The sequence below is a fragment of the Pseudomonas halotolerans genome (genome assembly GCF_039581215.1).
GTDB classification, from domain to species: domain Bacteria; phylum Pseudomonadota; class Gammaproteobacteria; order Pseudomonadales; family Pseudomonadaceae; genus Aquipseudomonas; species Aquipseudomonas tehranensis.
Window position 1 is genome coordinate 55,395 of sequence record NZ_JBCNTJ010000017.1, and the last position, 56,586, is coordinate 111,980.

The following is a 56,586-nucleotide window of genomic DNA, read 5'->3' on the forward strand; positions in this document are numbered from 1 at the left end:
CGCGGTGCTGGCCTGCAAGAAAATTCTGCACACGTTCGGGATCAAGCCCCGCGCCTGGCGCGCCGCACTCCCGGGCTTACTGGATAGGTTTTATCGTCATGGCTGAAGGTCCTGTTTTAATCACCGGCGGCGCTGGTTTCATTGGTTCGCACCTGACCGACGCCTTGCTTGCCAAGGGCCATTCGGTACGCATCCTCGATGACTTGTCCACCGGCAAGCGCAGTAACCTGCCGCTGGACAACCCTCGGGTTGAACTGATGGAAGGCGACGTGGCCAATGCGGCGCTGGTAGCCCAGGCCGTGGCCGGTTGCAGTGCCGTGGCGCACTTGGCGGCGGTGGCTTCGGTGCAGGCCTCGGTGGACGATCCGGTGCGTACGCACCAGAGCAATTTCATCGGCACCCTCAATGTCTGCGAAGCCATGCGCCAGGCCGGGGTGAAGCGGGTGCTGTTCGCCTCCAGTGCGGCGGTTTATGGCAACAACGGCGAGGGTGAGTCCATCGACGAAGACACGCCCAAGGCCCCGCTCACGCCCTATGCCTCGGACAAGCTGGCCAGCGAGTTCTATCTGGACTTCTACCGCCGACAGCACGCACTGGAACCGGCGGTGTTCCGGTTCTTCAACATCTATGGCCCACGTCAGGATCCGTCGTCGCCTTATTCCGGCGTCATCAGCATTTTCAGCGAGCGGGCGCAGAAGGGTCTGCCGATTACGGTGTTCGGCGATGGCGAGCAAACCCGGGATTTTGTCTACGTTGAAGACCTGGTGGACCTGTTGGTGCAGGCCATCGAAACACCTGACGTGCAAGTGGGCGCGGTGAACGTCGGCTGGAACCAGGCCACGACCCTCAAGCAGTTGCTCCAGGCCCTGGCCGCGGTGGTGGGCGATCTGCCGCCGATCAGCTACGCCCCGGCGCGCTCCGGCGACATCCGCCATTCCCGGGCTGATAATCGCCGGCTGTTGGAGCGCTTCAGCTTCCCACAACAAACGCCGATGAGTGTGGGGTTGGCGCGGTTGCTGGGCCGCTGAACGAAAAAGGCGCCTTTCGAGGCGCCTTTTTTGTCATGGCATACACCGTTGTGGCGAGGGGATTTATCCCCGCTGGACTGCGCAGCAGTCCCAAATAAACACATGGGGTGAACCTGACGCACCGCAGTGGCGATTACAGGGCTGCTGCGCAGCCCAACGGGGATAAATCCCCTCGCCACAGGATTTGTTGTCAACTTGCCATGGTGCTGCAGGTTAAAACTTGTAACCCAACCCCACCATGTAGATCCAAGGGTCCACATCGACATTCACCTTGGCCCGGGTGCCGCTGGCCACGGCGTTGTTGTCCACATAGGCGGTGGTGTCGATGTCGATGTAGCGAATCTGGCCGTTGACCATGATGTTGTCGGTCAGCATGTAGTCGGCGCCCACTTGCCACGCCATGCCCCAACTGTTGCTCGCCCGGAAGTTGCTGAAACCGTTGGCACTGGCTTCGCTGCCGACGTGTTCATCGTAGATCCAGGTGTAGTTGATGCCGGCACCGACGTAAGGCTGGAAGGCCGACTTGGCGTCGAGCGGGTAATAGACCAGGCTCAGGGTCGGCGGCAGGTGCTTGAGGGTACCGAGCTTATTGTTGGCCGCGCCCAGGGCGGTGCCTTTGATCTTCACATCGTGCTCGAACGGCGACGCGGCCAGCAGTTCGATCCCCAGATTGTTGGTGATCATGTAGGCGAAGTTCAGACCCAGCTGAGTGTCGCTGCTCATGGTTGCCTTGCCGCCCAGGTCGGCGCCGGCCAGCGGGCCACGGTCGACCTTGACGCTGGAACTGTCGGCTTCCGGATTGACGGTGATAGCGCCGGCGCGAACGATGATATCGCCGGCGGTGTGCGCCTGGGCGAGCGGGGCGGCGAGCGCGAGGGCGATGAGGGAAGCGCTGAGCAGAGACTTTTGCATGGGGGCTCCAGAGGGCATCTAAAATTGATGTCCTATGGTACGGAGCCGTCTGGGCCGGTCTGTTGACTCAGCTCAATGAAAGCGTGATGAGCAACCTTGAGGGCCCCTTCGCGAGCAAGCCCGCTCCCACAGTTGACCGAGTTTCGTCAGAAGGAATGCGGTCGAATGTGGGAGCGGGCTTGCTCGCGAAAGCTATTTCAAAGGCGATATATAACCGCCGGATTCACTCCGGCAGCTCATACACATAAATCTTTTCAGCCTCCATCTGATACCCGGCATCGGCCAGTTCACTGGTGGACGGCTTGACCTGCATCGGCCCTTCGACCCAGTACGGCTGGTACAACTCGTCGAGCTTGACCCCGATTTCACTTTTCACATGCACGATCTGATTCGACGGCGGCGGTGGTACATGGATGCAAGCGCCGAAATACGGCACCAGCAAAAAGTCCGTGGTGCGGCCTTCCTCGCTGACTTCCAGCGGCACGATATAACCCGGCAAACGAATCTGCTGGCCGTCGAGTTCCTTGACCACCGGCGCGTTGGGCAAATCCTGCTTGGCCGCCGGGGCTGCTTCGGCGGCCAGGGCATCGCTCATCTGCGACAGGTCGTGCAGCGGGGTCATGTTCGGCACTTCCGGCGGGGCGTCCGGCGGGATCATTTCCTGCCACGACAAGTCCCTCGGTTCGGCCGCCCACAGCGGCAGGGCGACCGTCATCAACAGCGCAAGCAAAGCGCGGGGCATCTTCAACGTCCTCATAAACGGATCGACAAGCCATCGGCCAACGATTGGCGATAGGCGCGCCAGGCCGGCACGCTGCCCATCAGTAAAGCGGCGACCAGAATGCCAGCCATCAGCGTCCATTCATATTCGCTTGGCCAGGCCAAGGGCAGATACAAGCCATAGGCCGACTGCACATAACCCTGCGCGGCGGCGATGCCGATGTACAGCAGGGCCAACCCGGCGGCGACCCCGGCCAGCGCCAGGGCGAAGGCTTCGAGCACCAGCAGGGTCGCGATGTGCCACGGCCGCGCGCCCACCGAGCGCAAGATTGCCATCTCCCGGCGCCGCTCGTTGAGGCTGGTGAGGATCGCCGTGAGCATGCCGATCAGACCGGTCAGCACCACGAACAGCGAAATCACGAACAGGGCTTTTTCCGCCGTGCCCATCAGGCTCCATAACTCCTGCAACGCCACGCCGGGCAGAATCGCCAACAGCGGCTCGCCGCGAAACTCGTTGACCTCGCGCTGCAAGGCAAACGTGGAAATCTTGCTGTTGAGGCCGAGCATGAACGCGGTAATCGCCTTGGGCGTCAGGTCCATGTTGCGGGCCTGGTCGGCGCTGATGCGGCCCTTGCCCTGGGCCGGCACACCGTTTTTCCAATCGATGTGGATCGCTTCCATGCCGCCAAGGCTGATGTGCAGCGTGCGGTCCACCGGGGTGCCGGTGCGCTTGAGAATACCGACCACGGTGAAGGGCTTGTCATCGTGCTTGACCAGGCTGACCACCGCCACGCCGTGGGCCAGCACCAGTTTGTCACCGAGCTTGTAATGCAGTGCTTCGGCCACTTCGGCCCCCAGCACCACCTCGAACGGATCGGTGGCGAAGGCCCGGCCCTCGGCCAGTGCCAAGTGTTGCCGGCGACCGTACTGATAATGCTCGAAGTACGCCTCGGTCGTGCCCATCACGCGGTAACCGCGATGGGAATCGCCCAGGGACATGGGGATCGCCCACTTCACTTTCGGGTTGCTGGCGAACTGCTCGAAGCTGTCCCAGCGAATGTTGTTGGTGGCGTTGCCGATGCGAAACACCGAATACAGCAGCAGGTTCACCGAACCTGAGCGAGCACCCACGATCAGGTCGGTGCCGCTGATGGTGCTGGCGAAACTGGCCCGCGCTTCGGTGCGTACTCGCTCTACCGCCAGCAGCAGGCACACCGAAAGGGCGATGGCGAAAGCGGTGAGGATCGCGGTGAAACGGCGGTTCGCCAGGCTGGCCATGGCAAGACGGAACAAATACATCTCAGACCTCGAGTGGCGTGGCGGCGCGATTGAGATCGGCCAGCGAGAGGTGGCGGTCGAACAGCGGCGCCAGGCTCTGGTCATGGCTGACGAACAGCAGGCTCGATCCGGCCGCGCGGCATTCGGCGAACAACAGCCGCAGGAAGTTTTCCCGGGCGTCGTAATCCAGGGCCGAGGTGGGTTCGTCGGCGATCACCAGTTCCGGTTGGCCGATCAGCGCCCGGGCGGCCGCGACCCGTTGCTGCTGGCCGATGGACAGTGAGTCGGCGCGGCGCCCAAGCAGATTTGTGTCGGTCAGGCCCAGGTGCGCCAGCAGCGTGGCAGCGGCTTGATCGACGCTGCCGTGGCGCTGGATCGCTCGTTGCGCGCGCAATGTCGAGAAGTGACAGGGCAGTTCAACGTTCTCGCGCACCGAGAGAAACGGCAGCAAGTTGAATTGTTGGAAGATGTAGCCGGTGTGGTCCACGCGAAAACGGTCGCGGGCCCCGGCGCCCAGTTCAGTGAGTTCCTGGCCAAGCAGGCGAATGCTGCCACGGTCCGGTGTCTGGACGCCGCCCAGAAGCCCCAGCAGCGTGGTCTTGCCGCTGCCGCTCGGCCCCTTGAGGAACAAGGTTTCACCCGCTTCCAGGCGAAAGGCCGGGATATCCAGCAACGGCGGATGCCCGGGCCAGCTGAAGCCCAGGTCGGACAGTTCGATGAGTGCTTGGGTCATGTTTACCGCTTCAAAGTGGAACCTGCAGGAGACCTGTGGGAGCTGAGCTTGCTCGCGATGAGGCCATCACATTCAATTTGGATGTTGACCGTTAGACCGCTATCGCGAGCAAGCTTTGCTCCCACCAAGCTCGCTCCCACATTGGGGTTGGCAGTGAATCAGAATTTCAGGGCAGGCGCCTTGGCCGTCACTTCCACGCCTTGCTGGCCGCTCGGGCTGATCAGTTGTACCTGAATTTTCTGGGTGGCCGGGAAGGTTTTGAACAGGGTCGCCAGGTCCAGGTTCTTCAGCGCGCCGGGGGCGGCGCAGGTGAATTGGTAGTGGGCATGGATTTCACTGTGTTCGCCGTGGTGTTCGTCGCCATGGTCATCTTCGTCGTGGTCATCGTGGTCCGGTTCATCGCCAAACAACGGGCTTTCCAGTTCCTGCTGGGCCACGGTGCATTGGGCGGCGGCGGGCAGGCTGAACAGCGCCAGCGGCTTGTCCAGTTGCGCACGCACGGCGGCGACCTTGGCCTTGTCGGCATCGCTGGTGGCGGCGTGCTCGAAGCCCACCAGGTTCATCGCCGGGCTTTCCAGCTCCAGTTCCAGGGTCTGGCCGTCCAGCGCAGCGTTCAGCCGGCCGACACCGTGTTCATGGGCACCGAGGCTGCCATGCGCGTGATCATGATCGTGGTCATGCTCGACGGCCGCATGGGCGACAGACAGTGGCAACAGGGCGAACGGCAGGGCGAGAAGCAGACGACGCATGACGAGTCTCCGGATGAAAGTGAGTGTTCTGTTATGTAATCTTATAACGAAAGTGCGGAGAGTTTGACCGTCTGCTTGGCGTCGCGCAAGGCCCATGGGAGCATGGGCGCATGAAATTTTCAGGAGCACGCTGATGTTGCGGATACGCGGAACCGTCGGTGATTGGCCGGTGGACTTGTCGATCGACATGGATGAGGGGGACTGGGCGCAGCTCGGCGCGCAGTTGCAAGCGGTCAAACCCGATCACACGGCGACGCCTGCGAGCCGGCCGGCCAATCAGGACGATGCCTTGTGGCAGATCGCCAGGGAATTGCTGCGCAAGGCCGGGCAATTGAGCGGCCCGGACCTGCTGGAGCAGCTCGAAGGCCTGACCGGCAGCGCCCCTGCCGGCAAACGCCTGTTAGTGCGCTTGCGCCATAGCCCGGACGTGAAAGTCATCAGCGGCGGCGACACCCCGCTCTACCGCTGGCACGAAACCGCGTAGGCGCTGTGTAGGCGCTGACGAGCGAAGCGAGGCTGCGATCTTTACCCCTGACGCTTGAGTATCGAGCGAAAGATCAAAAGATCGTCTGAACGCGGCCCGAGCCTTCGGCAGCTCCTACAGAGGAATCAGTACAACGCCGCGAACAGCTTGCGACGATAGGTCGTCACCAGCGGATGGTCGTTGCCCAGCAATTCGAAGACTTGCAGCAACGTCTTGTGAGGCAGGCCTTCGCTGTAGCCGCGGTTGCGGACAAACAGCTTGAGCAGCGCGTCGAGGGCTGGCTCGTACTGCTGGCGGGCCAATTGTTGGATTGCCAGTTGATACACCGCTTCGTCATCCTGCGGGTCTTTCGCCAGGCGGGCCTTGAGGTCGGCGGCGTCCGGCAGATCCCTGGCCAGGCCGAGGAACTGGATCTGCGCCTTGGCCCCGGCCAGCGCGGCCTTGTGCTCATCGCTTTTGACCGCGTCGAGCACGGTCTGTGCTTCTGTCAGCTCGCCGCGCTCGGTCAGGCAACGGGCATACAGGATCAGGGCCTTGGCGTTGGTATTGTCTTCTGCCAGCAGCTCAGTGAGCACCGCTTCGGCATCAGCGAAACGACCGTCTTCGAACAGCGCCTGGGCCTGTTCAAACGGGTCGGCGGCGGCCGGGGGCGGCATCTGTACATGGGGTTCGAGCATCGCCCGCACGGCGGACTCCGGCTGGGCGCCGGCGAAGCCGTCGACGGGCTGGCCGTCCTTGAACAGCACCACGGTAGGCAGGCTGCGAATGCCGAAGCGGGCCACAATGTCCTGCTCGATGTCGCAGTTGACCTTGGCCAGCAGCAACTCGCCCTGATAGCTCTCGGCAATGCCCTGCAGCATTGGCATCAGCGCCTTGCACGGCGCGCACCACTCGGCCCAGAAATCCACCAGCACCGGTTTGTGAAAAGAGTTGGCGATCACCGACTGGTCGAAGTCGGCGGTGGTGGCGTCGAAGATGTACGGGGTGTCCTGGGTCATGGGGAATCTCGTAGAACGCTTGAATGAGGCAACTATACGGCTTGGTGGGGGGAGCTGAAAGCGGGGTGGGCTTTCGTCTTGTGGTGTCTGACAGGACGCCTTCGTGAGCAAGCCCGCTCCCACAGTTGACCTTCAGTGGATACAAAATTTGTGTTTACCGCAGATCCCCTGTGGGAGCGGGCTTGCTCGCGAAGCTTTTATCTAATCGCGCCGCGCGTGGTACAGGCTCACATGCCGAAACTCCTCGGGCTCGGCCAGATCCGGCAGGGTCATGGCTTCGAGCATTTCGATGCGCCGGTACAGCGGATGCTGGAAATCCCGCACCCGGGAGTCGGCCACCAGAGCCTCGCGGCCGCGACTGAGGAATTGGTCGAGTAACGGCAGGTTGGCGCGGTCGTAAAGCACATCCGCGACCAGGACCAGGTCGAAGCGATCATCCTCAGCGAAAAAATCTTCCGAATACTCAAGCGTTACGTCATTGAGCCGCGCATTGGCCCGGCACGCCGCCAGCGCCAGCGGATCCAGATCACAGGCCACCACCTCCAGCGCCCCGGCCTTGAGCGCCGCGATACCCGCGACGCCGGAGCCGGCGCCGAAGTCCAGCACCCGCTTGCCTTCGACCCAATGCGGCTGTTCGACCAGATAGCGTGCCATGGCCAGGCCGCTGGCCCAGCAGAAGCTCCAGTAAGGTGGCTCGTGGAGAATGCGCCGGGTTTCCTCCGGGCTGAACGCGCGGTCCATGTTGTCGCCGTCGATCAGCCACAGTTTCAGGTCAGTGCCAGGCAGTGGGCAAACCACCAGGTGCGCGTCTCCAAGCAACTGACCCAATGCGTGTTGCAGGTCTTGCGGTGAATTCATGGCGCTTTGACAAATTGCAGCGCGCCCAGCGCCTGAGTGGTCGGCTGGCTGATGCGTTGCTCCGGCAGATGCAGGATCAACTGGCCCGACTGGCTGGCGCGGCCGCGCAGTTCCACGCGTGCGCCAACCGGGAAGGCTTCGGGGTTGAAGCGCAGGCGAAAGGGCAGGGCCTGGTTATTGCCGATCAGGCTGGAGCTGGCGAGCAATTGTTGCGGCCGGTCCTTGTCATCGATCACCAGCAGCGCCAGTTCGACCTCGGCTCCGGCCGGTATCCCTTGCAAGGTGCCGCTCAGTTCCCGCTGATGCGCCGGCAGCGGTCCCAGTTCGGCGGCCTGGCGGGCTTTTTCCTGGGCCTGTTTCGGCGCAGGGCTCTTGGCCGGGGCGGGGGCATCGGGTTTGGGGGCGTCGCTGCTGCACGCCATCAGCAGGCTGAATAGACTGAGCAAAACGAGCGATCGTAGCGGCATGTGTGGCTCCAGCAAGGTAAATTCCAGGGGGCTGACGGTAACCCCGTCTGTATACCGTAAACCCTATGGCTTGTCTTGCCAGTGGGATGCGCTACCATGGCCCTCCCTTTTTTTGTTGCCTGCCACCATGCACTGTCCCTTCTGCGGTGCCAACGACACCAAAGTCATCGACTCGCGACTGGTCGCCGAGGGCGAACAGGTCCGCCGCCGGCGCGAATGCCTGGCCTGCGGCGAACGTTTCACGACGTTCGAAACCGCTGAACTGGTGTTGCCGCGCCTGATCAAGACCGACGGCAGCCGCCAGCCGTTCGACGAAGAAAAACTGCGCGCCGGCATGCAGCGCGCCCTGGAAAAACGCCCAGTGAGCGTCGAGCGCCTGGAAGCGGCGCTGGTGCACATCAAGCACAAGCTACGGGCCACTGGCGAACGCGAGGTCAAGTCCCTGGTGGTCGGAGAACTGGTGATGGCCGAGCTGCAAAAGCTCGATGAAGTCGCCTATATCCGTTTCGCTTCGGTGTACCGGCGCTTCCAGGACCTGAACGAATTCCGCGAAGAAATCGACCGCCTGGCCCGCGAACCGGTGAAAGAATGACCAGCCCGGCGCAACAGGCCATCCTCGACGCCCAGTACATGGCCCGTGCCCTGGAACTGGCGCGGCGCGGTCACTACACCACGCACCCCAATCCCCGGGTAGGTTGTGTGATCGTGCGTGACGGGCAAGTGGTCGGCGAAGGCTGGCACATTCGCGCCGGCGAGCCCCATGCCGAAGTCCATGCCCTGCGCGCCGCCGGTGAACAGGCCCGGGGCGCTACGGCGTACGTAACCCTCGAACCCTGCAGTCATCACGGGCGCACACCGCCCTGTGCCGATGCGTTGGTCAATGCCGGCGTGGCGCGGGTGGTGGCGGCGATGGAGGACCCGAACCCGGATGTGGCCGGTCGCGGCCTGCAACGCTTGGCCCAGGCCGGTATTGCTACTGAAAGCGGTGTGCTGGAAGGCGAAGCGCGCCTGCTCAACCAGGGTTTCCTCAAACGCATGGAACACGGCTTGCCGTTCGTGCGGGTCAAGCTCGCCATGAGCCTTGATGGGCGCACCGCCATGGAAAGCGGCGAAAGCCAGTGGATCACCGGCCCCGCCGCCCGTTCGGCGGTGCAACGCCTGCGGGCCCAGGCCAGTGTGGTGCTGACCGGCGCCGATACGGTGCTGGCCGACAACGCCCGGCTGACCGTGCGCGCCGATGAGCTCGGGCTGGATGCCGAGCAGACCGCGCTGGTCATGAGCCGTCCGCCGCTGCGGGTGTTGGTAGATGGTCGCCTGCGTGTGCCGCTGGATGCGCCGTTCTTCAAGGCCGGCCCGGCGCTGGTCGCTACTTGCATGGCGGTGGAAGAACAGTACGCCAACGGTCCCGAATGCATGATCGTGGCGGGCGATGACGGTCAGGTCGATCTGCGTCGGTTGCTGGTGGCGTTGGCGGCCCGGGATGTCAATGAAGTGTTGGTGGAGGCCGGTCCGCGCCTGGCGGGGGCTTTCGCCCGGCAAGGGCTGGTGGACGAATTCCAGATTTTCATCGCGGGCAAGCTCCTCGGTTCCTCGGCGCGGCCGCTGCTGGACTGGCCGCTGGCCCAGATGAAAGACGCTCCAGAACTGAAAATCACCGAAATCCGTGCCGTGGGCGATGACTGGCGAGTCATCGCCGTTCCCGTCGCGCAGGCGAGCGTATAATTCCCGGCTTTCGCTCAAGCGGCGGCCCGTTCTCGAGGAGGACTCCATGTTCACCGGCATCATCGAATCCATCGGCAGCATCCGTGCACTGACCCCCAAGGGTGGCGACGTGCGGGTCCATGTCGAAACCGGCAAGCTCGACCTGAGCGACGTCAAACTGGGCGACAGCATCGCGGTCAACGGCGTGTGCCTGACCGCCGTCGAACTGCCGGGCGATGGTTTCCTGGCGGACGTCAGCCGTGAAACCCTCGACTGCACCGCCATGAACGATCTCAAGAGCGGCAGCCCGGTCAACCTGGAAAAAGCCCTGACCCCCACCACCCGCTTGGGCGGGCACCTGGTCAGCGGCCATGTCGACGGCGTGGGTGAAGTGGTTTCGCGTAGCGATAACGCCCGGGCCGTGGAGTTTCGCATCCGCGCCCCGAAAGAGCTGGCCAAGTACATTGCCCATAAAGGCTCGATCACCGTCGACGGCACCAGCCTGACGGTCAACGCGGTGGATGGCGCCGAATTCCTGCTGACGATCATTCCCCATACCTTGAGCGAAACCATCATGGCTTCGTATCGGCCCGGTCGCCGGATCAACCTGGAAGTCGACTTGCTGGCCCGTTACCTGGAGCGCCTGCTGTTGGGCGACAAGGCCGCAACCCCGGCAGCCGGTAACATCACTGAAAGCTTTCTGGCCGCCAACGGCTACCTCAAATCCTGACCCAAGGGGGTGCCGCGTGGCGCTCAATAGCATCGAAGAACTGGTTGAAGACATCCGCCAAGGCAAGATGGTCATCCTCATGGATGACGAAGACCGCGAGAATGAAGGCGACCTGATCATGGCCGCCGAGTGCTGCAAGGCCGAGCACATCAACTTCATGGCCAAGCACGCCCGTGGCCTGATCTGCATGCCCATGACCCGCGAACGCTGCGAGCTCTTGAAGCTGCCATTGATGGCGCCGCGCAATGGCTCCGGCTTCGGCACCAAATTCACCGTGTCCATCGAGGCCGCCGAGGGCGTGACCACCGGCATCTCCGCTGCTGACCGTGCCCGCACCGTGCAGGCCGCCGCGGCGAAAGAAGCCAAAGCCGAAGACATCGTCAGCCCCGGCCACATCTTCCCGCTGATGGCCCAGGCCGGCGGCACCCTGGCCCGCGCCGGCCACACCGAAGCGGCGTGCGACCTGGCGCGCATGGCGGGTTTCGAGCCTGCCGGGGTGATCTGCGAAGTGATGAACGACGACGGCACCATGTCCCGTCGTGCGGAACTCGAAGCTTTTGCCGCCGAACACAACATCAAGATCGGCACCATCGCCGACCTGATCCACTACCGGATGATCCACGAACGTACCGTTCAGCGGATTGCCGAGCAGCCGCTGGACAGCGAACTGGGCCATTTCAACCTGGTGACCTACCGTGACTCGGTGGAGGGCGACGTGCACATGGCCCTGACGCTGGGCACCGTGTGCGCCGAAGAACCGACCCTGGTGCGCGTGCATAACATGGACCCGCTGCGCGACCTGCTGATGGTCAAGCAGCCCGGCCGCTGGAGCCTGCGCGCCGCCATGGCCGCGGTGGCCGAGGCTGGCAGCGGCGTGGTGCTGCTGCTCGGGCACCCGCTCGATGGCGACGTGCTGCTGGCGCACATTCGCGAAACCGCGGATCAAGCCACCGTGAAAAAACCGACCACCTACAGCATCGTCGGCGCCGGTTCGCAGATCCTGCGGGACCTGGGTGTACGGAAAATGCGCCTGATGAGCGCACCGATGAAATTTAATGCGATATCCGGTTTCGACCTGGAAGTTGTAGAATACGTGCCCTCCGAATAATGGCCCGGAGATTTCAGCATTGTTGTTCACTTGAGGGGTTCATTTGTGGCGAGGGGATTTATCCCCGCTGGACTGCGCAGCAGTCCCAAAAAAGGGGCCGCTTCGCAGCCCAGCGGGGATAAATCCCCTCGCCACAAAGATATGCAAGTGAGCGGCAATGCGGGATCTGCGGGTGCTGTAATTCGTGGCTAATATCACCAAAGGAGCGCGTATTCGAACGCGCTCTGGCTCTTTAAGAGATCTGACGAATGACCCTGAAGACCATCGAAGGTACCTTCATCGCCCCTCAAGGCCGCTACGCTCTGGTAGTGGGCCGTTTCAACAGTTTCGTGGTTGAGAGCCTGGTCGGCGGTGCGGTCGATGCCCTGGTTCGCCATGGCGTGAGCGAAAGCGACATCACCATCATCCGTGCGCCTGGCGCCTTCGAAATTCCGCTGGTTGCGCAGAAAGTCGCTCAAAAGGGCGAATATGCGGCGATCATCGCCCTGGGCGCGGTCATTCGTGGCGGTACTCCGCACTTCGAATACGTGGCCGGTGAATGCACCAAGGGCCTGGCCCAGGTGTCCATGGAGTTCGGTGTGCCCGTCGCCTTCGGCGTGCTGACCGTGGACTCCATCGAGCAAGCCATCGAACGTTCCGGCACCAAGGCCGGTAACAAAGGCGCCGAAGCCGCCCTTTCCGCCCTGGAAATGGTCAGCCTGCTGGCGCAGTTGGAGGCCAAGTGATTAGCGACGAAAGCGATCGTTTCAACCCGCGCGATCCCAAGCCAGCCGATGCCGGCAAGCCTTCGAAGAGCGTCAAGCGTCGCGAAGCCCGTCAGCTCGCGACCCAGGCGCTGTATCAATGGCACATGGCCAAACAATCGCTGAACGAGATCGAAGCGCAGTTTCGGGTCGACAACGATTTCAGTGACGTTGATGGCGCGTATTTCCGCGAGATCCTGCACGGCGTCCCGGCCCACAAGACCGAAATCGACATCGCCCTGGCACCTTGCCTGGACCTGACCATCGAAGAGCTGGACCCGGTTGAACTGGCGGTGTTGCGCCTGTCCACCTGGGAACTGATGCAGCGCGTCGATGTTCCGTACCGCGTAGTGATCAACGAAGGGATCGAGCTGGCGAAAGTCTTCGGTTCCACCGATGGCCACAAGTTCGTCAACGGCGTACTCGACAAGCTGGCCCCGCGTCTGCGTGAAGCTGAAGTGAAGGCGTTCAAGCGCTGATTGGCGCTTGTTATCCCCATGGGTGAGTTTGAGCTGATCCGTCATTACTTCGCCGCCGCGTCTTGTGCGCAGGGCGGCGAGGGCGTTGCGCTCGGGATCGGCGACGACTGCGCCTTGCTGGCCGTTCCACCTGGGGAGCAGTTGGCGGTGTCCACCGATACCCTGGTGGCCGGCGTGCATTTTCCAGACCCTTGCGACCCGTTCCTGCTCGGCCAGCGCTCGCTGGCCGTGGCGGTCAGTGACCTGGCCGCTATGGGCGCTAGCCCTTTTGCATTTACCCTGGCCCTGACCTTGCCGACGGTGACCGCCGATTGGTTGCAAGCCTATGCCCGCGGTTTGAACCAGATGGCCCAGGGGTGTGGTGTTGCGCTGGTGGGTGGTGACACGACGCGTGGGCCGCTGAGCATGACCCTCACGGTGTTCGGTCGCGTGCCGTCCGGCCAGGCCCTGACTCGCGGCGGCGCGCAGCCCGGTGATTGGCTGTGTGTCGGTGGCGAGCTGGGCAATGGCGCTGGCGCATTGCCGCTCGTGCTGGGGCAGCGCGCTGCCGAACCTGATATCGCCGAGCCGTTGCTGGCGCATTATTGGTCGCCGCGCCCGCAGATCGACCTCGGTCTGGCGCTGCGGGGCAAGGCTGGCGCGGCGATGGATATCTCTGATGGCCTGCTGGCCGATTGCGGGCATATCGCCCTGGCGTCAGGTGTGGCGTTACACGTTGAACGTGACCGCCTGCCATTGTCCAAGGCTTTGGTCGCGTTCCTGGGCCGATCGAATGCTGCACACGCCGCATTGAGCGGTGGCGACGATTACGTGTTGCTATTCACTTTGCCACCTGTCCGACTGCTGGCGCTGCAGGCCGAGGGCTGGCCGATCCATGTGATCGGTCGCGTGGTGGCCGGGCAAGGTGTCACGCTGCTCGACAGCGATGGACACGACATCACCCCGCAAATCCGGGGCTATCAACATTTTCGGGAGACACCGTGACAGATCATCCCAACCAGGTCCCGGCGGAATTCGTTCCGCCCTCGGTCTGGCGCAATCCCTGGCATTTCCTGGCGTTCGGCTTCGGTTCGGGCACTTTACCCAAGGCGCCGGGGACATGGGGTTCGCTGGTTGCGCTACCCTTTGTGCCGTTGTGGCAGATGTTGCCGGACTGGGGGTACTGGCTGATGCTCGGCATCACCATGCTGTTCGGCTTCTGGCTGTGCGGCAAGGTGGCGGATGACCTGCGGGTACACGATCATGAGGGTATCGTCTGGGACGAAATGGTCGGCATGTGGATCACCCTGTGGCTGGTGCCTGAAGGATGGTATTGGCTGCTGGCGGGTTTTCTGATGTTCCGCTTCTTCGACATTCTCAAGCCTTGGCCGATTCGCTGGATCGACCGAAAGGTGCATGGAGGCGTCGGCATCATGCTTGACGATGTATTGGCTGGCGTTTTTGCCTGGCTGGCGATGCAAGGATTGGTGTGGTGTTTTACCTGAGGGATTCAGGCATGAATGTTAGCCGCGCGCTGCTTCTGTTGTTGTGTCTAGGGCTCTGTTTCGGTGCGCGGGCGGCCGAGGCGACGACGCTGCCCGGCAAGGTGCGGGCGGCCAGCGAAGAGTGGGAGGATTACTCCCAGGCCGATGGCAAGGGCATGGCGTGGGACATCTTGCGTGAAGTGTTCGAACCCGCCGGCGTGCGGCTGGAAACCCGCAGCGTGCCCTATACCCGTTCAATCGGGCTGGTGCAGCGCGGTGAGGTCGACGTGCAGGTCGGTGCTTATCTCGATGAGTCGGAGGGGGTGCTTTATCCCAAATGGCACTACGATATCGATCACATCTACGCCTTGGGGCTAGCCTCCAAACCGTCCCCGACACTGGAGACGGTCGGCAGCTATCGGTTGGTGTGGATGCGTGGCTACGCATACGACAGCTATCTGCCGGGTATCCGCAAATTCAACGAAATTCACCGCGCGGTGGGTATCCTGCCAATGCTGGTCCATGACCGCGCCGATTTTTATATCGATGCGTTGATGGAAATCGAGAACTTGCTTGCCAAGGCCGAGAATCCCCAGCAGTTCAAGCGTTCACCGTTGATCAACCTGCCGCTTTACCTGGGCTTCGCCGACACCGAAAACGGTCGGGTGCTCCGGAGCCTGTTTGACCGGCGCATGGCAGAACTGGTGAAGAACGGTCGACTGAAGCCGATTTTTGAACGCTGGAAACAGCCCTATCCCTTCGACGACCACGGCAGGCCACCGAAGCCGTGATCAATCTTTTCGATGGTTATGGCCGATAATTCAGCCTGAGCGTCGGTCGGGGCGTGCTGTTACAATGCCCGCCTCTGCGAATCTCCAGTAATAGATCAGGAGCACACCGGTGCCTGTCGTTTTTGTTGCCGCTTCCAAGCTGCCAACGCCCTTTGCGCAATTCACCATGCATGGTTTTCTCGATGAAGCCACCGGCCGCGAGCACGTCGTGCTGAGCCTGGGTGATTTCGCCGACGGTGCCCCGGTACTGGGCCGCCTGCACTCTGAATGCCTGACTGGCGATGCCTTGTTCAGCCAGCGCTGTGATTGCGGCTCGCAACTTGAGGCTGCGTTGCAGGCCATTGCCCGCGAGGGCCGTGGCGTGCTGCTTTACTTGCGTCAGGAAGGCCGCGGCATTGGCCTGCTGAACAAGATTCGTGCCTATGAACTGCAAGATGGCGGCGCCGATACCGTGGAAGCCAACGAGCGCCTGGGGTTTGCCGCCGACCTGCGTGACTACAGCATCTGCCTGCCGATGCTCGAACATCTGGGCGTCAAGTCGTTGCGCCTGATGACCAACAACCCGCGCAAGGTCAAGGCGATGACCGATATGGGGATCGTGGTGGCCGAGCGCGTGCCGTTGCACACTGGGCATAACCCCCACAACAAACTTTACCTGGCGACCAAGGCCAGCAAGCTCGACCACATGATGGGCAACGAGCACCAGGGCGAGGTCGACCGGGCGTGACGCGCGGTCAGGTCAGGCGGCGACTGTCCGTCAGTTGGTGGCAATACCTGGCGCTGGCCTTGCTGCCGCTGTTCGTGATCAACGCGGTATTCGGCCAGGGCGAAGCGATTCTGCCGGTGCTGGCAATGCCGCTGTTTATCGCTGGCATGGCATCGATGTTTGTCAGCCTACGCTTCTTTGACGCTTACAGAAACGCTTTGATCGCCACCCAAAAAGCCCTCGACACCCTCGAAGAACCTCAAGCCTGGATCGCCTTGGCAGCCCGGCGGCGTGTGGCCTTTCTCGCTGCCGGCCTGCCGGCCTGGATCGGCGCCCTGGCGGTGTTCGTGGGCCTGGAAGCGGTGCCGTTGATGCTGCTGGCGTTGTCCACGACGGTATTGTTCTACCTGTATCGCATCCCGCGTCAGCTCGGTTGATGATCCGCTGGCTGGCGGTCCTGCTGTTGGCCGTCAGCGCCTCGACGGTGGCGTCCCAGCGTGTGGTCAGCCTGGCTCCGTCCCTGTCTGAAATCGTGGTTGAACTGGATTCCGCCGACCTGCTGGTGGGCGTGCTGGATGGCGGCGAGCGCCCTTTGGCATTGAAGGGCCTGCCTTCTGTTGGGCGTTATGGGCAATTGGACATGGAGCGCTTGCTCAGTCTCAGGCCCGATCTGCTCCTGCTCTGGCCCGGCAGCGTCGGCGACGCCCAGCAACAGCAGCTCAAGGGATTGAAGATTCCCGTCTACGTGGCCGAGCCCCACAGTCTCGACCAACTCATCAGCCAAATGGAAGACATCGCCACGCAACTCGGCCGTCCGGAACGGGGCGTGAAGCGAGCCGCGCAGTTGCGCGGGCGTCTTGAGGCGTTGCGTCAGCGCTACCGGCGCGACACGCCGTTGCCAGTGTTCTATCAGGTCTGGGACCGACCGCTGTACACCGTTGGCGGCAAGCAGATCATCAGCGATGCACTGGCGGTTTGCGGGGCGCGTAGTGTGTTTGCCGACCTGGCCCTGCCGGCACCGCAAGTGAGTGTGGAGTCAGTGTTGCAGCGCAATCCGCAGATCATCCTCGCCACGGACCAGGCCCAACTCGACGCCTGGAAAGCCTGGCCGCAGTTGGCGGCGGTGGCGCAGGGACGGTTGTTGTTAGTCAGTGACAAGGGGTTGGAACGGCCTAGCGGGCAGATGATCGAAGCGACCGCGCGGTTGTGTGAGTTGATCGCGCCGGACCGCTAGACCGCGGCGCCTCCAATCGCGAGCAGGCTCGCTCCCACTTTGGACCGCGTCCCAGCAGGCAACATTGATCACCTGTGGGAGCGGGCTTGCCCGCGAAGAGGCCAGTACAGGCAGCACACGTTCTGGATCAGAGCGCCGGCGTCCAAGTCACCCCAAACAACCAGCTCCGACCTTCCTCCCGGTACCCATACTGCCCACCTTCATGGCTATACAGCGCCCGGCTGTAGCCCTTGTCCAGCAGGTTATCCACCTTCAGCTCCAGCTTCACCTCGCGGTTCAACGCCCAACTGCCGCGCAACCCGAGCAGCGCATAACCGCCCAGGGCGTTGCGGTTGTTCTCATCGTCGTAGCTGCTGCTCACGGCTTGCCAGGTGGCGCCCAGGCCCAACCGGTCGAATTGACGGTCCAGATCCAGGCTCAAGGTCCGGCGCGCACGGCGGGCGAGGGTGTGGCCGCTGTCGCGGTCCCGTGGGTCGATGATGGCCAGGCCCAAATTGCCCTGCCAGCCGAATACCTCCTGGCTCAGCGCCGCCTCGAAACCATTGATTCGCGCCGAGGCAACGTTTTGTGGGCGGGAGTTGCTGCCAAAAATGATCGCGTCTTCCAGGTCCGTGCGGTACAGCGAAGTCTCCAGGCGGGCGCTGTCGCTCAGTTGGCTGCGCCATTGCAGTTCGTAGCTTTTCGCGGTTTCGGGTTTCAGGTCCGGGTTGCTGAATTGCGGGTAGTAGAGGTCGTTGAAGGTGGGTGCGCGAAAGCTTTCACTGTAGGTCAGCAGCACATCATTGTTTGGATTCACCGGCAGGGTGAGCGTGCCGCTCCAGCTATTCTGGGCACCGAACTGCTGGTTCTGGTCGCGGCGCACGCCCAGTTCGGTGGAGAACCTTTCGCCGCGCCAGCGATGCTGGATGAACGCGGCACGGTTCCAGCGGCTGTCTTCGTCATACGGCGTGCTGCTGTTGATCCGGTCTTCATACCAGTCACCGCCAACGATCAGGTTGTTGCGATCGTCCAGCGTTACATCGTTCTGCCAGGTCAGCGAGTCGCGGTAGGTGTTGAACACTTCCCGGACATCGCTGAGCTGGTCGAAGGTTCTTTCGCGGTTTTCGCTGTGGCCCAGTTCCAGGCGTGATTTCCACCCATCGGTGATGCGCCCATCGACATAAGTGCTGAAACTGCTCACCGCGAAATCACTGTAGGGCTGCTGGGGCAGCGACTCGAAGGTGTTCGGGTCGAAGCGGCCGAACGGATTGTCGTATTCGCTTTTACCGCGGTTATCCAGCAGGTTCAGGCCCACTTCCAGGTCAGCGTTGAGCTCATGACTCACACTCAGGCTCAAGGACTGGTTACGGTTGGCGTCAGCGTCCCGGTCGCTGGCGTAGGATTCATGGGTGCGATTGGTCCCATCGGTTTCGTCCAGGCTGGCGCCGAGGCTGAAACGTGTCTGGTCATTGCCGCCGGACAGGCCCAGGCTGCGCTCCCAGGTCTGGTGGCTACCGAAACCCAGATGCAGGCGCGGTTGCAGGCCTCGTTCGTTCGCGCGGCGGGTGAAAATCTGGATCACCCCGCCCACCGCGTCGGCGCCGTAGATCACCGAGCGCGAACCGCGCAGCACTTCCACCCGTTCGATCTGGCTGATGTTCAGGCGCTGCAAGTTGCTGTCGCCGGAGGTGGAGTTGCCGATGCGCTGGCCGTCCACCAGCACCAGGCTCTGGGCCGATTTAGTGCCGCGAATATAGATCCCCGGCAGGCTGCCCCGCCCGCCCAGCGGCGCCACCTGCACCCCCGGCACGCGGCTGAGCAGGTCCGTGACGCTGGCCGGTTGCAGGCGATCGATGTCGTCACGGGTGAATACCGTGTTGGCGGCGCTACTGTCGTTGCGCGCTTCGACCTGGCGGTTGGCGCTGATGACCACGTCGGGGAGCTTGAGGGCTTGGTCGCGTTCGAAGGTGTCGGCCAGCAGGTCGGTGCTGGGTAGCAGGGAGAGGGCTAGTGTGAGGCGCAGCTTCATGGTGATTCCGAGAATATTGGCTCTACACAAAACCAGTGTGGGAGCGGGCTTGCTCGCGAAAGCGGTGTGTCAGTCGACTTGGATATTGACTGATACACCGCTTTCGCGAGCAAGCCCGCTCCCACACGGGTTCTGCGTTGTTTGAAAAATCAGAGGCCCAGCAGTCGTAACCGCTGGCGCACCGCCCCTTCGATCCCTGCCTCATCCAGCCCGCATTCGGCCAGCATCTGCGCCGGTTTGGCGTGTTCGACGTAGATGTCCGGCAGGCCCAGGTGCAGCACCGACTTGAGGATGTTTTCCCGAGCCAGGAACTCGCTGACCGCCGCGCCGGCACCGCCCATGATGGCGTTTTCCTCGACGGTCACCAGCAGTTCGTGACTGTCGGCCATTTCGCGCACCAGGGTTTCGTCCAGCGGTTTGACGAAACGCATGTCCACCACGGTGGCGTCCAGGGTTTCGGCGACCTTCAGGGCCTCGGCCAGTTGCACGCCAAACACCAGCAGAGCGGTCTGCTTGCCCTGGCGACGGATCACACCCTTGCCGATTTCGATGGGTTCGAGATCCGTCGACAGGGTCGCGTTAGGGCCGCTGCCGCGAGGGTAGCGCACCGCCGCCGGGCCATTGAACAGGTGCCCGGTGGTGAGCATTTTGCGTAACTCGTTTTCATCGCTCGGCGTCATCAGCAGCATGCCGGGGATGCAGCGCAGGAACGAAAGATCGAAGCTGCCGGCGTGGGTCGGGCCGTCTTCGCCCACCAAACCTGCACGGTCGATGGCAAACAGCACATCGAGGTTCTGCACCGCGACGTCATGAACGAGCTGGTCGTAGCCGCGCTGCAGGAAGGTCGAATAAATCGCCACCACCGGTTTTGCGCCTTCACACGCCATGCCGGCGGCGAGAGTGACGGCGTGCTGCTCGGCAATCGCCACGTCGAAGTAGCGCTGCGGGTAGCGTTCGCTGAAGGCCACCAGGTCCGAGCCTTCCTTCATCGCCGGAGTAATGCCCACCAGGCGGGGGTCAGCGGCGGCCATGTCGCACAGCCATTGGCCAAACACAGCGGAATATTTCGGCCCGCTGGCCTTCTTCGGGGCGGTGGCCGGGGCGTCCACCGGCTCCAGCTTGGTGATGGCGTGGTAACCGATCGGGTCGACTTCCGCCGGGGCGAAGCCTTTGCCTTTCTTGGTCACCACGTGCAGGAACTGCGGGCCTTTGAGGTCGCGCATGTTGCGCAGGGTAGCAATCAGGGTGGGCAGGTCATGGCCGTCGATGGGGCCGATGTAGTTCCAGCCCAGCTCCTCGAACAGCGTGCCGGGCACCAGCATGCCCTTGGCGTATTCCTCGGTGCGGCGGGCGATTTCCCAGGCGCCGGGCAGGCGCGAGAGCACTTTTTTGCTGCCTTCGCGCATGCTGGCGTAGGTGCGGCTGGAAAGAATCTTCGCCAGGTAGTTGGACAGCCCGCCGACGTTGCGCGAAATCGACATGTCGTTGTCGTTGAGGATCACCAGCATGTTGGCGTTGACTTCCGGCGCGTGGTTCAGCGCCTCGAAAGCCATGCCTGCCGTCAGTGCGCCATCGCCGATCACGGCAATCGCCTTGCGCTCGCTATTTTGCAGACGGGCGGCAATCGCCATGCCCAGGGCGGCGCTGATGGAGGTGCTGGAATGACCGACACCAAAGGTGTCGTACTCGCTCTCGGAGCGCCGCGGGAACGCTGCCACGCCATCCTTCTGGCGCAACGTACCCATGCGTTCGCGGCGGCCAGTGAGGATTTTATGCGGATAGGCCTGATGACCGACGTCCCACACCAGCCGGTCGTCCGGGGTGTCGAACACGTAATGCAGCGCGATCGTCAGCTCGATGACGCCAAGGCCGGCACCAAAGTGCCCACCGGTCTGGCCGACCGTGTAGAGCAGCTCCAGGCGCAACTCATCGGCCAGGGTTTCCAGCTCGGCTTCACCCAGGCGACGCAGGCCGTCCGGCGTGTTGGCGCGGTCCAGCAGCGGCGTGGTCGGGCGTTTGCGGGGAATCTCTTGAAACGTCGTGGGCATCAGGCGAATCGTTATAGGTATAGAAAGAGGCGGCAGTTTACCTTATGCATCGCAAGCTGCCCACGCGTAGGCCGGAACTTGGCCGATACGCAGTCTGACCCGGTATCAGCTACGGCGTTCGACGATATATCGGGCCAGCTCGCGCAACGGCTCGGCCGCCGCGTCAAAGGGTCGCAGCGCGCTCAGGGCCTGGTCGCGCAACTCCAGGGCATAGGCCTTGGCTGCGTCGAGGCCGAGCAGGGCCGGGTAGGTCGGTTTGTCGCGAGCGATATCGGCGCCCTGGCGTTTGCCCAGGGTCTGGGTATCGCTTTCGACGTCAAGAATGTCGTCCTGCACCTGGAACGCCAGGCCAATGGCCCGGGCATAGGTCTGCAAGGCTTGCAGTTGGTCAGGCGTGGCTCGACCGCTGGCCAGGGCGCCGAGTTTGACGCTGGCCTCGATCAAGGCGCCGGTCTTGTGCCGATGCATATATTCCAGCGCGCTCTGATCCAGCTTGAGGCCCACTGAACCGAGGTCGATGGCCTGGCCGCCGACCATCCCGGCCGGACCGGCCGCCAGCGCCAGGGCGCTGACCATGTCCAGGCGAATCGGTGCTGAACAGTTGCTCAGGGTCGGGTCCAGCAGGGCGCTGAAGGCCAGGCTCTGCAAGCCGTCACCGGCCAGGATCGCGCAGGCTTCGTCGAATTTTTTGTGGGTGGTGGGCTGGCCGCGACGCAAATCGTCGTCGTCCATGGCCGGCAAATCATCATGGACCAGCGAGTACGCGTGGATCAGCTCCACTGCACAGGCCGCGCCGTTGGCTTGTTCCGGCGCGCCGCCCAAGGCCTCGCAGGCCGCATAGGCCAGCAGCGGCCGCACGCGCTTGCCGCCGTTCATCACGCTGTAGCGCATGGCTTCGTACAGACGCGCCAGCTCAGGGCTTGGGGCGGTGAACAGGCTATCCAGTGCCGCGTTGACCCGGGCCTGGCTGCCGGCCTGATAAGCGCCGATCATTCAGGCTGGTCCGCGTCGAACGGCTCTTCGGTCAGCTCACCATCGCGCTCGAGCAACAATTGCACCTTTTGCTCGGCCTGGGCCAGCGCCGCCTGGCAGTCGCGAGTCAAGCCGATACCCTGCTCGAAGGCGGTCAGCGAGTCTTCCAGCGACAACTCGCCGTTCTCCAGCCGCTCGACCAGCGTTTGCAGGTCGGCCAGAGATTGTTCGAAGTCCAGTGCAGCTTTTTTGCGGGCCATGGCGGCGATTCCGGTTGACTGTTAAACGGGCGCGACACTAGCAGACATGGGGTATTGGGGCAAATCAGGGTGGGATAAATCAAAGCGGGACGGTGGGCTTTTGCCCACCTTCAGCCAACCGGATAACTGACCCGGTAACGGGTACTGCGTCCACCACCGGGCATTCGTTCAAGGCAGCCTTTCTCCAGCAGTTCCGACAGGTGGCGGGTAGCCGTAGCCTTGGAAACTTTCGCCACCGCTTGGTATTGGGCTGCACTGATGCCGCCTTCGAAGCCTTTCTCACCGCCGTCGACCATACGGTTGAGAACTTTGATTTGCTCAGGCGTAAGCGCGCTGTCGCGATGAACCTGCCAGAATCTCGCCTTGCAAAACACGCTGTCAATCCGCTTCATCGCCTGCTGGAGGCTGCGCTGCAGCGTCTGCAGAAACCAGCTCAGCCAGGGGGTGATGTCCAAGGTGTTTTTCTGACTGGTTTCCAGGATCCGATAGTAACCGGCACGGTCATCCAGAATGCTTGCAGACATGGCATAGAAACGAATGGCCTGGGCTTCCCCTTGAGCCAGCGCCAGGTCGGTGAGGGTGCGGGTCAGGCGACCATTGCCATCGTCGAATGGATGCAGGGTGACAAACCAGAAGTGAGCGACACCGGCACGCAACAAAGGATCGAGTCCGGCCTGATGACGGCTGGCTTCGAACCAGTCGACGAATGCTTGCAGCTGTTGTTCGAGTCCTTTGCGCGGAGGCGCTTCGAAGTGCACGGTAGGGCGGTCCAGTCTGCCCGAAACCACTTGCATCGGCTCGTCGCCGCGCAACGTGCCTACACGGATCTGTCGGTGGGCAAGCTCGTTTGGCTGATCAGGAAACAGCCACTCGTGCCATTCCAGCAGGCGTTGGAGCGTCAGCGGTTGATCGAGGTGCCGGGTCGCGTCCAGCAACAGATTCGCCAACCCTTCACTACGCTGGCTGACCGGGTTGTCACCCACCTGCCCCAGGCCCAGGCGTCGGGCCAGGGATGAGCGCACCGACCCCACATTCAGTTGCTCTCCTTCGATGGCCGATGACGTCACGATGTTTTGCAGCAGCGCGTCCAGCTCATTTTGAGCACTGAGCGAAGTCGTGACGACGCTGGTCATGCCCAGCAATTGGCCTTGGGCCTGCACGCATTCGCGCAGCAGTGGCGCCAATACCTCGGCTTGCCAGCGAAAGTCGGGCCAGTCGGGCTGTTGCCAGATCCAGTAGGGGGTCATAAGTCCTGTCCAAAGGTTGATGAGCCGAATAATAACTCTATTCGGCTCATTTGGTGAGCCGAATAAGCTCCCTATTCGGCTCACGCCCCCCCTCAGTACGTGATTTCCCACACAGAATCGCGCGTTGCCTGATTGTGAATAATCCGCCGAATCGCTAACCTTCGGCGCATCTACGGGCCTCTTGTGGCGGGGCCTTCAGACGTAACCCGAACAAAGATAGGCAGCGCCGAGGAAGGGCGCCGGGTTGCGTCATGCATGGCAGGAGGCATACATGCGTTTTCTTTCGTTGTTGATCGTGCTGACGGGCGCGCCGCTGGCGTGGGCCGAGCCTGCCGCCGAGCTGTCGGAGCCCGTGGGCGGCTGGCGTTACAGCGGCTTGCTCGATCGCACTGAAAACCCGCGCGTGGCCTACCCCACGCCGCCCATCGACCGAGGCGTGCAGCGCAATCGCACGATGATCGAGGGCCGGCTCAAGGCCATGGGCACGGCCCGTGCGCCCCACAGCCTGGCGGTCAACGGCAATCCACTGAATCTCTATACCGACGACGAAGGGCGTTTCGCCCGGCCGTATGCCTTTGGTGCTGGCTCCAACAGCGTCGAAGTACGCAGCTCCGCAGGCCAGTCCCTCAAACGCGTGCAGTTCTATGAAGCCAACAACCAGCGAACCCCGGCGCAGATCCGCGTGGTGCTGGGCTGGGACGATCCCAAGGCCGAACTGGACCTGCACATCGTCACTCCCGACGGCCAGCATGCGTTCTTCGGCCGGCCGGCGTTGAGCAACGGCGGCGGCCTCGACCCCGACGGCGTCGATGGCCCCGGTCCCGAGATGTTCACCATGACCGCGCCGATGCACGGCACCTACCTGGTCTACGTGAACTACTGGGGTAACTACGGCAACGGTGGCTACAACTTCGAAGAAACCAGCAACCAGAACGAGGTGATCACCTCGCAGATCAACCTGGTGCTCAACGAAAACACGGTCGATGAAAAACGCGAAACCTTTGTCGTGCCCCTGCGCGCCATCGGCGATCTGTTGCTGGTCAAGACTTTCAACTACTAACGCTCCACGGATGAACAGGCCCTTGTGAATATGAGCGACAACACTGCTTCCCCGACCGTGCCGACTCCTGCCGCCAAACCCGCGCGCCGCTGGCCGGCGCTGCTGATCGGGCTGTGCCTGGTGGCCGGTGTCGCTGCCGGACTGGGTTGGTTCATGACCAAGCCCAAGGCGCCGCCCATGGAACTGGCCCTGGAAAAACTCGGCCTGAGCCGCCCCGACGGTCTGCTCGAGGCCCATTCCCTGAGCCAACTGCCCAAGGACTTGCTGGCGGTGCCGTTCCTCAAGGCTACGCTCACCGAGGACTTCGTCTTCTATTACGAAACCCATGCCGACCGCCTCGGGTTGATCGGCAGCCTACGGCGGATCATCTACGAGCATGACCTCAAACTGCAGGACAGCCTGATCGAGCAGCTTTTCGACCAGCCGGCCGACGTAGCGCTATGGCGCGGCGCCGACGGGCGGCTCAAGGATTTTCTGCTGGTGATGGATCGCGGTGGCCTGGCCAAGGTGCTGGAGCCGCTGGCAAAAGTGGCGCTGGATGATTCGCAACTCAGCCAGCTTGGTGAGATGAAAGTCGCCGGCGACGTGGTGCCGGTCTATCAACTCACCTATAACGCCAGCAAAGCCCTGGTGTTCGCGTCTCATGGCGACAAGCTGGTGGTGTTGTCCAACCCGACCAGGCTCTACGACTTGGGAAGTGGCCCCACCGACGAACCGGGCATGGTCTCGACCCAGGCCCTCGAAGCGTTGCTGGCCGGTGAAAAACTCTTCCCCGAAGCCTTCGGTCTGCTGCCCAAGGCGCCTGAGGTCAAGCAACGCATCTCGGTCAATGCCAGCGTGCTCGCCATGGGCTATCAGCGTTTCATTCCGAACTTCGCCGGGTTGCGTTTCGACATGGACGACAAGGGCTGGCATAGCTTCCTGGCCATGGACGAGCTGGAAGACCAGCCAGACTTCGACTTCAAGCCCATCTGGCAAGCCATGCCCATGGGCGCCAGCGCTTGCGTCGCCTTGCCTCTGGCCGCCGAACAACAGAAACCGTTGCTGGTGAAACTCGGTGCCGACGACAGCGCGGCCCAGGCCATGATCGAGCACATGGCCGGCGCGGCGGGACTGTGCTGGTACGCCGATTCGCGGCTGTACACACCACTGCTGGTGGCGAACCTGAACGATGACGGCGGCAAGCTCGATGCCGACTTGGGCAAGCTGTTCGGTTCGATGGTGGGCGCCTACGAAAACAATGTCGCCGAACATGCGTTTCCGGTTGTTGAAACACAGGAAGGCCCGATGCACCGCTGGCAACGTCAGGTCAGCTCCAACTTCGGCCCCTATCCGGCCAAGGAGGCCGCGCAGCCCGAGGCGATTACCGGCAAGGCGTTCATGCAAGTCAGCCTGGCGCGGCACGGTTCGACCCTGCTGTTTTCCCTTGACGACAAACTGGTGGATAAGGCCCTCGGCACCCTCGACAAGCGTTTCCCGCCCATGGCCGACGTGGTGCCCAAGGACCTGCTGATGCCGGTCTACTTCGGCCCGGATGCCATGGCGCAACTGATGCAGCGCGAGACCCTCGACAGCTTGCCCCAGGACATGGAACCGGTGTTCTACAACGCCGCGCAAACCTACCTGATTCCGAAGCTGCGCACCCTGGGCGGCTACGGCAAATACGCCCTGACATTGCCTGAAGGCAGCGAGCCGGACGGTCACTGGCAGTGGTTGCCACTGGAATGGAAAGCGCTGTGATCGGGTTGATCCGTCGCCCCGGATGGGTGTTGATGCTGGCGCTGCTGCTGGGCGGGCCGGCGTTTGCCGCTCAGACACCCGCGCTGGATGTGCAGCAATCGAAGGTCTTTCGCGCCTGGTTCGTGCGTATCGCCCAGGAACAACTGACCAAAGGCCCAAGCCCGCGCTGGTATCAACAGGACTGCGCCGGGCTGGTGCGCTTTGCGGCCAATGAAGCGCTGAAAGTCCACGACCAGAAGTGGTTGCGCAGCAATGGCCTGTCCAATCGCTACCTGCCGCCAGAGCTTGAGTTGAGCGACGCCCAGCGACGTCTGGCGCAGCAATGGCAACAGGGCGGCGGCAAGGTCGGGCCCTACGTCAACGCCATCAAACTGATCCAGTTCAACAGCCATCTGGTGAGCCGGGACGTCACCCAGGCCCGTCCGGGCGACCTGATGTTCTTCGATCAGGGCGATGACCAGCACCTGATGATCTGGATGGGCCGCCACATCGCCTACCACACCGGCACCACCACCCCAACCGACAACGGCATGCGCTCGGCAAGCCTGCAGCAACTCATGAACTGGAAGGACACCCGATGGATACCCGACGCAGCCAACCCCAACTTCATCGGCGTCTATCGACTCAACTTTCTCTCCCAATGACCGGTGCCCGCATGCTGCGCTTGTGTTCAAAACTGCCCCTGCTGTTCGCCTTGTTGCTGGCGCCCATCGTCCATGCCGAAGACACGGTGGAGCCCAGCGGCTACACGCCGTTGGCCGGTGAAAGCTTCTTCCTGCTGGCCGACAGCAGTTTTGCCAGCGACGAGCAAGCCATGGTCCGCCTCGAAGCGCCGGGTCGCGACTATCGGAAATTCCGCATGGAGCCGTATGGCGGCGCCGATATCCGCGTCTATCGCATCGAAAAACCGCTGGATTTCCTCAAGCGTCAGAAGAACCTGCACCGGGTGGTCAGCGACGGCCAGTTCAAGGGCGAAGGGCTGTCGAACACCCTGGCGTACCTATGGGACAACTGGTACCGCAAATCCCGTCGGGTGATGCAGCGGGCGTTTTCCTACGAGTCGCGTCAGCAAGTCACCGAGCAAGTGCCGGAACTGAAAATGGGCAGCGCCATCGCCGCGCCGACGCCCTACGATGCGCAACCACAGTTCGCCTTGATTCCGGGTTTGCCGGTGGTCAGCCAGTTCCGTTATCCGCTGTGGCAGGCCAAGCCGATCCAGCCGCCAGCGGGGGTCAACCTGGCGGGTTCGTCGAGTGAATTCATCAGTGTCGCGCCGGGCAACGTCTACGTGCCGCTGGGCCAGTTGAAACCGGGGCTGTATCTGGTCGAAGCGCTGATCGGTAAATACCGGGCTACCACCATGGTCTTTGTCTCCAACACCGTGGCGGTGAGCAAGATCGCCGGGGACGAACTGCTGGTCTGGGCCGCGCGCAAACACGAAGGTCGTTCGGTGCCCAAGGTCAACGTACTGTGGACCGATGGCCTGGGCGTGATGAGCAGCGGCGCCACCGATGAAGACGGCTTGCTGCGCCTCAAGCACGTCAGCCCGGAGCGTTCGTTCGTCATCGGCGAGGACGAGGAGGGCGGGGTATTCGTCTCGGAAAACTTCTACTACGACAGCGAAATCTACGACACCAAGCTGTTCGCCTTCACCGACCGGCCGCTGTATCGGCCGGGGGACTGGGTGTCGCTGAAAATCGTCGGCCGTGAATTCAAGAATGCCCGGGACTCGGTGCAGCCGACGGCCGCTGACGTCAATCTCAGCGTGCTGGATGCCACCGGCACCGAGCTGCAAACCCTGGCGCTGAAACTGGACGCCAAGGCCGGTGCCCAAGGCCGTTTCCAGTTGCCGGAAAACGCCGTGGCCGGTGGTTATGAGTTGCGCTTCAGCTACAAGGACCAGCTCTACAGCAGTGCCTTTCGCGTGGCCGAATACATCAAGCCGCACTTCGAAATCGCGCTGAACCTCGCCAAGCAGGATTACCGCACCGGCGAGCCGGTCAAGGGCGCGCTCGTGCTGCTGTACCCGGACGGCAAACCGGTGGCCAACGCCAAGGTGAGCCTGAGCCTGCGGGCCCAGCAACTGTCGATGGTGGATAACGAGCTGCAATACCTGGGGCAATTCCCGGTGGAGCTGACCAGCAGTGAAGTGACCACTGATGCCAAGGGCAACGCTAACCTCGAACTGCCGGCCGCCGACAAACCGAGCCGCTATACGCTCACTGTGTTTGCCAGCGATGGCGCGGCGTATCGGGTCAAAGCCACCAAGGAAATCCTTATCGACCGTGGCGCGGCGAATTTTCGCCTGAGTGCGCCCCAGCGTTTCAGCGCCGCCGGCGAGAACGTCTCGTTCAGTTACACCCACGAGGGTGGCACCGCGCAAAGCAACGCCGTGACACCGGGCAGCTACGCCTGGGTGCGGCTGGAAGACCAGACCGCCGGCGAAGGCAAACTGGCGGCCAAGGACAAAGGCTTCAGCCTGACCTTCGAGCGCCCCGGCACCTACAACCTGACCCTCAAGGACGACCACGGTCGAGTCATTGGCGCCACCGGCCATTCAGTGACCGGCGAAGGCATCAAAGCCGTGCCGGGCACGGTCGAGATCGTCCTCGACAAAGCCCAGTACCAGGCCGGTGACGAAGCCCTGGCGTTGATCACTTTCCCGGAGCCGGTCAGCGATGCGCTGCTGTCGCTTGAGCGAGACAAGGTCGAGGCCACGGCGCTGCTGTCCAAGGGCGGCGACTGGCTGAAGATGGAAAAGCTCAGCGACACTCAATACCGAGCGCGCATCCCGGTGAAGGACGCTTTTGCGCCAAACCTGACCTTCTCGGTGCTGTACACCAAGGGCGGCCAATACAGCTTCCAGAACGCCGGTATCAAGGTGGTCGCGCCGCAAATCGACGTCGCCATCGTGACCGACAAGGCCACTTATCGGCCTGGCGACACGGTGACCGTTGACCTGAGCACCCAGTTCGTCGGCAAGGCGATCCCCGCGCACCTGACCGTCAGTGTCGTGGATGAAATGATCTACGCCTTGCAACCGGAAGTGGCGCCGACCATCGATCAGTTTTTCTACCATCCGCGTCGCAACAACGTGCGTACCAGCGCCAGCCTGTCGTTCATCAGCTACGACGTGGCCCTGCCGGGTAGCCCCGGTGCGCCGGGCAAGGCCAACCGCAGCGAGCGCGGTGTAAAAGTGCTGGAGCGGCCTCGTCGGGAAGACGTCGACACTGCCGCGTGGCAACCGGAACTGGTCACCGACGCTAACGGCAAGGCCCGTTTCACCTTCAAGATGCCGGACTCCCTGACTCGCTGGCGTATCACGGCCCGGGCCATCGCCGACGACGGCCAGGTGGGGCAGAAAAAGCAATTCATCGGTTCAGAGAAACCGCTGTACCTGAAGTGGAGCGGCCCGACCCGGTTCCGCAGCGGTGACAAACCGCAAATGGGCCTGTTCGCTTTCAGCCAGTCCGAACAGCCATTGAAGGCCGAGTTGCTGATCCGTTACGCCGGTACTGAACAGCGCGTGGTGGCGGACCTGAAGCACGGCATCAACTATCTGGCGCTACCGTCTCTGGAGCTGAGCAACGGGGACTTGAACGTGCAGTTGCAGGTGAACGGTGAAACCCAGGACACCCTGGCCGTTCAGCTCAATGCCATTGGCAACGGTTGGCAAGTCACCCAGAGCCAGCGCCTTGACGTGGCGAGCGGCGACACACCGCTGAGCCTGCCCCTTGATGCCAGCGATATCCGCCTGCGCCTGGACGACAGCCCGCAAGCGCTGTTCCGTTCGGCCCTGGATGACTTGTTGAGCTACCCCTACGGTGGCGTCGAACAAACCGCCAGTCGTCTACTGCCGTTGAGCATCGCCTACCCGACCCTGACGGCGAACCCGCAGGTTCGCGATCGCTTGCGGCTGATCATGCAAAACAGCCGCCTGCGCCTGGTACAAATGGCCGGGCCTGCGGCGAGCTTCACCTGGTGGGGCCAGGTGGGCGAACCGGATGCGTTCCTCACGGCCTATGCCTATTACGCTGACTGGCACGCCAGCCAGGCCCTGGACCTGAGCCTGCCGCCGGAGCACTGGCAACGGGTGCTGGAGGTCTACGCCAAACAGGCCGGCGATACGCCGTTGCTGCAGCGTGCGCTGATCCTGTCGTTCGCCAAACAGATGCAACTGCCGGTGAACACCTTGCTCAGCGGCTTGATGGACGATCTGGCGAAAGCAGGCGAGGGCAGCGGTTCGAGCGTGACGGACAGTGGCGAAGACAGCCTGGTCATGAGCGCACCGGACTCGGCCCTGGGCTTGGCCAGCGCGCGCGCGTTGACCGCTTCCCTCGCCCTGCAGGTGAAGGTGCCGCTGCCGGAGGCCTTCAGCAACCAACTCGACGCCGCACAACAGCAACTGGACGTCAGCTCCCAGCCGTTCGTCGAGGCCTTGAGCCTGTCGCTGCAAAGTTTCGATCAGGCGCGTGCCAAGGCCTTGCTCGAGCGTCTGCTGCCGCAGCAATCCACCCTTGAACGGGCCCTGGCCTTGACCTGGCTGCAACGTAGCATCGAACAGGCTGCGCCCGCCGTGGCACTGACCCCGGGCGAAGGCTGGAAGGCCCGGCAAGGCGCCACCGGTGAAACTTACTGGCAATGGCAGGGCGCGCAGCTACCGACCCTGCTGACCCTCAGCGGTGCCGAGGAGCGCCCGCTGCAGGCGGCATTGAGCTACCAGAGCCAGCAAGCGCCGGTGGCGCCGATGGCGGTGACCATCACCCGGCGCTTGTCCCGTCTGGTGCCGGGTGACGAGGCCTTCACCTTCAAGCTCGAAGCCGTGGGCAACAAGCCGCTGTCCAGCGACAGCCTTTATCTGGATGAAGTGATCATCAACAGCAAGGTGTCTACGCCGCTGCGCTACGGCATGCTCGAAGTGCCGCTGCCGCCGGGTGCCGATGTGGAGCGCACCACCTGGGGCATCCAGCTACTGGGCAAAGCCGGCAGCGAACCGACTGCCCTGGAGAAGGCCCGCTTCGAGCCGGGCCAGATGGGTTACGCGGTGCCGCTGGACGCCCTCAGTGGCGAGCTGCGCCTGCGGCATCTGGTGCGCTTCTCCCAGAAAGGCCAGTTCACCTTGCCGCCGGTGCGCTTCACTCAGGTCTATGCGCCACAGCATCAGGCTCGGGAACAGAAACCAGCGCTTGGTCAGGTCACGGTCAACTGACATGCGCAGACCTTGGGCCTGGTGGCTGTTGTGCTTGATACCTGCGCTGGCCACAGCGCAGGAGGAGCCGTTGCGCCTGGCCTTCGACGACCAGCTGCTGCGAGTGAGCCAGACACAGGTGCTGGATCGCCAGCCATTGCCCGAGTCCTTACAGGCGCCGTTGGGCAGCGTGTGGAAGCTGTTTGTCTACGCGTGGCTGGTGGATACCGATGCCCATGAGCCGGTTTATGAGTGTCGCGGTGAGTCCAAAGAGGAAGTCTATTGCTGTAGCGCCGGGCAGAGCATCGGTCGCGATCAGGCGTTGGTGAAATCCTGCGGCCTGTATTTCGAGCCGCAGCGGCTTGGGCTTTCGGATTCGAACTGGCGTGAGTACTGGCAGGCCCGCCAAGCGCCGTCGTGGCTGCTTGACCTGCCGAGCCTGCAACCGCAAAAACAGGTTCGCGTGGCTGAACTGCTCAAGGCACTGGCGATGCTACCGGCTCAGGATCAGGCTCGTCGGGTGCTGCTGGACGTGGTGCTCAACGCAGCGGATGGGCGTCTCGTCGGCCAATTGGGCAGTCGTCTGCGGGTCAAGACCTGGAGCTGGCTGGGGGAGCAGGACCCGTCATCGCGCCAGGGCGGTTTTGCCGGTTGGCTGGCCGACGGCACGCCGGTGTGGGCCGGTGGGCGTGGCACCAGCGAGCAGATATTGAAGGCCTACGGTGATGGATTGGCGGCGGCACTGCCGTCCCGTTGGCCGGCGGAAACGGGGCGATGCGTGGAGGTGGACCTGTTTGCCCGGTATCCCCTGCAACGTGTGATGGCCGGTGACCGGCCGGCCACCCCAGGTCCGTTGCGCGGCGATTACCGTGTCGAATTCGCCAACGGCAACCAACTGGATATCCACAGCGACGGCGAGCTGTTCCTGTTGCCCGGCAAGCTGGTGGCGCGACTGGATCGCGAAGAGTACGTCGCCCGGGTCCTGCAGCGTGAAGCCAAGGCTGAACCTGCCGAAGCGGCCAAGGCCCTGGCCGTGGCGATCCGCAGTTACCTGCTGCAAAACGCTCAGCGCAACGGTGATTGCCTGAGCATCGATGACAGCAGTCATCGCCAGCGCGTCGCCCCGCGTCCGGCGGCGGCGCAAACCCGCGCCATCGCTGCCTGGACCAGCGATCTGGTGCTGGCCGGCACCGACGTGACCTACCACTCTGACCAAGCCGGCCCGGACAAACTGTCCTGGGCGCAAGCCGTGGAGCAAGCCAACGCGGGCCAGCGCTACGACGCCATCCTGCTGCATGCCTACCCGCGTGCCAGCCTCAGCCGCTGGGACAATCCAGTGGCGTCCTGTGAAGCGCTGCCCGCCGCCCAGGACTGGCTGTTGAAACAGCGACGCGGCTGGCGCCCCCGGCTGGCAGGTGAGGTGGGGTACAACGAAATCAGTGCTTTCGCCGTCTGCCGTGTCGCCTTTGGCCGGCCCTATGTCGACCGCGAACGCCGGCGCATCTACGTGCGCGGTGTGCTGTCGCTGCAAGACCGCCTCGATCTGACCCACGAATACTTGCACCTGGCCTTTGAAGCTCATCCCAACGGCCAGGACGAAACCTACATCGAAGGGCTTGCCCGTCACCTTTTGCTGGAATAGACCATGACACTCCGTTATCCACAGGCCTGGCTGTTGCTCTGCGCTTTGGCCGTGTTGCCGCCAGCCATTGCCGGCGATGGCATCAAACTCGACACCCCGGTCGGCGGCTGGCGCAGCGGCGCGCCGGGCGGTGAAGGAGAAAACTTTCGCCAGACCGTCAACTACCCGGCCTCGTCGGTCAACACGCCCCAGGGCCAAGCCAATACCGCCCGCATCAGCGGCCAGATCAAAGGTGCGCCCAAGGACAGCAACGAGCCGGGCAAACTCATCATCAACGGCGTGACCCTGCCGCTGAAACTCGACCCTGAAGGCCGCTTCGACCGACCGTTTTCATTCCCCAACGGCAGCAACAGCGTCGAAGTGCGCAGCCCTGACGGCCAGCAACGCCACCGCACCCAATTCCTTAACACCAGCGGCGGCGCCACCCCGGCCAAGCTGCGGGTCTTGCTGAACTGGGACAGCGACGGCACCGACCTGGACCTGCACCTCGTCACCCCGGACGGCGCCCACATCTGGTACGGCGACCGCGTCGTGCCCAACGGTGCCGCGCTCGACGTCGACGTCACCACCGGCTACGGCCCGGAAATCATCGCCATGCCCGCGCCGATCAAAGGCCAGTACCTGGTGTACGTGAACTACTACGGCGGCGGTTATCGCAGTGACGAAGACGGCGCGCAACAAGCGGCACAAGCCCTGACCACGGCGCAGATCACCGTCATCACCGAAGAGGGCACGCCCAGCGAGAAGATGGAAACTTTCGTGGTGCCGATGCGCACGGCGGGGGAGTTGATGTTGGTCAAGAGCTTCAGTTACCCCTAGGCGCTATCAACAAGATGTCAACCTGGGGGCTGTGGGAGCGGGCTTGCTCGCGAAGACGACAGTACGTTCAACATCAATGCAAGCTGACCCGCCGCCTTCGCGAGCAAGCCCGCTCCCACATTGGATCTGTGGTGGACTGCGGGTTTGTGAACACCCCAAAAAACTGGGGTGAGCTTTGCGTCCACAGGGTTGATCGGCATTTGTGACAATTAAAAAATCTCACGCGTGAGCTATTGAGGGCAGTAGGCATTCCCTGTAGTGTTTCTCACGCGTGAGTTTTTTTCGCAGTGAGGTCAGCACCATGAACAGTCGCTCTCCAACAGATCCTGCGGGGTCTGCTACCGATTCAGCGAGCCGCAAGGGAGAGCGCTCGAAGCCGTCCGTGAAAAAACCATCCAGCTTTTACATGAAGCAGATGCGCGCGGGCTTGAGTGCCGCCGGGTATGTGAAACACGAGGCTTGGGTGCTTCCCGAAAACCGGAGCCTGCTCAAGCAGATGGAGAAACAGCTACGCCAACCGATTCTGGCTGGCTCATTCATGTCGGAGAATTACATGAGCGCAGGTAACAACTGGAACATTGATCGCCTCTTCAGTGCCCTTCAGGCCCTCGACGAAGTGGTGGCGAACGACATCACGCTTTCCCTTGTTCAAGGCTCCGAGTCCAGTATCAAGCTGGAAATGAACGATTTCGGCGGCTTGCCTATTTACATCGCCGTGGTGGGGGATCAGATCATCGTCGACACCGTTCTGGTGGATGTCGAGTCGATCAACGACGTCGCGGCCTTCAACGATGCCGTGCTGCGCAGCCGGGAAATGTTCCCGCTGTCCTCGATCGGTATCGAGTCCATGCCCAACGGGCAGATTGTCTACAACATGTTTGGCGCACTGAGTTCCGACTCCAGCCTGACCAACGTCGTGACCGAGGTTAAAACCCTCGTCGACAACGTTCAGCGCGCCAGCGAAGCCTTCGAACGTTTTTTCATCTAATTTTTCGGGAACAGGAACCATCCAATGACTCAGTCCATCTGGAGCAAATTGTTCACCGCGCTGCGTGGCGGTGCCAACGAAGTCGGCGAGTCGATCGTCGACCAACAGGCCCTGCGCATCCTTGACCAGGAAATCCGCGATGCCGACAGCGCGCTGGCCAACGCCAAGCGTGAACTGGTCACCATCATGGCCAAGCACAAGCTGGCGACTGATCGCGTCGGCGAGTACAACGCCAAGATCAAGGACCTGGAAGCCAAGGCCCTGGCCGCGATCCAGGCCAACCGCGAAGACCTGGCGCTGGAAGTGGCCGAAGCCATTTCGACCCTGACCAACGAACTGGACGCCGAGCAGAAGCACGCGACCGAATTCGGTGGTTATGCGGACAACATGCGCAAAGACATCACCAAGGCCGAAAGCCGGATCAAAAGCCTGCGTCAGCAAGTGGACATGGCCAAGGCCCGTGAGAGCGTGCAGAAAGCCCAGGTCAGTGCTTCGATTGCCAGCGGCGGCGCCAATGGCAAGCTGGAAACTGCCGTCGGTACGCTCAACCGCCTGCAGGCCAAGCAACAGCAACGTGCCGCTGAACTGCAAGCCCAGGACGAACTGGCCGAGGCTTCGACCGGCAACGACCTGGAGCGCAAACTGCGCGATGCCGGCATTACGCCGAACGAAGGCAGCGCTAATGCAATTCTGGAACGCCTGAAGAAAAAATCGGCTGAGTGATCGGCTGGGCTTTGCCTTGATGAAGACCGGTCAAGGCAGCCAGGCACAGACCTTGTGGCGAGGGGATTTATCCCCGTTGGGCTGCGAAGCAGCCCTGAAATATGACTCCCTCGGTGTGTCATTTGGGTGGAGTTCGCTGTTATTGGGGCTGCTGCGCAGCCGAGCGGGGATAAATCCCCTCGCCACAGGGTTTTGTGTTCCGCTTCAGGTTTTGTGTCTTAGTCCTGTTTTCCTGAAAATTCCCGGATTTATTGTCACCAAAGCTCTTCTATCCAAGCCGCGCAGCAGGTTTAATGCTGCCCCGTGACCGCACTTGAGCACTCCGATGCCCGTGCGATGACGTCGCCAGGAATGAACCCACGGAGTCAGGGACGAAATGTCGATTTTCCTTTTACTGCGAACCTACGCCTCGTCCTTCTTCCATCGGTTCGGCTGGGCGGGCCTGTCAATTGCGTTGGGCGTGCACCTGTCCATCGCCTGGATCGGCCTGGTGCTGCTGGGCGAACAGCACCTCATCGCTGCCGCCACGTTTATCTACTTCTATCTCACCACCACCCTCACCGTCGGCTATGGCGATCTGTTGCCACAGACATCCGCCGGGCGAATTTTCGTGGCGACCTGGATCATGCTCGGGGGCATTGCCCTGTTGACGACGGTCATCGGCAAAACCACCAGCAGCGTCATTGATGTATGGAGAAAAGGCATGAAGGGCAAAGGCGATTTCACCGGCAAGACCGGCCACACCGTTCTCATCGGCTGGGAGGGCGCCTCCAGCGAACGGGTCATCGAGTTGCTGCTGCAGGACGAAACCTCCAATGACAACCTGATCGTCATCTGCGATTGCGATCTCGAAGAAAACCCCATGCCCGGCAAGGCATCGTTCATCAAGGGCGACAGCCTGTCCTCCGTCGCGCTGTTGCAGCGTGCCGGCGTGCCGGGTGCCGAACGCGTGCTGGTGCGAACCCATTCCGACGACCTGACCCTGGCCACCGTGCTGGCGGTCAATCAATTGGGGCCCGCCGGGCATGTGGTCGCGCACTTCAATGACAGCGAAATCGCCGCCCTCGCCAGCGCTTATGCGCCGAGCCTGGAATGCACCTCCAGCATGGCCATCGAAATGCTGGTGCGTGCCTCCCAGGACCCGGGCTCGTCCGTGGTCATCAATGAATTGCTCTGTGTCGGCCAAGGCGCCACCCAGTACCTGATGAAGCTACCCGAGGCGTTTGAAGCGACGTTCGGCGACCTTTATGCGCGGATGAAAGAGCAGCACAACGCTACGCTGATCGGCTACCGCGCCAAGGGTGCCCGCCAGCCGTCGATCAACCCGCCCGGCGCCACCCGCGTCGTGGGCGGAGAACTCTTCTACATCGCCTCCGCGCGTCTCAAGGAAATTTCCCATGGGGTGGTTTAATCGGTTGATGGGGCTTGAGACCCCGAACGCGAACACGACAGCCGGCGATCTCTGGTCTGCCACCGGGCCCCTGGGCCTGGCCTCCGGCAAGCAGATCATGTTCGATCCCACGCTCAAGTTGTTGTTCGACGGCAACAGCACCGTGGTCGTCCCAGGCAACCTACAGATATGGGGCCTGGGCATCATCGACCTCTGGCAGTCGAACTGGCTGTTGCGCTACTACATGAACGACCAAGACTACTGGCTGCAAGTGCACACCAGAGGCGACGTCTACGGTCAGGTCGAGTCGGTGATCCTGTTCAATTACCTCAGCTGCGTCGGGATCAACACAGAAGAGGAGTTGCGCCGCCTCGCCGGCCCAGAAAGCCTGATTGGCCTGCCGACGTACACCTACGACGGCGTCGAGTACACCCGCGAATGGGGCACCGAGGCTGGCCAGACAGAGCTGGTGGCGTTGAGCGAGAGCGTAAGCGGTTTAGACGAGTCCTACATCATGGAACATCATTCGATGTTGTATTCCCGCGACATCGGCCTGACGGATCGCCGGGAATTCCTGCTGTTCTCCGTCGAAGAGGACTCCGAAGGCTTCGTCGCCCTGAGCACGTCGCTGGGCATTTCGCTGTACACCACTGACCTGAACACTTTTTAAAAAAGGAAGAAGTCCATGCTTGAAGCGCTCTCCATTTCCCTGAACAAAGGCGCCGTGCTCGGGTTTGTGCTGTACATCCTCGGTGCGGCCGTGCTGTTCGCGCTGTACCAGTTCATCTACACCCGGATCACGCCGCACAAAGAGTTCGAACTGATCCGTTCGGGCAACGTGGCCGCCGCCATCGCGCTGGGCGGCGCCATCATCGGTTTCGCCATCCCGGCCAGCAATGTGATTGCCTATTCCATCAGCCTTCTGGACTTCGTTGTCTGGGCCGTGATCGCAGCGTTCGTGCAACTGCTGGCGTTCCTGGTGACCAGTCTGGTGCTCAAAGGCGCCTCTGAACGCATTAAAAAGGGTGAAATCGCCGCGGGCATTTATATCGCGGCAGTGGCCATCAGCGTCGGCATGCTGAACGCCGCGTGCATGACGCCTTCCACGAACTGATTGCGCCACGGAGATCCCGATGAAACGAAGCAAGTACGTCCAGCTTTCGCTGGCCGCGTCGGTCGCCATGGCGATATCAGGCTGCGGCCCGACGGAGAAAACCTACCCGGTACAGAAGAAGTACAACTTCCAGTCCGTGCAGCAATGTGCCGATGAAAAACTCCCGGTAGACGTTTGCTCCGACGCCTACATGACCGCCATGGCCGAGCATCGCCGCATCGCGCCGGCGTACAGCAACCAGGCCGATTGTGATGCCGACTTTGTTGCCGATTGGTGCCAACAGGATTCCACCGGTCAGTTCATCCCCAGGCTGGGTGGTTTCGAACTGACCGCCGATGGCCAGGTCACCCAAGCCCAGGTGGACGCGGCCAAGGCGCAACTGCCGGCCTCCGAAGCCAACGCGCAAGGCTCAGGGTTCTCCGGCACCAGCCTGCTGACCGGGCTGCTGATCGGCAACATGTTGAGCAGCAACCGCAACAGCTACTACTCTCAACCGGTTTACCGCTATCGCGATGATCGCGGCAACTACGCGTCCTCAACACTCGCCCAGCGGATTTCCAAAGGCTCGACCTTTACCAAGTCCAATCAGGCGAGGTATGGCAACTACACCGACACGGTCCGTTCCGCCAGCAAACCGATCTCTGTTGCTTCGTCCACCTCCCGTGGCGGTTTCGGCAGCAAAGCCAGCGCCCGCAGCGGTTGGGGCGGCTCGAGCAGCTTCGGGCGATCGAGCAGTTAAGGAACGCGCGTCATGAAGAAAGTCCATTGCGCCGAACGTCATGACTGGAAACAGACCGCCGAGAGTCTCGGCTTTCTGTTCCACACCATCGACGACGAACCCTATTGGGACGAGAGCGCGTACTACCAGTTCACGCTCAAGCAGATCGAAGACGATCTCGAAGACCCGACCACCGAGATCCATGAGATGTGCATGGACCTGGTGGCCCGCGTGGTTCAGAGCGAAGAGCTGCTGGAGCGTCTGAGTATTCCCGCGCCGTTCTTCGACATGGTTCGCACCTCATGGCTCGAAGGGCATCCGCATCTGTACGGGCGCATGGACTTCTCCTACAACGGCAGCGGCCCCGCCAAGCTGCTGGAACTGAACTACGACACGCCGACCAGCCTGTACGAGGCGTCGGCGTTTCAGTGGGGTTGGCTGGAGCAATGCATCGAGCGCGGACTGTTGCCCGGGCATGCCGACCAGTTCAACAGCATCGACACCAAGCTGCATCAGGTCTTTACCCAACTGCAACTCAAGCAACCCTTTTACTTCGCCTCGATGAAAGACTCGATCGAAGACAAGGGCACCACCGACTACTTGCGCCTGATCGCGGAAAAAATCGGCATCGAATCGCGGCACATCGATATCGAGGACATCGGCCTTACCGGTGAGGGGCGTTTCGTCGATCTGCAAGATCGCTGGATCCCGCACCTGTTCAAGCTGCATGCCTGGGAGTTCATCTTCCACGAGCCTTTTGGTGCGGCGATTGCCCAGAGTGACACGCAGTTTTTCGAGCCGGCCTGGAAATCGATCATCTCCAACAAAGGCATCCTGCCGTTGCTGTGGGAATTCAACAAAGGTCACCCGAACTTATTGGCAGCCCATCTCGACACTGACTCGAGTAAAGCCGTCCCCAAGGGCTGGGTCCGCAAACCGTTCTTTTCCCGGGAAGGCGCCAACATCGAGCTGCAAACCGCTGATGGCCTGATCGTCAAAGAAGACGGCCCCTACACCGACGCCCCCTTCATCCTCCAGGAATTCGCCCCGTTGCCGAAGTTTGGCGACAGCTACACATTGATCGGCTCCTGGGTCATCGGCGACCAGGCCGCCGGCATCGGCGTGCGGGAAGACAACAGCCTGATCACCAAGGATTCGAGCCGGTTCCTGCCGCATCTGATTCTTGACTGAATCTCTGGGTCAAGCACTGAACCCTGTGGGAGCGGGCTTGCTCGCGAAGGCGGTGCATCAAGCGACATCAATGTTGACGGTGCCGCCGTCTTCGCGAGCAAGCCCGCTCCCACAGGTTAATGCGTGTGCCCCGACGTTTTCAGGTCCACCAATAGCGCACCAGATGAAAGAAAATCGGTGCGGCGAAGCAGACTGAATCCAGCCGATCCAGCATGCCACCGTGGCCTTCGATCATGTGCCCCCAATCCTTCACGCCACGGTCACGCTTGATGGCCGACATGACGATCCCGCCGGCAAACCCCAGCAGGTTGATCAGCAAGGCAATGAGAAACGACTGCCAGGGATTGAAGGGCGTGATCCACCACAACGCGCCACCGATCAGCGAAGCCAGCAGAATGCCGCCGACAAAACCCTCGACGGTTTTCGACGGTGACAGGTTTGGGGCGATCTTGTGTTTGCCGAACAACTTGCCGCACACGTACTGCAGCACATCCGACAGCTGCACCACGATCACCAGGTAAGCGATCAGCAGCAGGTTGCGCCCTTCAAAACCGGCGATGTCCAACGTCAGCAGCGCCGGCACGAACGAGATGCAGAACACTGCGATCATCAGCCCCCACTGGACCTTGGAAGCGCGCTCCAGAAAGTGCGTGCTGTCGCCGCCCAGGGACGCGAGGATCGGCAGCAGCAGGAACACGTACACCGGGATAAAGATCGAAAACAGCCCGTACCAATCAAAATAAATCAGCAGATATTGCAGCGGCAGCGCCAGGTAAAACGCCGCCACCAAGGCCGGATAGTCGCTGCGCCGGGTCGGTGTCAGGGTCAGGAATTCCCGCAGTGCATAAAACGACACGGCGTAGAACAGCAGGATGACTGCCGCGTTGCCCAGCCAGAACGCCGTGCCGATCACCAGCACCATCACCCACCAGGCATTGATCCGCGCGTTGAGGTTATCGATGACCGAATTCGGCGCGCCTTTGGTGCGCAACTTGAGAATGAAACCAATCACCGAGGCCAGCAGCAGAATCGCGCCGATCCCGCCAAACAACATCAGGGTATGTCTATCCATGTCAGACGTGCTCCGGGGCCAGTGCCAGCAGCGCGGCGCGGCTGCGTTCAAGAAATTGCGCTTTGCTTTCATCTTCTTCGATGCACAGCGGCGCGCCGAAACTGGTGGTGCACAACAACGGCAGAGGCAATACGCGGCCCTTGGGCATGACGCGGTTGAGGTTGGCGATCCACACCGGAATCACCTCGACCTCGGGGTGGCTTTTCATCAAGTGATAGATCCCGCTCTTGAACGGCAGCAGGCCGTCCTCCGGGTTGCGCGTACCCTCGGGGAAGATGATCAACGAGTCGCCGTTTTCCAGGGCGTCGAGCATCGGCTGCAACGGATTATGCGAAGGGTCCTTGCGCTCGCGGTCCACCAGCACGCCGTTGAACACCCGGTTGATGATGTAGCGGCGCAGCGGGCTGGTCTGCCAATAATCGGCGCCCGCCACCGGCCGGGTAAGCTTGCGCAGCGCCGGCGGCAGCGAGGCCCACAGCAGCACGAAGTCGCCGTGACTGCTGTGATTGGCGAAGTAGATCCGCTGCACCGGTTGCGGCGCGCAACCGAGCCACAGGCTGCGAGCCCCCGTGACCATGCGGGCGGCGGAGGTGATGAGGCTGGCGACCACGGGTTCGAACATGAGGATTCCTTGTCCTGAGAAACTCGGGTAGTGACGCAATCTTTAACAGCTGACCAATTCACTGTGGCGAGGGAGCAAGCTCCCTCGCCACAGTAGTCGCTTGCCGTCCGGTATTCGTTAACTTTAAAACTATCTGACGTCTGAAAAGGCTAACCAGGGACTGGCCAGAATGAAGCCCAGCGTCAAGACCACTTGCGTGGCCAGCAACAACGACTGGCGGCGCAGCAGCAACAACGCGCCATGCCGGCGCTCGGTCCAGAGGCGACCGCTGCGTTCGACCGGTTGCAGGCCGAGGGCGGTGAGGGCTTGATCCAATGTATAGGTTCGTTCGGCCAGCGATTGGGTGCTGTCCGCCATGCGCTGGAACAGGTCGGCATCAAACGCCACGCGCTGCGCCCAGTACTTTTGCAGCACGCCAAGCAGGAATATCACGACGCTAAAGAGCAGTAGCCACGGATTGACGCTGCCGACCAAAAATTGAGCCAGCCCCAGCAGCGCCGCCAGCAGTGTCAGCCCGGTGGAGAGCTGATCCAGCGAGTGACCTCGGCGCAACAGGCTCGCCACGGTGTGGAGTTCCATATCACTGATCATGGTCATTCCTCGTGCTTGTGGATAACCGTTCCAACGCCCGACGGTGCGCTGGATGCAAAACAATGTGCGGGCGGGCCCGCTGGATTTGGACAATGGCCGCATCGACGCTGGCGGCCCGGCCAGTGTGCAACAACCACGCGGCCACGGCGCTGGCGCTGCGCGAATAACCCAAGGCGCAGCAGACCAGCAGCGGCCCATGCTGACGCAGGTTCTCGATCATCCGTGCAGCCTCCAGGCACTGCTCGGCACTGGGCGCGGTCAGGTCAAGCACCGGCAACGTGCGATAGGCGATGCCGGTGCTGTCCATGGACATTTCCGCGCACAGGTCGAGCACGCCGTTGAACGGACTGTCCTTCAATTCCATCGGCGTGGGAATGCGCCCCAACCAGACGTTATCGGCCACCTGATCCGCCTGCGGATGCTTGCGCGTCCAGCATCGCGAATTGATCCACGCTGCCGCCAGATAGGGCGCCAACAACCAGCGCACCGCCGGGCTCAGCCGGCCATCTTCACGTTTCTGAAACCCGCTCGCACCGAATGCCAGGTAATTGAGTGCCACCATCAGCAGCGCCACCGCCGGCCAGATCAACCAGAGCCACGCGCCACCCCAGGCAAACGCCGGAATGAAAAACACCGCAGCCCCTAAACCATAGCGCAAAGCCAATCGCAGACGCGCCGGGTCTGCGGTTAATCGCGCTGTTTTCAGCGGGCTGGGGCGATCCAGCGGCCACAACCAGACACACAACCACCCGGCCAGCGCACCGGTGGGCAGGTCAATAAAGTGATGTTGATAGGTGGTCAGTACCGACACACCAATCAGCGCGAACCAACCGTGCATCAGCCAACGCCAGAGCCCTTGCAGGTGCCGCTGATAACACACCCACAGCACCACCAACAACGCGATGTGCAGCGATGGCGCCTGATTGAACGGCTTGTCGAACCCCGCCAGCACGTCGAACAGCCAACCGAACAGCCCATCCATTTCCGGCCGGGCGAAGGTGAAACGCAACGGCCAGAGCAGAAAACAACTGACCGCAATGGCCTGGGCCGTGAGCAGACGCAAGGCGTGGCGTTTGAGTTCTTCGCGGCTGCTGGGCAACAGTAGCGACAGGCCGTACAGCAGATCAATCGACCAGTAAGGCACGATGGTCCAGGCCATGAACGGCATGTGGCTTTCCCAGCCGAACACCAGACTGCCCACGTCATCCCGCTGGGACGTCACCCAAGTGGCGAAGCCATACGTGCTGAAAAACAACGGTGCCAACAACAGCAGCCACAGCACCGCCGGTTTCAGCAGGCCGGGCTCGCGAGCGGGGGCGATGACGGCGCTCATCACTGCACGCGCTGAGCCAGCGAAACGCTGAAGATGCCCCACTCATCGACCCGCAAGGTGATCTTGCGAAAGCCCGCCGCTTCGACCAGTTGATCCATCTCCGCCTGCGTGCGTCGGCGCATCACCCAGGCCTGCCCGGCGCGGTGGCTGGTGAGGGCGCGGGCGATCAGCTCCAGTTGCGGGTGCCACGGCTGCCCGGTGTAGACCAGGAACCCGCCGGGCTCCACCGCTTCGGCCAAGCCGGCGAGGGAGTCACCGACCATCTGGTTATCGGCAAACAACTCATACAAACCGGACACCACCGCGAGCGTCGGTTTCGGCGCCAGCGCCGCCAGATCCGAGCGATCAAAGGCATCACCTTTGACGAACTGCGCGATATCGCCCAGGCCTTTTTCGAGGATCAACGCACTGCCATCACGCACGTTGATGTCGCTGTAGTCGCGCAGCAGGATCGACTCCGGCAACGGACTGACGCCTTGCAGCGCTTCGAGAATGTAACGGCCATGGCCGGCGGCGATGTCGACAATGCGCACCTCGCGGTCCTGCTCGCGCAACGTGCCCATGGCCAGGCGCAGCAATTCCTCGACATGCAACTTGCGCTGACGAATGCCGCGCCAGCCGATGGAGTTCAGGTAATTCTGGTCAATCATCCGCCCCAGGGCCGAGGTGCCGGTGGGGCGATTGCGGTAGACGTAATCCAGGGTGCTGCCGGAGTCGAAGCCGGTGTCGAAACCCAACTTCACCCCAGCCGACAACTTGCTGCCAAAACGCATGCTGGCGCGGGTCATGCGCCAATACAGATCGCGCAACGAATTATGCGGCAGCGGCGTCGCCAAGGCTTCGGACTCGGCGCATGTCGCGCCCAGGCGATCAGCGTCCAGCAGGGAAGGGCGGTCCAGCGGGCGGGCAAAGTTCTGCAGAATAAACCGACGGGCACTGGCGATGGCCGGCGCACGGTTCTTCTCGCCGAGGGTGTCGTGGAAGAACCCCGGCAGAATGTGTTTTTCCTTGTGCACACTGCCCAGCCGCTCGAAGAACTGCTCTTGGGGTTTGCGCTGCACCACAAAGTCGGAACCGGAAATCAACAACTGCGTCGGCACCTGAATCGCCTGAGCATCGGCCACCACCCGATCGGCCGCTTCATACAGGCCCAGCAGCACGTTCACCGAAATCGCCTTGGTGATCAGCGGATCGCTGTCGTAGGACGCCACCCGCTCCGGGTCATGGCTGAGGAATTTCGCCTTGACGTAACTGTTGACGAAAAAATTGCCGCGAAACCGGCGCATCAGCGCCAGGCCCGGGCGGGCGAAGGGCACGTAAAGCTTGACCTTGAACGCCGGCGACGCCAGCACTAGCGAGCGAATGCGCGGGGCGTAATCGTGAACCCAGGTCGACGCAATCACCGCCCCGACACTCTGCGCCACCACGGCGATGTTCTGCTCGTCGATCTGATGCGTTGCGCCGATGTGATCGCAAAAGGTCTGCACATCCCGTGCACTGGTGGCAAAGCTCGGACTGTCGCCGCGCGCACCCGGCGACTGGCCATGACCGCGCGCATCCCAGGCAAAAAAGTCGAAGCCGGGCAAATCCAGCTCATCCACCAGATGGGCAATGCGCCCGGAGTGTTCATGGCCGCGATGAAACAACAACACCGCCTGACGGGGCTCACCCGGCGCCGCAGCGACGGCCGGCCAATGCCGGTAAAACAAGTCCACGCCGTCAAAGGTGGTAAACGTCAGTTCCTGGGCTTCACGCATTGCAACTTCCTTATGCTGAGGGAGCGTTTTCCGTCACTTGGTCCAGGCCATGACGCACCCGATTGACCAAGGTATAAACCAGCAGGGCGGCCACCACCGCCATCACACCATCCACCCACCCGGCGCCGAGCCAACCCACGGCAATCCCGGTCGCCAACACGCCCAACACAAAGGCCCGATCACTCTTGCCCATCGGCCCGTCATAGCGCCGCGTAGCCCCCACCATCGCCCCCAGCACACCGGCGTATTCGCTGAACAACGCCAACAGCGTGACCACCAACACCAGCAACAGACTGGCATCGGCAAACAAGGCAAAAGGCAGGATCAAGGCAGCGTCGGCGATGATATCGCATAGCTCATTGAGGTAGGCGCCCAGATGCGATTGCTGGCCGAACTCCCGGGCCAACATGCCATCCACCGCATTCAACGCCATGCGCAAAAGCATCCAGATCGGCACCAGGATGAACACCCAAGGATGACTGGCAAACCACGCAACCACGGCCCCCACCAGCACCGAGACAATGCCGGCGAGCAAGGTGACCTGATTGGCCGTGACGCCCTTGTCGTAAAGACGCTGTACCACCGGGCGCAGCAGGTTCTGGAAGGCGGGTTTGAGCTGGTAAATGGAAGGCATGGGAAGGGAATCTCGGCCGGTTTCGGGGTTGGGCTTGTTCAGCTGCGAGATTACGACAGTTGGGGTTTGGCCGGAGGGATAATTCTCCAGAATGCGCGCAGGTAGGCACATCTGGCAACGAATCTACCGGTGGATAAAGAACCCCTGTGGGAGCGGGCTTGCTCGCGAATGCGGTGGGTCAGCCACCATTGATATTGACTGACCCACCGCATTCGCGAGCAAGCCCGCTCCCACAGGTTTTGTGTTTCAACTGAATCCACATCGGCCGATGTCACAAGAGCAGTTGGTGGTGTGTCCATTCAGGATCAAACTACGAAAATCCTGTGGGAGCGAGCCTGCTCGCGATAGCGGTACACCAGGCCAGCCCAGTAGCCCGCTGACCCAACCCTCCCTCCAGGACTAATAAATAAGGAAGGCTCCAAATGCCGCAAATGGATTGGCTCGAAAACCACATGGACAAATGCGATCAGATGGCCGAATGGCTTCATCAAACATTCAGCTATGAGTTCGCCCAGCAATCCCTCGCCAGTTGGCAGCAGGAATTCGCCGCGGGCCAACGCAATGGTCACTGGAAGTGCCTGATCGCCACGGAACAAGACCAGTTGCTAGGCGGCGCCTCACTGGCCAGCGACGATCTGCCCGACCGCCCGGAACTGGGCCCATGGCTGGCATGCGTCTTCATCACCCCAACCGCCCGCCGCAGAGGCCTTGCCGCGCAACTGATCGAAGGCATCTGCAAGCATGCCAGAGAAGCGGGATTCACCACCTTGTATTTGCACACCCACAACCAGAGTGATTATTACGCCGGGCTTGGCTGGGAAGTGCTGGAGCGGTTTGAGGCGTGGGGGAAAGAACAATGGCTGATGTCGCGGCAGTTATAGATCGCATCCCTATCGCTCGCCCCAAAAGGCCTTTCCTGAAGTGACTTGCAGGTCGCTTTCCCAGATCCCGACGACCTGCCCGAGTGTCATGTCGCCGAAATCGAATTTCAGCGACATATGAGCGCGACATGTCGCCGGAATCGAATTTTAGCGACATGACACCCCGTACCGACCGAACCCTGTGGGAGCAAAGCTTGCTCGCGACAGCGGCCCATCAGCCAAACCAGGCAATAGCCTGCCCACTAACCAGCACCCCCCGACACAACCCCAACACCCACCCGACATCGCCTTGCGCCATTGCCTACAACTACGCCAGAATCCGCCGGCTTGTGCGCCTTGGGTCGCGTCGGTAATTTGGATCCTGTCACTGCCCATCAGTGATCGGGTTTAGCAGCCCGTCGAGTTGAGTCGCATCAAGCTTCATCAGTCAGGTATCCCATCCCTGCACTTGATGGTGGCTGTGCGTGGGGCGTCCTCGGACGCGCCGATTTCTTAACTCGTCGGTCTGCTAACCCGCGTACAGCTGCCACCCACTCGTTTAGCAGCGAGAGGGTCGTAGCCTCACCAAAGAGAGTTAAGGCTATGGTCAAAATTACACCGAACCCGCCAGCTACAGACGAAACCGTGTCTCGTGTTCAGTCTGCTCGTAACAAGAAACTTGATGATGCTGCCACGCGTGCTTTGGATTTCTACTTGAAGCCAACGCCTGAGAAGGAAACGTCCGACAAGCCCAACACCATCTTCCGTATCGCACCTGATGTTGATTCGGAATGTCTGCTTGCCAATCTCAGTGAAAACCTGGCTTCGGCTAACGCCATGATCAGTGATTTGGCGTTTGATCTTGAGGGATCGCGACGGCGTGTTGCGATGGGGATTTTGCAGGTGATTGAGGTGAGTGAGCTGTTGGCGAATCGGGCTTTGGACATTGTTGAGGTGAGGTAACAAGGGGCCGCGCTTACCCCAGGTATGAAAAAAGGTCTTGCTCAGCAAGGCCTTTTTTGTGGCCGAGCCTCATCAAGCATCTGACCCACCGCCCCTAGCAGCATTTCGCCCACCCCCTGTGGCAGCGAGCCTGCTAGCGATAGCGATACACCAGTCAACATCAGCACCACTGATTCACCACCTCGCGAGCAGATCACGGCGATCCGCACCCTCCATGCATTGCCTCCCAATTGCGCAGTTACGCGGCCCTTCCACCCATCAGCGATTCAAAGCACCGAGCGTGCAGGCAACGTCGCCGATCTCCCCTGGAACTAACTTCTGCAAACGTTCATGGCTGAAACGTATCAGCTCCAAGAAAAAACCTAAATATGCACAAATGCATTTTTTTGCTTGACCCGCATAGGTGAGCCTCTATAAGGTGGTTTAACTGTATGTACATACAGTATTTCTTAACCATTGTTTATATGAATCCATTCATGGACGAGGCAGTAACTTATGAAAGCCAACACTGAAAAATTTGGTGTCACCCCCAATCAACCCAGCCTTTGGACCCGCGCTGATGCGTTGAAAGTCCGGGCGGACGATCCCACCACCACTCAACCGCTGGTCAGCGCGGATTTCCCGGTATTGAACAACGACGTGTTCATCTGGGACACCATGCCCTTGCGCGACTTGGACGGTAACGTGACGTCCGTCGATGGCTGGTCGGTGATCTTCACGCTGACGGCCGATCGTCATCCAAACGACCCGCAGTACCTCGACGAGGACGGTAACTACGACATCCTCCGCGACTGGAACGATCGTCACGGTCGGGCAAAGATGTACTACTGGTTTTCTCGCACCGGCAAGAACTGGGAATTCGGTGGCCGCGTGATGGCCGAAGGCGTTTCGCCGACCGCCCGCGAATGGGCCGGTACGCCGATTCTGTTGAACGACCGCGGTGAAGTGGACCTGTATTACACCGCCGTCACCCCGGGCGCGACCATCGTCAAGGTGCGCGGCCGGGTAGTGACCACTGAACATGGTGTCAGCATGGTCGGCTTCGAGAAGGTCAAGCCGCTGTTCGAGGCCGACGGCAAGATGTATCAGACCGAAGCCCAAAACGCTTTCTGGGGATTTCGTGACCCATGGCCATTCCGCGACCCGCACGATGGCAAGCTGTACATGCTGTTCGAAGGTAACGTGGCCGGTGAGCGCGGCTCGCACAAAGTGGGCGAGGCCGAAATCGGCGATGTGCCACCGGGTTATGAAGATGTCGGCAACTCCCGCTACCAGACCGCCTGTGTCGGCATCGCCGTAGCCCGCGACGCAGACGGCGACGACTGGGAAATGCTGCCGCCCCTGCTGACGGCCGTGGGCGTCAACGACCAGACCGAACGCCCGCACTTCGTGTTCCAGGATGGCAAGTACTACCTGTTCACGATCAGCCATACCTTCACCTATGGCGACGGCGTGACCGGGCCGGACGGCGTGTACGGTTTTGTCGCGGACTCGCTGTTCGGCCCTTACGTGCCACTCAACGGATCCGGCCTGGTGCTGGGCAACCCGTCCTCCCAGCCATTTCAGACCTACTCGCACTATGTGATGCCAAACGGCCTGGTGACCTCCTTCATCGACAGCGTACCGACCGACGAAACCGGCACGCAGATTCGTGTGGGTGGCACTGAGGCGCCAACGGTGGGTATGAAAATAAAAGGGCAGCAGACGTTCGTGGTGGGTGAGTACGACTATGGGTACATTCCGCCGATGCTGGATGTCACGCTTAAGTAATAGCTATACAGGGGTTTCAGGCAGCGGGTTTGAGGTCGATGACAAAACCGTTGTGGATATGATCGAGATATTCCGCCTGATTCATTGTGATGTTGGTCGCAAGCCCCGTTGAACGACGAGTCGTAACCCGCTCGCGACTGGCTGCAAGGATGCAGCCAGTCGCGAATGCATTTCCCTGCGACGTATGTACACAAGCGCCTCTGTGGGAGCGAGCCTGCTCGCGATAGCGGTGCGTCAGCAACATTCCAGCCAGCTGTTTATCGTGACTCCACGAGACTAGCCCCGACCGACATCGCCTTGCGCCATTGCCTACAACTACGCCAGAATCCGCCGGCTTGTGCGTCTTGGAGGGCGTCGGTAGTTTGAGTCCTGTCACTGAGTATCAGTGATCGGGTTTAGTCGCCCGTCTCAACCTAAGGCGTACCAAGTCCCGTCGGACAGGCTGTGCTGTTCCTGTATTGATGGTGGCTGTGCGCAGGGCGCCCCCGGGCGCGCCGGGATTCTTAGGTTCACCGGTCGACTAACCTGCGCACAGCTGCCGCCCTCTCGTTTAGTCGCGAGGTGGTTGCAGCACCACTTACAGGAACCTAAGTCGATGGCAAAAATTACACCGAACCCTCCGACTGCAGATGAGCATGTATCTCGCGCTCAGTCTGCCCGTAACAATAAGCTTGATGACGCTGCCAACCGGGCGTTGGATTACTACCTGAAGCCTACGCCGAAGAACGAAACGTCTGACAAACCCAACACTATCTTCCGTATTGCACCTGATGTTGATTCGGAATGTCTCCTTGCCAATCTCAGTGAAAACCTGGCGTCGGCCAATGCCATGATCAATGATTTGGCGTTTGGTCTTGAGGGATCACGACGGCGTGTTGCGATGGGGATTTTGCAGGTGATTGAGGTGAGTGAGCTGTTGGCGAATCGGGCTTTGGATATTGTTGAGGTGAGGTAGGCGGGGAAAACGCTGGCCCAGGAATGAAAAGGTCTTGCCTAGCAGGACCTTTTTTCGGATCGGGAACTACCAGGTTTTGGATACGTCAAGGGACAGACCGGTAGTATGTCCATTTCGCCTCATCGAACCTCGTTATTTCTGAGCGCGCACGTCAATTTGTGCTCAAGATCTTCACTTCTTTTGATCTCGCATTCCCATACGACAATAACCTGCCAACCCATTTTCTGAAGGGTCTCAATATTTCGGTGGTCGCGTTCGACGTTTCCCTGAAGCTTGGGTAGCCAGTAGCTTTGCCGAGATTTTGGCGTTGTAGTCAGGCGACATCCTGGATGGCGGTGCCAAAAACATCCGTGCACGAAAATAACCGTTCGGTAACGTGGCAACACGATGTCTGGCGAGCCCGGTAGGTCTTTCCTATGGAGGCGGAAGCGAAATCCCAAGCGATGGAGTAGGCTTCGAATTAGAAGCTCTGGAGTAGTATTCTCGCTTTTTACCGATCGCATGATCTCGCTGCGATTCACTGTGCCCTCCAAGAATGGCTTGAAGCACAAATTTGATTGTTTCAAATTCGAGGCATGAGACCATGCTCAGATTGGCACTGCTCATGGCGAAGCTGGGGCCCTAAGGTTGCTGGGCGACGCTTGAGGAGACGCGGCACGCAAGGCTGTAGACGCACCTTCTTAGGAAGGCCTAAAACGCCGAAATGATGATGGCGTAAGGCGTCGCCCCCGTCCCTGCTGCAAGATCCAAAATGCGATAATGATTAGTCTAAGGGCTCAATACATGCTTGAAAAGAAGTACTCCCTTGCAGAATTCTTCTGCGGTTGTGGTGGGACATCCCGCGGATTCACCAGATCTGGGCGGTTCAATGCTGTATTCGGCAATGACATAAAGGCCGAAGCTCTACGTACGTTTGAGTTCAACCATCGGCAGGATGAAGTGCCTCCGGTGACAGTGCGCGAAGACATTCGCTTGCTGGACGTTGAGCGCATCCATGAAGCATTACGTGAGCGCGGCGTTGCGCAGGGCGACTTGGATTGCATGATCGGGGGCCCACCCTGCCAAGGTTTCTCGCAGCTCCGTCGTAGCGAGCATCGTGAAAAAGGCAAGATCGTGAAATTTAAGGGTTATAGCCAGTTGGCGCATGATCCTCGGAATGATTTGGTCTTGCGATATCTTGAGGTTGCTGAAGCTCTGCAACCGAAGTTTTTGGTTATCGAGAATGTACCCCAGATGCTCAATCATGGCTTTGACGGTCGCTTGGGGAAGCTATCCGAGATTGTCATTCAAATGCTTGAGCGCGACCTTGGCTATAAAGTTGAAGTCGCTGTCCTCAATAGTGCGGATTATGGCGTCCCGCAGCTTCGTGAGCGTGCGGTGTTTATCGCGAGCTCTATAGGTTCAGCGTCGATGCCAAGGCCAAGTCACTGCGATCCGTTAAATGAAAGGCTTTTACGAGAAGGGCGTTTACCGTGGGTAACCGTGGCTGATGCGATCTCAGATCTGCCCGCACCCTCTGTTGGTGAAGATGTGCTTGGCGGTCAAGCGCTTAACCATTATGGGGAAGGCCCAAGCGTTTATGCGCAGGAAATGCGAAGCGCGCCAACATTCCCTTATAACCATATCACGCGGTCATACAGGAAGTCGGTGCTTGATATCATCAAAGAGATGAGACCGGGAAAGACCTGGGATACTGAAAGTGAACGCATGCGCGATAAATATGCGAAGGCAATTAAAAGGCTATCGGTATCCAAGGGCATCTCCCTAGAAGCCGCGCAGGTTGAGCTCGAACGCTCCAAAGCAATAAATCCGGTTTTCTACAAAGATTATTACTGGAGCGCTTACTCTCGCTTGGCTTGGGACTCACCTGCTCTGACCATTACGGCAAACGCTAATTTCTTAGGCTCAGGCAGGTTTACGCATCCAATCGAGATGCGTGGAATCACCATGAGGGAAGCGGCCCGCTTGCAGTCCTTTGATGACGATTTTCGTTTCATTACTTCCGATAGCGAAGACATGGATACCGTACGTGTTGGGGTAGGGATGGACATGATTGGAGAGGCCGTGCCACCTTTGTTGTCGAAGGCTATTGCAATACATCTGGCAGAACAGTTAGATGGCTTTAGGACTGAAGCACCAGTGAGCGCTAAGCTGACGGCAAAGCTAGGCTGAGTTCTGGACAAGCATAAATAAAAGGAAGGTCGGATGTCGCTTACGAACGACGAAATTTTTGAGATGGCGAGCACTGCGGTTCGAGCGATGCACCAGCGGTATGGTCCGGACTTCAAATTTCCCGCTGATGTTATTTGGCAGAATATGCCGTACGGCGTTGATATTCCAAGTACTAAGAGGCCGCATCAGCCGGCTCGCTTAATCCGTGCCGGTCTCTTAGAAAAGACTGGGGGGCTGACGAAAGCTCAATCAGAGAGTCGGGCTGGAAGCCCAACAGCTGAGTACCGATTCGGGCCTGAACTGGTTCCGAGAGCAAAAGCGCCCTCAGAGAGTCAAGCTTTCAGCAAGCGCTCAACAAGTGAGTCGCTGGCCGCTATCCAAGTGGCGATGGATTCCGAAGGTTACGTGATTTCGGTAGCTGAGCTCGCAAACTTCTACCTGGCAATTACGGTTAGTCCACTTGTGGTTCTTTCGGGTATTTCGGGCACCGGTAAAAGCCTATTGCCACGTAAGTTTGCGCAGCAGACGAACTCCTTTTTCCATGCAATCCCGGTACAGCCGCAGTGGTCCGACAATAGTGATCTCTTTGGCTATGTCCCAACACTCTCGCCAACAAAGTATATCAAAGGAGCGTTGATCGACAGCCTGTTGGAGGCTAAGAAAAATCCACAAAAACTTGTGATTGCTCTGCTCGATGAAATGAATCTTGCTCCCGTGGAGCACTATTTCAGTGACTTTCTGAGCGTAGCTGAGACGCGTGTCCGGGGCGACAAAGGAGTTACAACTGATAAGCTGCCGATTGAACTACCGGATGATGTTCCCGGGCAGTCCAGTCCACACATCGACCTGCTGCGCGGTATTCAACTGCCACCAAATCTCCGTGTCGTGGGAACCGCGAATATGGACGAGACCACCCACATATTCAGTCCAAAGGTATTAGATCGGGCGTTCACGATCGAATTTGACGACCCGGATTTAACTGCTTTCGCATCCGGCCAAGGTGCGGCTAAGGGTGGGAGCAATGCGTTCGACGAGCTTGCGACTATCGCGATTCGCGAGACGAATGCGATATCCGTTCAGGAAGCGTACGCCGTTAGCCAAGATCTTTTCGAGCATATAGCCCTGCTTCTGAGCGAGATTCAAGACATCTTGGCTCCGGCGGGCATCAAGTTCGGATACCGCACTCGCGATGCGATCCTCCTATATCTTCACTTCTGGCGCGAGCTTCAACTCGCAGATATCTTGACCGGCTACGCGGCACTAGATTTTTGTATCTTACAGAAGATTCTGCCGAAGGTAGCTGGCAGTGGCGAGGCGTTAGCAGAGGCGTTGACGAATCTAACTACTTGGCTTAGTGCAAGGGCAGAAGCCCAAGAAGATGCTGATGGTGTTTTAGCCGAGTTTTCCGGTCCGCTAGCTCGAAGCGTTCAGAAGGTCGAGCGTATGACTGAATTGCTAAGCCTCGACGGCTCGACCCGCTACTGGGGCGCCTGATGCCGCTGCTGCTTCAGGTTACCGGAGCTGACTGGAAGATTGAGATAATCGGCAAGCTTCCCGATCTGCCACCGTTTATTCCTGTTTCACCTCAATTCGCCATTGAGGCCGATGGTGCAGTATCGATTGAAGTGCTCAATGTTAAGACTGGAAAAATGTGTGTCGTCGCGCCCGGGGATTTGATCGAACCGCTTTTTTTCGAGGCCGTTGCTTATGATATTCACTTCGAAAAAATTGACCCGGCCGCCGTACTGAAGCTGCCACCTGGAGCCGAGGCTCGTCGTATACGTGAGAACAGCGAGCACTATCTAGTCAACTTCGGAAACAACGTTGGCTTTGTTGACCTGCTTGTTTCTTCGAATAGCTGTGCGGCAAAGTTTCGGTTAGAAGTCTTCTCGCGCAAAGCGGACTATCGAACCGACTATGTTCAAATGCGCTCCGACGTTTCGTCGATGCTTCGCAACCTGGCGATGGCGGCTAATGCAAAAACTTATGGAATGGCCGCTCCGGCTAGAGACCACTACCCCACTTTGGTCGAGTGGTTTTCGCTGATTCAGTCCCATTTCGGCGAGTTTATTAAACTGACCAATGCTATAGCCAAGAAACCCCACAGTGGCCTGGCGATCAAGGCTGTGCTGAAGGACACGGAGCGTGCCCGCCGAGTTTCGCGGCAAGCCATCGGGCGGGCTTTGCGCCGAGATAACGGAGGTGCCGCGATCCCTAGTCTTGGTATCGCGTTGCCGCGTAGAATCCAAGAGAGTGTTGCTTCGATCACCTTTGATACACCGGAGAACCGCTATTATAAGGCATTGATCAGTGCGACTTATCGCAACATCAGAGCCTTATCGAAGGTGGATGAGTCGGGCGACGAAGATGCGGACCGATATTCTGAGCGGAAGTTCTTTGACTCAATCCGGCCTGTGCTCAAATCCATGGAGCGTCAACTTGAAACAGCGTCGAAGGCTCCGTTCCTTGGGCAAGTCAAAGACGTCATGCTCGTACAGCCCCAATCCATGGTTTTTCACAAACATCCCCTCTATTCGAAGTTCGATAAGCTCTGCCGCCTACTAAATGGCGGGCTGTCTTTCGCGGGAGAGACTATTCCTATCGGAGTGAAGGATACGTCGCTACTTTATGAATACTGGTGCTTCCTGAAAATTGTTGCGCTTCTGCGTGTTCGATTCGACTTGGTCAACCAGTCAGTGGTCAAAGTCAACCGGCTTCGAACAACCGTAGCGTTGTCCAAGGGTAAGTCGTCGGCCATGAAGTTCGTCCATAACCCCACCGGCAAGCCTCTATTCCTTGTCTACAATCGTCTTTTCAGTAGATTACCGACGATAGCCCAGAAACCCGATAACGTCATTCAGTTTGCGAGCGACACCCAGTTTTATATTTTCGACGCAAAATATCGAATCCAATTCGATAGAGACTACATGGCACAATACGGTGGTCCCGGTCCTACCACCGATGACGTGAACACAATGCACCGTTACCGGGATGCTATCGCTATACCCCATCCCATGCATCCCGAAGAGTATCTGCAGGGAGTTGTTACTGGGGCTGTGGTGCTTTTTCCTTACCCCGATGAGGAGGCTTATCGCTCCCACAGGTTTTTCAAAAGCATTGGGCAGGTCGAAATCGGAGGATTACCTTTTTTGCCTGGATCGACAACGTTAGTAGCTGAAAAGATTGACGCGCTGCTGGTATCGCTAGGCTATTGAAGTTTTAGTGATATTGAAATTGGGCTCCAGTTAGAGATTGTCGCCGAATGATCTGAGCTCTGACGGACCGGGATAAGACCGGTATCATCGCTGTATGATTTATTCGATTAAAGGGACTAGTCATGTGTCCACTAACTTTTAAATCAGACCGAATTTCAGGCATTAAAAAGCCGGCTTATGGCCGGCTTCTCGTTGACTAACTCAGTTCGTTTTTGACAAACCTCACCAGCCTTCAAAACGTACATCCGGCTCTTGCGGCCGGCTGTGGGACTTGGTCAGAAAGTGATCTGCCTTGTCGGTGCGAGGTGTGGGCTCGCAAATGTGGGGCGGAGGGTACGCGGGTTTTCGGCAG

Annotated in this window: 55 protein-coding genes (1 of these 55 cut by a window edge); 35 read left to right on the plus strand and 20 right to left on the minus strand. The window is 60.7% G+C overall.

Features of this window, described 5'->3' with window-relative positions; genetic code table 11:
• Together AAIS01_RS21105 and AAIS01_RS21110 are read left to right on the plus strand one after the other, a co-directional pair.
• Positions 1-106, plus strand: partial view of a sugar nucleotide-binding protein gene (locus AAIS01_RS21105; RefSeq protein WP_076386543.1) — the final stretch only. Its footprint begins 779 nt before the window's first position; the window shows 106 of its 885 coding nt (coding positions 780-885); its start codon lies off the left edge, out of view; its stop codon occupies positions 104-106.
• On the plus strand, positions 99-1,028 hold the full coding sequence (locus AAIS01_RS21110; RefSeq protein WP_343470530.1) for an NAD-dependent epimerase/dehydratase family protein: 930 nt from the start codon (positions 99-101) through the stop codon (positions 1,026-1,028). The genes AAIS01_RS21105 and AAIS01_RS21110 overlap by 8 nt, the downstream gene beginning before the upstream one ends.
• 213 nt (positions 1,029-1,241) lie before the next feature.
• Here the strand turns inward: AAIS01_RS21110 and AAIS01_RS21115 are convergent, their stop codons facing one another.
• The 5 genes from AAIS01_RS21115 to AAIS01_RS21135 form a co-directional block, all read right to left on the minus strand.
• On the minus strand, positions 1,242-1,940 hold the full coding sequence (locus AAIS01_RS21115) for an OmpW/AlkL family protein (protein ID WP_214964267.1): 699 nt from the start codon (positions 1,938-1,940) through the stop codon (positions 1,242-1,244).
• Positions 1,941-2,163: 223 nt separating this feature from the next.
• On the minus strand, positions 2,164-2,682 hold the full coding sequence (locus AAIS01_RS21120) for a DUF3299 domain-containing protein (protein ID WP_343470531.1): 519 nt from the start codon (positions 2,680-2,682) through the stop codon (positions 2,164-2,166).
• Between the two features lie 11 nt (positions 2,683-2,693).
• Entirely contained in the window at positions 2,694-3,959 is a 1,266-nt protein-coding gene (locus AAIS01_RS21125) for an ABC transporter permease (protein WP_343470532.1), read from the minus strand.
• Position 3,960: 1 nt separating this feature from the next.
• Entirely contained in the window at positions 3,961-4,671 is a 711-nt protein-coding gene (locus AAIS01_RS21130; protein WP_343470533.1) for an ABC transporter ATP-binding protein, read from the minus strand.
• A 158-nt stretch (positions 4,672-4,829) separates the two neighbouring features.
• Positions 4,830-5,420, minus strand: a complete 591-nt coding sequence (locus AAIS01_RS21135; RefSeq protein WP_343470534.1) for a DUF2796 domain-containing protein — start codon at positions 5,418-5,420, stop codon at positions 4,830-4,832.
• 133 nt (positions 5,421-5,553) lie between these two features.
• On the opposite strand from AAIS01_RS21135, the gene AAIS01_RS21140 reads away from it, so the two are divergent.
• Positions 5,554-5,904 (plus strand): hypothetical protein, encoded by a 351-nt coding sequence (locus AAIS01_RS21140; protein WP_343470535.1) that lies wholly within the window; start codon positions 5,554-5,556, stop codon positions 5,902-5,904.
• A gap of 125 nt (positions 5,905-6,029) precedes the next feature.
• Here AAIS01_RS21140 and trxA read toward each other — a convergent pair whose 3' ends face one another.
• The 3 genes from trxA to AAIS01_RS21155 form a co-directional block, all read right to left on the minus strand.
• Positions 6,030-6,902, minus strand: a complete 873-nt coding sequence (trxA, locus tag AAIS01_RS21145) for a thioredoxin (protein WP_343470536.1) — start codon at positions 6,900-6,902, stop codon at positions 6,030-6,032.
• 201 nt (positions 6,903-7,103) lie between these two features.
• Entirely contained in the window at positions 7,104-7,760 is a 657-nt protein-coding gene (locus AAIS01_RS21150; protein ID WP_343470537.1) for a class I SAM-dependent methyltransferase, read from the minus strand.
• Entirely contained in the window at positions 7,757-8,227 is a 471-nt protein-coding gene (locus AAIS01_RS21155; protein ID WP_343470538.1) for a YbaY family lipoprotein, read from the minus strand. The genes AAIS01_RS21150 and AAIS01_RS21155 overlap by 4 nt, the downstream gene beginning before the upstream one ends.
• Before the next feature lie 127 nt (positions 8,228-8,354).
• On the opposite strand from AAIS01_RS21155, the gene nrdR reads away from it, so the two are divergent.
• The 12 genes from nrdR to AAIS01_RS21215 all read left to right on the plus strand — a co-directional run bounded on the left by nrdR (position 8,355) and on the right by AAIS01_RS21215 (position 17,182).
• A complete protein-coding gene (gene nrdR, locus AAIS01_RS21160) occupies positions 8,355-8,819 on the plus strand; it encodes a transcriptional regulator NrdR (protein ID WP_013694316.1) in 465 nt (154 codons plus the stop codon).
• A complete protein-coding gene (gene ribD, locus AAIS01_RS21165) occupies positions 8,816-9,949 on the plus strand; it encodes a bifunctional diaminohydroxyphosphoribosylaminopyrimidine deaminase/5-amino-6-(5-phosphoribosylamino)uracil reductase RibD (protein WP_343470539.1) in 1,134 nt (377 codons plus the stop codon). The genes nrdR and ribD overlap by 4 nt, the downstream gene beginning before the upstream one ends.
• Positions 9,950-9,995: 46 nt before the next feature.
• On the plus strand, positions 9,996-10,658 hold the full coding sequence (locus AAIS01_RS21170; protein ID WP_343470540.1) for a riboflavin synthase: 663 nt from the start codon (positions 9,996-9,998) through the stop codon (positions 10,656-10,658).
• 16 nt (positions 10,659-10,674) lie between these two features.
• The gene (ribBA, locus tag AAIS01_RS21175; protein WP_343470541.1) at positions 10,675-11,766 is read left to right on the plus strand and encodes a bifunctional 3,4-dihydroxy-2-butanone-4-phosphate synthase/GTP cyclohydrolase II; all 1,092 of its coding nucleotides are present in this window, start codon (positions 10,675-10,677) and stop codon (positions 11,764-11,766) included.
• A 248-nt stretch (positions 11,767-12,014) separates the two neighbouring features.
• The gene (gene ribH, locus AAIS01_RS21180) at positions 12,015-12,491 is read left to right on the plus strand and encodes a 6,7-dimethyl-8-ribityllumazine synthase (protein WP_047229743.1); all 477 of its coding nucleotides are present in this window, start codon (positions 12,015-12,017) and stop codon (positions 12,489-12,491) included.
• The gene (nusB, locus tag AAIS01_RS21185; protein WP_047229742.1) at positions 12,488-12,988 is read left to right on the plus strand and encodes a transcription antitermination factor NusB; all 501 of its coding nucleotides are present in this window, start codon (positions 12,488-12,490) and stop codon (positions 12,986-12,988) included. Before ribH ends, nusB begins: the two co-directional genes overlap by 4 nt.
• A gap of 18 nt (positions 12,989-13,006) precedes the next feature.
• Complete coding sequence (gene thiL / locus AAIS01_RS21190; RefSeq protein ID WP_343470542.1) at positions 13,007-13,972, plus strand: thiamine-phosphate kinase; 966 nt, start codon at positions 13,007-13,009, stop codon at positions 13,970-13,972.
• Positions 13,969-14,472 (plus strand): phosphatidylglycerophosphatase A family protein, encoded by a 504-nt coding sequence (locus tag AAIS01_RS21195; RefSeq protein WP_343470543.1) that lies wholly within the window; start codon positions 13,969-13,971, stop codon positions 14,470-14,472. The genes thiL and AAIS01_RS21195 overlap by 4 nt, the downstream gene beginning before the upstream one ends.
• 11 nt (positions 14,473-14,483) lie before the next feature.
• Positions 14,484-15,242 carry a substrate-binding periplasmic protein gene (locus AAIS01_RS21200; RefSeq protein ID WP_343470544.1) on the plus strand — a complete coding sequence of 253 codons (759 nt, stop codon included), beginning with the start codon at positions 14,484-14,486 and terminating at the stop codon, positions 15,240-15,242.
• A 109-nt stretch (positions 15,243-15,351) separates the two neighbouring features.
• Complete coding sequence (gene ribA / locus AAIS01_RS21205; RefSeq protein WP_214964230.1) at positions 15,352-15,969, plus strand: GTP cyclohydrolase II; 618 nt, start codon at positions 15,352-15,354, stop codon at positions 15,967-15,969.
• Positions 15,966-16,385, plus strand: coding sequence for an MFS transporter (locus AAIS01_RS21210; protein ID WP_343470545.1), 420 nt, complete (start codon positions 15,966-15,968; stop codon positions 16,383-16,385). The genes ribA and AAIS01_RS21210 overlap by 4 nt, the downstream gene beginning before the upstream one ends.
• Positions 16,385-17,182, plus strand: coding sequence for a cobalamin-binding protein (locus tag AAIS01_RS21215; RefSeq protein ID WP_431191937.1), 798 nt, complete (start codon positions 16,385-16,387; stop codon positions 17,180-17,182). The genes AAIS01_RS21210 and AAIS01_RS21215 overlap by 1 nt, the downstream gene beginning before the upstream one ends.
• Positions 17,183-17,309: 127 nt before the next feature.
• On the opposite strand, the gene AAIS01_RS21220 is transcribed toward AAIS01_RS21215, so the two are convergent.
• The 5 genes from AAIS01_RS21220 to AAIS01_RS21240 form a co-directional block, all read right to left on the minus strand.
• A complete protein-coding gene (locus AAIS01_RS21220) occupies positions 17,310-19,190 on the minus strand; it encodes a TonB-dependent receptor domain-containing protein (RefSeq protein WP_343470547.1) in 1,881 nt (626 codons plus the stop codon).
• A gap of 149 nt (positions 19,191-19,339) precedes the next feature.
• Complete coding sequence (dxs, locus tag AAIS01_RS21225; RefSeq protein ID WP_343470548.1) at positions 19,340-21,238, minus strand: 1-deoxy-D-xylulose-5-phosphate synthase; 1,899 nt, start codon at positions 21,236-21,238, stop codon at positions 19,340-19,342.
• A 105-nt stretch (positions 21,239-21,343) separates the two neighbouring features.
• Positions 21,344-22,231 (minus strand): (2E,6E)-farnesyl diphosphate synthase, encoded by an 888-nt coding sequence (ispA, locus tag AAIS01_RS21230; protein WP_343470549.1) that lies wholly within the window; start codon positions 22,229-22,231, stop codon positions 21,344-21,346.
• Positions 22,228-22,470 carry an exodeoxyribonuclease VII small subunit gene (locus AAIS01_RS21235; protein ID WP_047229733.1) on the minus strand — a complete coding sequence of 81 codons (243 nt, stop codon included), beginning with the start codon at positions 22,468-22,470 and terminating at the stop codon, positions 22,228-22,230. Before AAIS01_RS21235 ends, ispA begins: the two co-directional genes overlap by 4 nt.
• A 110-nt stretch (positions 22,471-22,580) precedes the next feature.
• Positions 22,581-23,717, minus strand: a complete 1,137-nt coding sequence (locus AAIS01_RS21240) for a Fic family protein (RefSeq protein ID WP_343470550.1) — start codon at positions 23,715-23,717, stop codon at positions 22,581-22,583.
• A 271-nt stretch (positions 23,718-23,988) separates the two neighbouring features.
• Between AAIS01_RS21240 and AAIS01_RS21245 the strand changes: the two genes are divergently transcribed.
• The 13 genes from AAIS01_RS21245 to AAIS01_RS21305 all read left to right on the plus strand — a co-directional run bounded on the left by AAIS01_RS21245 (position 23,989) and on the right by AAIS01_RS21305 (position 40,290).
• Positions 23,989-24,777 carry a YfaP family protein gene (locus tag AAIS01_RS21245; protein WP_092459505.1) on the plus strand — a complete coding sequence of 263 codons (789 nt, stop codon included), beginning with the start codon at positions 23,989-23,991 and terminating at the stop codon, positions 24,775-24,777.
• 30 nt (positions 24,778-24,807) lie between these two features.
• A complete protein-coding gene (locus tag AAIS01_RS21250) occupies positions 24,808-26,517 on the plus strand; it encodes a DUF2138 domain-containing protein (RefSeq protein ID WP_343470551.1) in 1,710 nt (569 codons plus the stop codon).
• A complete protein-coding gene (locus AAIS01_RS21255; RefSeq protein ID WP_431191938.1) occupies positions 26,502-27,161 on the plus strand; it encodes a DUF1175 domain-containing protein in 660 nt (219 codons plus the stop codon). The genes AAIS01_RS21250 and AAIS01_RS21255 overlap by 16 nt, the downstream gene beginning before the upstream one ends.
• Complete coding sequence (locus AAIS01_RS21260; protein WP_343470596.1) at positions 27,158-31,726, plus strand: alpha-2-macroglobulin family protein; 4,569 nt, start codon at positions 27,158-27,160, stop codon at positions 31,724-31,726. Before AAIS01_RS21255 ends, AAIS01_RS21260 begins: the two co-directional genes overlap by 4 nt.
• Before the next feature lies 1 nt (position 31,727).
• Complete coding sequence (locus AAIS01_RS21265; protein WP_343470553.1) at positions 31,728-33,347, plus strand: DUF2300 domain-containing protein; 1,620 nt, start codon at positions 31,728-31,730, stop codon at positions 33,345-33,347.
• A gap of 3 nt (positions 33,348-33,350) precedes the next feature.
• Positions 33,351-34,166: a YfaP family protein gene (locus AAIS01_RS21270; protein WP_343470554.1), complete on the plus strand. Its 816-nt coding sequence runs from the start codon at positions 33,351-33,353 to the stop codon at positions 34,164-34,166.
• Between the two features lie 406 nt (positions 34,167-34,572).
• A complete protein-coding gene (locus tag AAIS01_RS21275; protein ID WP_188251969.1) occupies positions 34,573-35,154 on the plus strand; it encodes a YjfI family protein in 582 nt (193 codons plus the stop codon).
• A 24-nt stretch (positions 35,155-35,178) separates the two neighbouring features.
• Positions 35,179-35,877 (plus strand): PspA/IM30 family protein, encoded by a 699-nt coding sequence (locus AAIS01_RS21280; RefSeq protein WP_188251932.1) that lies wholly within the window; start codon positions 35,179-35,181, stop codon positions 35,875-35,877.
• A gap of 376 nt (positions 35,878-36,253) precedes the next feature.
• A complete protein-coding gene (locus AAIS01_RS21285; RefSeq protein WP_343470555.1) occupies positions 36,254-37,288 on the plus strand; it encodes an ion channel in 1,035 nt (344 codons plus the stop codon).
• Positions 37,275-37,937 (plus strand): DUF2491 family protein, encoded by a 663-nt coding sequence (locus AAIS01_RS21290; protein ID WP_343470556.1) that lies wholly within the window; start codon positions 37,275-37,277, stop codon positions 37,935-37,937. The genes AAIS01_RS21285 and AAIS01_RS21290 overlap by 14 nt, the downstream gene beginning before the upstream one ends.
• Positions 37,938-37,952: 15 nt before the next feature.
• Positions 37,953-38,381 (plus strand): DUF350 domain-containing protein, encoded by a 429-nt coding sequence (locus AAIS01_RS21295; RefSeq protein WP_343470557.1) that lies wholly within the window; start codon positions 37,953-37,955, stop codon positions 38,379-38,381.
• Positions 38,382-38,400: 19 nt separating this feature from the next.
• Positions 38,401-39,120, plus strand: a complete 720-nt coding sequence (locus AAIS01_RS21300) for a DUF1190 domain-containing protein (RefSeq protein ID WP_343470558.1) — start codon at positions 38,401-38,403, stop codon at positions 39,118-39,120.
• 12 nt (positions 39,121-39,132) lie between these two features.
• Positions 39,133-40,290, plus strand: coding sequence for a glutathionylspermidine synthase family protein (locus tag AAIS01_RS21305; RefSeq protein WP_343470559.1), 1,158 nt, complete (start codon positions 39,133-39,135; stop codon positions 40,288-40,290).
• Positions 40,291-40,429: 139 nt separating this feature from the next.
• Here AAIS01_RS21305 and AAIS01_RS21310 read toward each other — a convergent pair whose 3' ends face one another.
• From AAIS01_RS21310 to AAIS01_RS21335, 6 genes are all read right to left on the minus strand, one after another.
• Positions 40,430-41,362, minus strand: a complete 933-nt coding sequence (locus tag AAIS01_RS21310) for a phosphatidate cytidylyltransferase (RefSeq protein WP_092459493.1) — start codon at positions 41,360-41,362, stop codon at positions 40,430-40,432.
• A 1-nt stretch (position 41,363) separates the two neighbouring features.
• A complete protein-coding gene (locus tag AAIS01_RS21315; RefSeq protein WP_092394723.1) occupies positions 41,364-41,984 on the minus strand; it encodes a lysophospholipid acyltransferase family protein in 621 nt (206 codons plus the stop codon).
• A gap of 129 nt (positions 41,985-42,113) precedes the next feature.
• Entirely contained in the window at positions 42,114-42,575 is a 462-nt protein-coding gene (locus AAIS01_RS21320; RefSeq protein WP_343470561.1) for a hypothetical protein, read from the minus strand.
• On the minus strand, positions 42,565-43,908 hold the full coding sequence (locus AAIS01_RS21325) for a phosphatase PAP2/dual specificity phosphatase family protein (RefSeq protein ID WP_343470562.1): 1,344 nt from the start codon (positions 43,906-43,908) through the stop codon (positions 42,565-42,567). The genes AAIS01_RS21320 and AAIS01_RS21325 overlap by 11 nt, the downstream gene beginning before the upstream one ends.
• Positions 43,908-45,665 carry a bifunctional alpha/beta hydrolase/class I SAM-dependent methyltransferase gene (locus AAIS01_RS21330; RefSeq protein ID WP_343470563.1) on the minus strand — a complete coding sequence of 586 codons (1,758 nt, stop codon included), beginning with the start codon at positions 45,663-45,665 and terminating at the stop codon, positions 43,908-43,910. Before AAIS01_RS21330 ends, AAIS01_RS21325 begins: the two co-directional genes overlap by 1 nt.
• A 10-nt stretch (positions 45,666-45,675) precedes the next feature.
• Positions 45,676-46,299 (minus strand): CDP-alcohol phosphatidyltransferase family protein, encoded by a 624-nt coding sequence (locus AAIS01_RS21335; RefSeq protein ID WP_343470564.1) that lies wholly within the window; start codon positions 46,297-46,299, stop codon positions 45,676-45,678.
• A 422-nt stretch (positions 46,300-46,721) separates the two neighbouring features.
• Between AAIS01_RS21335 and AAIS01_RS21340 the strand changes: the two genes are divergently transcribed.
• The 4 genes from AAIS01_RS21340 to AAIS01_RS21355 all read left to right on the plus strand — a co-directional run bounded on the left by AAIS01_RS21340 (position 46,722) and on the right by AAIS01_RS21355 (position 50,847).
• Positions 46,722-47,180 carry a GNAT family N-acetyltransferase gene (locus AAIS01_RS21340; protein WP_343470565.1) on the plus strand — a complete coding sequence of 153 codons (459 nt, stop codon included), beginning with the start codon at positions 46,722-46,724 and terminating at the stop codon, positions 47,178-47,180.
• A gap of 582 nt (positions 47,181-47,762) precedes the next feature.
• The gene (locus AAIS01_RS21345; RefSeq protein ID WP_343470566.1) at positions 47,763-48,122 is read left to right on the plus strand and encodes a DUF6124 family protein; all 360 of its coding nucleotides are present in this window, start codon (positions 47,763-47,765) and stop codon (positions 48,120-48,122) included.
• Positions 48,123-48,617: 495 nt separating this feature from the next.
• Positions 48,618-49,892 carry a glycoside hydrolase family 68 protein gene (locus AAIS01_RS21350; protein WP_343470568.1) on the plus strand — a complete coding sequence of 425 codons (1,275 nt, stop codon included), beginning with the start codon at positions 48,618-48,620 and terminating at the stop codon, positions 49,890-49,892.
• Positions 49,893-50,487: 595 nt separating this feature from the next.
• On the plus strand, positions 50,488-50,847 hold the full coding sequence (locus AAIS01_RS21355; RefSeq protein ID WP_343470569.1) for a DUF6124 family protein: 360 nt from the start codon (positions 50,488-50,490) through the stop codon (positions 50,845-50,847).
• A gap of 119 nt (positions 50,848-50,966) precedes the next feature.
• Here AAIS01_RS21355 and AAIS01_RS21360 read toward each other — a convergent pair whose 3' ends face one another.
• Complete coding sequence (locus tag AAIS01_RS21360) at positions 50,967-51,368, minus strand: very short patch repair endonuclease (RefSeq protein ID WP_343470570.1); 402 nt, start codon at positions 51,366-51,368, stop codon at positions 50,967-50,969.
• A 262-nt stretch (positions 51,369-51,630) separates the two neighbouring features.
• Here AAIS01_RS21360 and AAIS01_RS21365 point away from each other — a divergent pair, with 262 nt between their 5' ends.
• From AAIS01_RS21365 to AAIS01_RS21375, 3 genes are read left to right on the plus strand one after another with little or no spacing between them, the layout of a single operon-like run.
• Positions 51,631-53,019, plus strand: a complete 1,389-nt coding sequence (locus AAIS01_RS21365) for a DNA cytosine methyltransferase (RefSeq protein WP_343470571.1) — start codon at positions 51,631-51,633, stop codon at positions 53,017-53,019.
• 33 nt (positions 53,020-53,052) lie between these two features.
• A complete protein-coding gene (locus AAIS01_RS21370; RefSeq protein ID WP_343470572.1) occupies positions 53,053-54,513 on the plus strand; it encodes an McrB family protein in 1,461 nt (486 codons plus the stop codon).
• A complete protein-coding gene (locus tag AAIS01_RS21375) occupies positions 54,513-56,234 on the plus strand; it encodes a DUF2357 domain-containing protein (protein ID WP_343470573.1) in 1,722 nt (573 codons plus the stop codon). The genes AAIS01_RS21370 and AAIS01_RS21375 overlap by 1 nt, the downstream gene beginning before the upstream one ends.
• Positions 56,235-56,586: the final 352 nt, after the last annotated feature.

Coding starts and splice junctions, on each gene's coding strand:
- AAIS01_RS21140 (WP_343470535.1), top strand. CDS start 5,554: ATGTTGCGGATACGCGGAACCGTCGGTGATTGGCCGGTGGACTTGTCG.
- AAIS01_RS21340 (WP_343470565.1), top strand. CDS start 46,722: ATGCCGCAAATGGATTGGCTCGAAAACCACATGGACAAATGCGATCAG.
- AAIS01_RS21300 (WP_343470558.1), top strand. CDS start 38,401: ATGAAACGAAGCAAGTACGTCCAGCTTTCGCTGGCCGCGTCGGTCGCC.
- AAIS01_RS21265 (WP_343470553.1), top strand. CDS start 31,728: ATGCGCAGACCTTGGGCCTGGTGGCTGTTGTGCTTGATACCTGCGCTG.
- ispA (WP_343470549.1), bottom strand. CDS start 22,231: ATGATCGGCGCTTATCAGGCCGGCAGCCAGGCCCGGGTCAACGCGGCA.
- AAIS01_RS21365 (WP_343470571.1), top strand. CDS start 51,631: ATGCTTGAAAAGAAGTACTCCCTTGCAGAATTCTTCTGCGGTTGTGGT.
- AAIS01_RS21355 (WP_343470569.1), top strand. CDS start 50,488: ATGGCAAAAATTACACCGAACCCTCCGACTGCAGATGAGCATGTATCT.
- AAIS01_RS21240 (WP_343470550.1), bottom strand. CDS start 23,717: ATGACCCCCTACTGGATCTGGCAACAGCCCGACTGGCCCGACTTTCGC.
- ribD (WP_343470539.1), top strand. CDS start 8,816: ATGACCAGCCCGGCGCAACAGGCCATCCTCGACGCCCAGTACATGGCC.
- AAIS01_RS21200 (WP_343470544.1), top strand. CDS start 14,484: ATGAATGTTAGCCGCGCGCTGCTTCTGTTGTTGTGTCTAGGGCTCTGT.
- AAIS01_RS21345 (WP_343470566.1), top strand. CDS start 47,763: ATGGTCAAAATTACACCGAACCCGCCAGCTACAGACGAAACCGTGTCT.
- AAIS01_RS21245 (WP_092459505.1), top strand. CDS start 23,989: ATGCGTTTTCTTTCGTTGTTGATCGTGCTGACGGGCGCGCCGCTGGCG.
- AAIS01_RS21250 (WP_343470551.1), top strand. CDS start 24,808: ATGAGCGACAACACTGCTTCCCCGACCGTGCCGACTCCTGCCGCCAAA.
- dxs (WP_343470548.1), bottom strand. CDS start 21,238: ATGCCCACGACGTTTCAAGAGATTCCCCGCAAACGCCCGACCACGCCG.
- AAIS01_RS21115 (WP_214964267.1), bottom strand. CDS start 1,940: ATGCAAAAGTCTCTGCTCAGCGCTTCCCTCATCGCCCTCGCGCTCGCC.
- AAIS01_RS21170 (WP_343470540.1), top strand. CDS start 9,996: ATGTTCACCGGCATCATCGAATCCATCGGCAGCATCCGTGCACTGACC.
- AAIS01_RS21155 (WP_343470538.1), bottom strand. CDS start 8,227: ATGCCGCTACGATCGCTCGTTTTGCTCAGTCTATTCAGCCTGCTGATG.
- AAIS01_RS21215 (WP_431191937.1), top strand. CDS start 16,385: ATGATCCGCTGGCTGGCGGTCCTGCTGTTGGCCGTCAGCGCCTCGACG.
- AAIS01_RS21290 (WP_343470556.1), top strand. CDS start 37,275: ATGGGGTGGTTTAATCGGTTGATGGGGCTTGAGACCCCGAACGCGAAC.
- AAIS01_RS21375 (WP_343470573.1), top strand. CDS start 54,513: ATGCCGCTGCTGCTTCAGGTTACCGGAGCTGACTGGAAGATTGAGATA.
- AAIS01_RS21305 (WP_343470559.1), top strand. CDS start 39,133: ATGAAGAAAGTCCATTGCGCCGAACGTCATGACTGGAAACAGACCGCC.
- thiL (WP_343470542.1), top strand. CDS start 13,007: ATGGGTGAGTTTGAGCTGATCCGTCATTACTTCGCCGCCGCGTCTTGT.
- AAIS01_RS21350 (WP_343470568.1), top strand. CDS start 48,618: ATGAAAGCCAACACTGAAAAATTTGGTGTCACCCCCAATCAACCCAGC.
- AAIS01_RS21280 (WP_188251932.1), top strand. CDS start 35,179: ATGACTCAGTCCATCTGGAGCAAATTGTTCACCGCGCTGCGTGGCGGT.
- AAIS01_RS21335 (WP_343470564.1), bottom strand. CDS start 46,299: ATGCCTTCCATTTACCAGCTCAAACCCGCCTTCCAGAACCTGCTGCGC.
- AAIS01_RS21315 (WP_092394723.1), bottom strand. CDS start 41,984: ATGTTCGAACCCGTGGTCGCCAGCCTCATCACCTCCGCCGCCCGCATG.
- AAIS01_RS21285 (WP_343470555.1), top strand. CDS start 36,254: ATGTCGATTTTCCTTTTACTGCGAACCTACGCCTCGTCCTTCTTCCAT.
- AAIS01_RS21275 (WP_188251969.1), top strand. CDS start 34,573: ATGAAGCAGATGCGCGCGGGCTTGAGTGCCGCCGGGTATGTGAAACAC.
- AAIS01_RS21235 (WP_047229733.1), bottom strand. CDS start 22,470: ATGGCCCGCAAAAAAGCTGCACTGGACTTCGAACAATCTCTGGCCGAC.
- ribH (WP_047229743.1), top strand. CDS start 12,015: ATGACCCTGAAGACCATCGAAGGTACCTTCATCGCCCCTCAAGGCCGC.
- AAIS01_RS21260 (WP_343470596.1), top strand. CDS start 27,158: ATGACCGGTGCCCGCATGCTGCGCTTGTGTTCAAAACTGCCCCTGCTG.
- AAIS01_RS21255 (WP_431191938.1), top strand. CDS start 26,502: ATGGAAAGCGCTGTGATCGGGTTGATCCGTCGCCCCGGATGGGTGTTG.
- AAIS01_RS21295 (WP_343470557.1), top strand. CDS start 37,953: ATGCTTGAAGCGCTCTCCATTTCCCTGAACAAAGGCGCCGTGCTCGGG.
- AAIS01_RS21150 (WP_343470537.1), bottom strand. CDS start 7,760: ATGAATTCACCGCAAGACCTGCAACACGCATTGGGTCAGTTGCTTGGA.
- AAIS01_RS21310 (WP_092459493.1), bottom strand. CDS start 41,362: ATGGATAGACATACCCTGATGTTGTTTGGCGGGATCGGCGCGATTCTG.
- trxA (WP_343470536.1), bottom strand. CDS start 6,902: ATGACCCAGGACACCCCGTACATCTTCGACGCCACCACCGCCGACTTC.
- AAIS01_RS21325 (WP_343470562.1), bottom strand. CDS start 43,908: ATGAGCGCCGTCATCGCCCCCGCTCGCGAGCCCGGCCTGCTGAAACCG.
- AAIS01_RS21130 (WP_343470533.1), bottom strand. CDS start 4,671: ATGACCCAAGCACTCATCGAACTGTCCGACCTGGGCTTCAGCTGGCCC.
- AAIS01_RS21125 (WP_343470532.1), bottom strand. CDS start 3,959: ATGTATTTGTTCCGTCTTGCCATGGCCAGCCTGGCGAACCGCCGTTTC.
- AAIS01_RS21220 (WP_343470547.1), bottom strand. CDS start 19,190: ATGAAGCTGCGCCTCACACTAGCCCTCTCCCTGCTACCCAGCACCGAC.
- AAIS01_RS21110 (WP_343470530.1), top strand. CDS start 99: ATGGCTGAAGGTCCTGTTTTAATCACCGGCGGCGCTGGTTTCATTGGT.
- AAIS01_RS21135 (WP_343470534.1), bottom strand. CDS start 5,420: ATGCGTCGTCTGCTTCTCGCCCTGCCGTTCGCCCTGTTGCCACTGTCT.
- AAIS01_RS21370 (WP_343470572.1), top strand. CDS start 53,053: ATGTCGCTTACGAACGACGAAATTTTTGAGATGGCGAGCACTGCGGTT.
- nrdR (WP_013694316.1), top strand. CDS start 8,355: ATGCACTGTCCCTTCTGCGGTGCCAACGACACCAAAGTCATCGACTCG.
- AAIS01_RS21320 (WP_343470561.1), bottom strand. CDS start 42,575: ATGATCAGTGATATGGAACTCCACACCGTGGCGAGCCTGTTGCGCCGA.
- AAIS01_RS21330 (WP_343470563.1), bottom strand. CDS start 45,665: ATGCGTGAAGCCCAGGAACTGACGTTTACCACCTTTGACGGCGTGGAC.
- AAIS01_RS21120 (WP_343470531.1), bottom strand. CDS start 2,682: ATGCCCCGCGCTTTGCTTGCGCTGTTGATGACGGTCGCCCTGCCGCTG.
- AAIS01_RS21270 (WP_343470554.1), top strand. CDS start 33,351: ATGACACTCCGTTATCCACAGGCCTGGCTGTTGCTCTGCGCTTTGGCC.